Genomic DNA, 57,671 nt, shown 5'->3' with positions numbered 1-57,671 from the left:
TCGTTTCCGCTTCGGAATAGCATTTTTCAAGAAATAAGATCACGATCTCATTCGTACCCGTTTCTTTTTACTGTAAGGAAACCACCAAGGTTGCCTGCCATCGAAACGCCGGCTAACCTTCGCGAATTGTTCTAGCCAACCCCATACCCCAAAAGCCATGGGCAAATACCACACGTGCCGTTTTACTCTTACCCTTGTCGCGCTAACCAGCTTGGGAGCAACCCCGAGCCTCTGGGCGAAACGCATCCCGAACCTTTCGGACGAGAAAATAGCAAGCAGTACCGCCAACAAGCTGCAGCACGACCTCAAGGAATTGGAAGCTTACAATTTGAGCTTCAGAATTGATGTCGCCAGGAAAATTCTAGAAAGCACCCCTACTCCTCGAGCCAAAAAGCAACTGGACCGACTTCTCCAGCAGAGGGCGACCATCTTGTCGGCCATTGAAAACGCAGCGGAATCAAGCAGGCCCATCTCTACTCGCCTAAATTCGCTGGCAGCTTACTCAAACTACTTCTTGGCAGACGAAGCTCTCGCCCAGACTTTGGCGGAGTCCGAATTCAAAAGGGATTTAGCCGACACGCTCTCAGAATTGAACAAAAACGGGGCCCTCGAGGAACTGTCGAACATAGCGACCACGATCAAGGCATCTGGATTAACCACCCCTTTTGAAGACCTGCTTCATACAGAATTAGACCGTGCGATACAGGGTAAAGTTGGAAAGCAAACCACCTCCGAAGCCTTCGAGATCTTGACAGCTCGCATGCTCGGCGGGGCGACTCCCGGACTTGGCCTGCGGATCGACCTCCAAGGAGGCAGCCAGCCGCTTTGGCCCGTATTGAAAAGCTCCTTACGCCGCACTTGGGGAAGCAGTTTCCAACTCAAGTTCGATGAAGACGCGACGCCCGCAGACATTCCCATTGAAATATTCAGCACGATCGAGCTCGCGCCACTAGAAGAGCAAGTGGCTGAAACGCAAAAGACCATAGAGTCGAAAATACCCGGCCAGGCCACAGCCACTGAAAATCCAAAATTCGCCAAACTATTGGAGCTCTACGAAAACGCCGACCGGGACTACAAGGACGATATCGAACGATTCTACGATACTGAGCATCGCTACTACCTCGAGGAAATCGACGAGATTCGAGACGATTCAAAACGTCTAGTCATCGAAAGAGCCCGAGAGGAAAATCCAGACCTGACAGAAGGGCAGATTCTCAATACAAGCGAAGGTGCTAGGCAGGTCGAGTACGAGCTCAAAAAACAGGTCAACCTACGAAACCTTAGTCAGCCCCAATTGCCTGAACCTCCCCATGAGCGCATTCTAGAGGAGCTGTCAAAAACGCCCCCTACCCTACACAAAATGGGAGAGGAGACTCCCTACGAATACAGCCAACGCTCCATCGAAGTTAACTTCAAAACCACCGCAAAGCTTTCCGTATCATCTCCACTACTACAAAGTTCAGAAGTGAGCCGGCAACCCACCACCGAACACAACAACAGCTGGTTCGAAACCATAGGAGCCCACCCCCGCGACCTCACTGCCGCAAAAGGAAACTATAGCGACGAAGCCAGGGAATCCGCGCGAAAGCTATTCCTACTCGATTTTGGAGCGGACTGTTCCCGTCAGCTCAAAGCAGCCCTCTCCGAATTAGCCCAAAAAACTTACGCCACCGGACAGCAAAACGGTCAAGAAACACTGATCGCTAAGGCCCTTGCGATTCAACTATCCCAACAATCCACCCAAAGCACAAAGCTCGATACCGCTACTAAAATCAGACTCCTCTCCGAAATTGCCTCCAGCCCGGGAGGGAGTGTTCCCAGCATTATTCTATCCTACGCTGACACACTTGCCAAGTGGCCCCAAGAATCAGCTTCCGTTGCTTCGAATTAACCTCGTTCGCTTATGATAAAAACGCCTCGATCCGCCACTGCCTTTTTTGCAAAGTGGCTGGCAGCGGCACTCCTGATCTCCGCCCCCTGCGCCCTGCCCCAAACCTCGCTCGAAAGAGCCAAAAGCCTACCGCTCGAAACGATCGAGCTTCACACCAGAGCAGCCTCCGAAAAAAGCGGTTGGCAAACAGATAAGGAAATCCTCCAGCACAGCCTCTACACCCTTAGGCAAACGATTGCGGAACTGGACCGAAAAATAGCAGAGAGCAAAGCTCAGGCCCAAACCCATCTCGCCACCAGCCAGAGGGCATCTACCAATCTGGCTCAATTCCAGGACGGACAAGCGATCCTGAAAAATCGCATCGAATCCCTGCAAACAGCAACCCTTCGCTTAGCCCGCTATGCGCCCCCGCCCCTGACAGAAAAGATAGCGCCGAGCCTGAGGACTCTCGAGGGAGCAACCCTGCAAGAAGACCTTTCGCTCCGGATACAGGCTGTAACAAGCATCCTTATAAACTTAATACAGTTCAACCAGACCTTTTCGGACGTTCGCAGTCTGCACACATTTCCAGACGGAAGCAGCCAAGAGGTGAGAATCCTTTACCTTGGCCTCGCTCAGGGGGTAGCGGTCAACGGCGATTCCAGCTCAGCTTGGATTCTAACCCCCGCTCCCGGAGAATGGGTTTGGACAGAAGTAAAATCCAGCACCCAACAAATAAGCACCGCCTTTTCCGTGCTTGACCGGGACACCACGCCAAAATTCGCCGAACTTCCCGTGCGGTTAACAACCATAGACCTAGATAGGGAATGAAATTTAATCGATCCCATCTCCCTACATTTTGGCTGTCCGCCTTGCTGCTTTTTACCTGGCAAAGCATCACGGCTAACGAGCTCGATGCTGTTTTGCCAAAGCTCGAATCGGATAGAGACGCAGCCCTTGCAACATACAAGGAAACGGTAGAAGCAATCAACCAGGAGAAGCTCTTGCTTGTTCGCGAGGCAACCGAACTTGATCGCACCGTAATTGAGAGGAAGGAACAACTAAGACTGCTCGACCTCGAGAAACTTGAGCGAGAGCAAACACAACTCCTTGCAGAGGAAACCCTATCGGAACTCGAAAACGTATCGGCTTACGTAGACGGCGTCCTACGAGAGTTCTCGAATAAATTCCTGAGTCGTATCGACTTTTCAGAACAGCAGAGATTCCTAAAAGAAGTCACCGAGATAAACGAGTCCCTTCGACTTGAAAGCGGTAGCTATGATCAGAATATAGCTGCTCAGCTAGATGTCGTCGAACTTTCAATCGGACTTCTTGAGCAGAGCATCGGCGGATATCGTTTCGAAGGCTCATCGTTAAGTCCGCAAGGTATCCTAAAGTCGGGTACAATCATCCGTTTCGGACCAGCGAGCTATTTCGCATCGGACGAAAAGACAGCCTCAGGACTACTCGTACCTAACGCAGGAACCATCGAACCGAAAACGGTTCCATTGACTGCTGAAAACAATCTGAATATTTCAAGCTTAGCTTTGGCTAAGGAAGGTTATCTGGCCATCGACACTAGCCTAAACGCCCTGAAACTAGACCGAGAACGTGGATCCACATGGCAGCATCTACAAAAAGGTGGCTGGGTAGGCTACGTCATCATGAGCCTCGGAGCGATCTCCCTCGTCCTCGTACTCGCTAAGATCGCAAGTATCAAAAGCGAAGCTCCAGCCACACCCGATAACATATCTGCAATCGTCTCCCACGCTCAGTCTGAAGACTACGACAACGCAGCAAAATCAATCAGCGAGTCATGCTCCAGCGTCAGAACCCTTTTAACCGCGGGCATCAAAAACACGAACCAAACTGTCGACCTTTTGGAAGAGTCACTCTTGTCTGAAGTTCTCGAATACAAACTTAGGCTCGAACGATTCATTCCGGTCCTAGCCCTCACAGCCGCCACTGCCCCCTTACTTGGGCTACTGGGCACCGTAGTCGGCATGATCAAGACCTTCACACTAATAACCGTTTTCGGTACCGGCGATGCAAAATCCCTGAGCAGCGGCATATCCGAAGCGCTAGTGACCACGGAACTGGGACTAATCATAGCGGTTCCTGCCCTAATACTCCATGGATTAGTCATGCATATGATCCAAACCCGCACCGCCGCCATGGAGAGAATCGCGTTCGAGTACGTTAAGGAAGTTAAAAGGATTCCAGACAAAGGATGAACGAGCTATACGATTCCATAGAATACCTATTCAGGAGCGGAGGCTACTCCATGGCTGGATTAGCAGTCCTATCGATTGCCCTGTACTCCTCGCTTTGGAGAACTAGGGCGTTCGTTTTCAGTATCCAAAATTTAGATTCACCGATTCGGCGACTCGAAAAAACCCAACGAAGTCCTTCTGAGGTTCGACAACTATTCCGCGCTTACATTCGTAAACGACTCCGCTTCTCAAAGGTACTAATCGTTTCCGCACCTCTTCTCGGCCTGCTGGGAACCGTCATGGGGATGCTCGACACCTTCGACGCGCTCTCTCATGAGCGGGCGGCCGACACCACGACCTCTGTGGCAGGAGGCATATCCATGGCCCTTATAACAACACAAGCCGGCCTCATGATCTCCCTCCCCGCCCTCTTCCTAACCGAATGGATCCGGCAAAGCTCTAAACGCTGCGAGAAGCAACTGTACCTTAGATCCGAAGAGAACGCATGATAAAAGAGAAGCTACGCGAAGAAAGAAACGAGCAGGTGGAGATCAATCTTTCACCGATGATCGACTGCATTTTCATTCTGCTCATCTTTTTTATACTGACGACCGTTTTCGTGGAAGAGACCGGGATCAAGGTGAATAAACCAAACGCAGCGAACGCCGTTTCCCTGGAAAAAAACAGCGTACTCATAGCCATCACTGACCAAGGCAAGATCGTTTACGGCGGTCACGAAATCGGAGTCTCTGGCGTGCGGGCCGTGGTCGAGCGCGCGCTGAGAGACACGGAATCATCCGTCATCATTCAGGCCGATCGCAACTCGCTCCATGGTCTATTTAGCGAGGTTTACGGCGAAGCGAAAGCAGCCGGGGCACGTAATATTCAGTTCTCCACCAAAACAGAATGAGCAAGGTTTCAGACATTGAGTCGCTTTTGACGGAAAAAGCCTTTCCAGCTAGCTCCTACCTCGCAGGAGTGCTCACGAGCGCCGCAATTTTCGCCCTGATCGCAATCAGCCAATTCCGAGAAATGCCGACCCCTTCGGAACCAGAAACCCAACTCACTGATTTCTACCTTCCGCCACCACCGCCTCCCAAACCGGCCACCCCACCTACCGAACAAAGACAGGTGGAAATCGACTTCTCCGTGCCCATCGACCCTAGTCCTTTCGAATTGTCGCTCGATTACTTGAACGTCCGCATTGGCCCTCAAACGGAACAGTTCAAAAAGGTCGCTTTCGATATAGACGAATCAATCGAGAGCTTTCGTCAAATGGGGCTCTCCCGCATGCAAGTTTTCGATAACGCCGACCTGGATGAACCCCCGATTCCGCTCCGTCGATCCACTCCCAGCTTTCCGCTTGGATACGACGGAGTCACCTTGAAAGCCCTAGTTCAATATCGCGTGACCGATCAAGGAATAACAGAGAATATAATGATTCTCAGCTGCAATATCCCGGAAATGAACGACCGTATCGTGGAATGCATCAGGCAGTGGACATTTAAACCCGCCATCAAAGAGGAACAGCCGGTACACTCGTGGGCCCGTCATACCATATCCATACAAAACAAGGTCAAACCCGACTCACCCTTTGCACTATGATCCTCTACAAGCATCATACATCCAAACTTCTGCTACAAATCGCCTTCACCATAGCCCTCCTCAGTTCCCATTCACGAGGGCAAGAGCTTTTCGACCTTGGCTACCGCCTACAGAGCGACAGCCAGTTTCGGGAGAGTTTCCTATCCAGCTACGGGATCAACGCGGAAAACGAGCCCCCTATCACCGAGCTCGAATCAGTAATACTCCAAAAAGTGGCTGAAATGTTCAAGGTAAACACAGCGTATGCCCAGACCATGCTTGAATCCTTAGTGAGCGAAAATACCAAAACCTCAGCCACCTTCAACTACCTGCTCGCAAATCTGTACTTCGAAAACGAAGAATACCTCCTCGCTGAAACGGAGTACCAGAAAGCGATAGAAAAATTTCCATCTTTCCAGCGGGCTTGGAAAAACCTTGGGGTGCTCTTGATGCGGGGAGACGACATCGAAAAGTCGATGCAGGCCTTCTCTAAAAGCGTCTCATTAGGAGATACATCGGCTGGGACATTAGGCAGACTCGCTTATTGCCACTTTTTACTCGGAAATTTTCTTTCCTCAGAAGCAGCATACACACAAGCGATCCTGCACGACCCAGAGAATCCCCAATGGCTGGAGGGCAAGGTTCAAGTATTCATGGAATCAGGACGTTTCGAGGAAGCAGCCCTCATGCTCGACGAGCTCATCCGCAGATATCCAACATCGAAAATTTATTGGCTCGCTCAATCCAACGCGTTCCTCGCCCTCTCGCAAAACGAGCAGGCCGCTCGAAACATCGAGCTCATTCGCGGCATGGGAGCAGCAGGAACGGACGAACTGAACCAGCTAGGTCGACTGTATGCCAGCCTAGGGCTGGGTTCTTTAACCTACCGTACCTTTTCGGAACTGGTGGAGAAAGAGCCGAATAGCGCAACTCTAAGCATCGTAGAGGCAGCAATTGCTCTTCAGGAAAAAGGAGACAACACGACCGCAAAGGAGCTGGTCTCGTTGCTTGAACCCGACGAGGAAAACATCCCGGAACAAATCGCCCAATCCTACTTTCGCCTAAAAGCTAGTTTGGCCAAAGATAGCGGTGACTTGGATTCAGCCATCGAATTTTGGACCGAAGCCCTGAACCGCGACCCCTTAAACGGTGAATACCTGCTGAGACTTGCCTCACTCCAAATCGAAAAAGGGAACAAAGCCCAAGCTTACCTTTTCGCGGAGCGAGCCCAACTCGACGAAGGTAGCCGTTTCACCGCACTGCTTTTGCAAAGCAAGCTTCTGGTAGAAGACCGCCGCTTCGACGATGCCCAAGTCACGCTCGGCAAAGCCTTGCAAATCCGATCAAGCGAAAGTCTCCAGAATCTGTACACACGGGTCGTGGAAGCGAGTGCCCAACTTCGCTAAAGCTGGACAAAAAAAGCGGACGCCTGACCTGAGACGTCCACTTGACACAACTAAACTAAATTTTTGGATACAACTAGCGAGCTAAACGATTTTCGCTTTCTTCCGTGCTTTTTTCTCCTTCTCGCAGTCGTCGAGGAACTGCAGCAAACGTCTGCGGTATTCGTAGAATTCCGCTGTCTCCATGATTTCAGCACGATCGCGCGGATGCTCAAAATCGATCTCCATCACTTCGCCCACTTTAGCGCCTGGACCATTTGTCATCATGCAAATCCGGTCCGACATAAATACGGCTTCGTCCGGATCGTGCGTGATCATCATTGTCGTGATCTTTTCCACGTTTAAGATGTTCAGGATAACATCCTGCAGGTCCATACGTGTGAGCGAGTCGAGACGGCCAAAAGGCTCGTCCAGCAAAAGCATCTTGGGTCGAAGAGCGATAGCGCGAGCGATACCGACACGCTGCTGCATACCACCGGACATCTCACGCGGGTAGCGATGCATGGAATCCTTTAAGCCTACCGCGCCAAGAGCGTACTCCACCATTTGAGCCCGCTCCGCTTTGGTAGCCTCCGGATAAACCTGCTTAACACCAAGCATCACATTCCCGTAGCAAGTCATCCAAGGCAGTAGACAAGGAGCCTGAAAAACGACAGCCCGGTCCGGACCAGGTCCTGAGACTTCGTTCCCGGCGACAACCACGCCGCCAGAGGTGATCGGTATAAGCCCAGCGATCATATTCAAAACCGTGGACTTTCCGCAACCGGAGTGACCGATCACGCTAACAAGCTCGCCTCGCTTAACCAGCAAGTTAAAGCCATCCACGACCTTGATCGCTTCTCCGAAAGGGTTCGGATACGCCTTTACGACATCAAACAGTTCTACGTATCTATCTTCGATCATCGTTTTGCTATCTCCTTATCGGATGTTGATTGGACGGCGAGCTACCGCGGTAAAGTCGCGCGGTTTTATGTCCGGCATCTGGACGGAATTGTCGGCCTGCAGCTCCTTGGACTCTTGATTCATTCCCACTAGAAACCGAGTCACGTTGTTCTTCAGTTTCATAAATTCTGGGTTTGTATTCAAATTCGCGCGATCGCGGGGGCGTTCTAGCGTAACTGGGAAGGCTTCGGCGAGTGTGGCGCGTGGGCCGATCGTCAAAGGCACGATCCTGTCAGCCATCAGCGTAGCCTCGTCCACGTCGTTGGTGATCATCACCACCGTGCGCTTGTCTTCTTCCCAAATGCGTATGATCTCGTCCTGCAGAACCGCACGTGTCAGCGCATCCAAAGCGCTGAGCGGCTCATCTAGCAAAAGGACTTCCGGCTGCATGGCTAGCGTACGGGCTAGAGAAACACGCTGTCTCATACCCCCAGATAGCTCGTGTGGATTCTTTTCGAGAGCCGGCGTGAGGCTCACCATTTCCACGTAACGTTCCACATGCTCTTTAACCTGAGCGTTCGAAAACTGAGGAAAGACCTGCCGCACCGCCAACTCGATATTTCCGAAAACGGTCAGCCAAGGCAACAACGAGTAATTCTGGAACATGATTCCTAGCCGGGGTCCCGGCTGACCTATCACCGTTCCATGCAGCCTGACCTCGCCCTTATCGGGCTGTTGCAAGCCAGCCAACAGCGACATCAAAGTACTCTTTCCGCTTCCCGAAAAACCGATGATCGCGACAAATTCGTTTTCTTCGACCGAAAGGTTAACATCGGTAAGAACTTCAGTGCGATTCGAAGGCGGACCAAATCCGATCGAAACATTGTCCAATTCCAAATATGCCATAGCGGTGCTTCAGTTAAAGTTGTATCCGTAACGCTTATACCGAGGTACCACCACCATCGAAGGATACGAAACGCTGCAGAATGATCATCATGCGATCGAGGAAGAAACCGATTATCCCCACCACGAAACAGACCATGATGATGTTAGCGAACGTCAGCGAAGACCCGTTCTGATATTCGTCCCAGACGAACTTGCCCAAACCGTCAGAGGAGGAAAGAGCTTCTGCAGCGATGAGTACCATCCAGCCCACACCGAGGGAGATTCTTAATCCTGCGAAAACCAATGGAAGGGATGATGGAATGACGATCTTGAAGAGGCGGCTCCAAAACCCGAGACGCAATACGCGAGCCACATTTACGTGGTCCTGATCGATCGAAGCCACGCCGAGCGCCGTATTGACCAAAGCGGGCCACACCGCGCACATCGCTACCGTGCACGCCGAGAAGACGAGAGCTGGGTTGATCCCAAGTGAGGAAATTAAAGGAATGCTGTTAACGAAATTCAGCAATGCATTGTTTTCCGGATCCGGGAAAAACGCACCTACCACGATCTGAAAGATCAAGAGCCAAACAACCGGAGAAACCGGCTTAAAGACCGAGATGATCGGCGTCATACACGCCATGAAAATCTTGTTCAAGCCGCACATGATCCCTACTGGAATCGCTACCGCTGCAGCCATGAAAAAGCCAACGAATACGGTGAATACGGAACGTTTCGCTTGGTGATAGATAGTGACCGCGGAAGCATAGCTTTGCCCCTGCAAGCGCTCGATGCCCTCTTCCGCTTTCACTGCTCTCTTAGCGATCTTCAATGCTTCTTTTGCTGAGGTGGCACTTCCAAGCTCGGCCATGTAATCGGCAAGTTCAGCCTCCGATTCCGCAAGCTTTACGCTAAGATTGCGGTCATCGAGGAACTCAAGCCGGGTCTTAAGAAAGAAAAGTTTATCCGCCACGCTATCGTACTCCTTGCGAGCAAGCTCGAGTGGCTTGTATTTGTGGGAGCGGATCTCGTCGATCTGCGACTTGAGCTCATTTTGCTTAGCCCTTTCGTCATCGGTAGCGATTCCGTCCTGACGTATCGCCTCGATCAATACAGTCGCTTCGACCTCGCCCGCAGCGACGCGTTCTGAAATCGCCGCGATCTCGGCATCGCGCGCCTTACCCGCCGCTCGAGTCTCTGTCTTTAACTTGTCAAGTTCAGCATCCAAAGGAGCAACAAGGGTCGCTTCGCGCTCTGCCTTCTCCTTTTCCTTTTCAGCCACGGCGGCCTTCAAAGCATTCGCCCTTGCGTCGAGAGCCTCATACTCAACCCTGACTTCCTCGAGAGCTTCTTTCCTTTCGTCGCCTTCAAGGAGAAAATCGCTCTTTTTGACCGCTTCGCGTTCCGCTATCGTATCATTGATTTGTACCGACTCCCAAACTACATCTGGAGTTGGGACCTCACCTGACTTTGTCTTGTGACGCGGCCCTATCCATGACCAGAACCAAAAGCAGAGCAACACAAAGGCTGCTGGTATGAGCAGATATTTGACGATCGCGGTGACTTGCTTCTGCGGCTCTTCGCCAAACGCCAGGCGTATCACAGGATCGAACGCCGTGAAGCCACTCACATCGAGGGCCTTAAGTATCTTATACTTTATTTTGTCCTTGGTTGATTCAGCCATCTTGATTCAGGGAAGTTTGCGATTCTAGTCGGTATGATGAAGAGGAGGCGGCCCACTCAGCACAGGGCCGATAGACCGCCTCCAGCGAATTGACCTAACGATGAAAAATCAGTCTTTGTTTCCGATCTCGTGAGAGTTTAGGTAGCCGATCGGGTCCATAGGATCGTAGAGGATCCCATCGATGAATTCATCTGTAGCAGGTTTATAACCATCGGTATCCCAAGGGATATCTTCTTCGGCTATATAGCCTTCCTCGAGCAGATGTTCCGCAGCGGCGAGATAAACATCAGGAAGGTAAACTTCCTTGGCGACATCGTGATACCACTCGGCTGGCTTTGCCTCGGTGATTTGACCCCAGCGACGCATTTGCGTAAGGAACCAGATACCGTCGCTGTACCAAGGGTAGGAACTGTGGTACTTGAAGAAGACATTGAAGTCAGGCATCTCGCGCTTGTCAGTCTTCTGGAAGTAGAAATAACCTGTCATGGAGTTCTTGATCACGTCAAAGTCGGCACCCACGTAGTTTGGCTGAGAGAGGATACGCACCGCCTCTTCACGGTTCAAAAACGCTCCATCTTCGTCCACAGCATCGAGCCACTTGCCAGCCCGGATAAGAGCCTTCACTACAGCAATGTGTGTGTTTGGGTTTTCTTCCGCCCACTTAGCGCTAACTCCGAAAACCTTCTCTGGGTTGTTCTTCCAGATATCGTAGTTGGTAGTGACTGGAACTCCAATTCCCTTGGCCACAGCCTGCTGGTTCCAAGGCTCTCCTACACAGTAGCCACTGATATTACCGCTTTCCAAGGTGGCTGGCATTTGAGGTGGAGGCGTTACGGACAACTCAACTTGAGCATTGGTGAAACCCTTCTTGTCTTCTGCAGTATAGAAACCTGGGTTTATACCTGCTGCCGCCAACCAGTAGCGGATTTCGTAGTTGTGAGTGGATACAGGGAAAACCATCCCCATCTGCAACTTCTCACCCTCTTCCATCTTTTCTTCCACGATTGGCAACAGAGAGTCCGCGGTGATTGGGTGCTCCGGAGTGTCCGTGTCGAGATCAGGATCATTTTCCTGCATCTGCTCCCAGATGGCATTAGATACAGTGATGCCGTTACCGTTTAGATCCAAGGTGTAGGCAGTCACGATGTGAGCCTCCGTGCCAAATCCGATAGTCGCAGCGATCGGCTGTCCAGAGAGCATATGAGCTCCGTCTAGCTCGCCATTGATCACATTGTCCAATAGCTGCTTCCAGTTCGGCTGGGCGATGACCTCAACCTGCAAGCCTTCGTCTTCGAAAAAGCCTTTTTCCTTAGCGATAACGATAGGAGCGCAGTCAGTCAGCTTGATGAAACCAAACTTTAGCTCGTCTTTTTCCAGGTCCAGTTGCTCGCCTTGAAGCGAGGACAGCGCTACAACAGCGCCGGCAGTAGTTAGCCACTTATTTAAGTTCATTGTTCAAGTTAGTTTTAGGTAATCGTTGTTGAGGCGAATTTATGCCATCCGTAGTGATTTCTCACCTACAGAATCAGAAGCTCACCCGGCCACCTGATAAAAAACAGCCAGATACCCCATCATAAGCCACAGGCATGCCAACAATTAGATGCCATCTAAAAATATGACTGAATCAGTCCTCAGAAATTAACCAAAAATAATCCACTACTTCCTCCAAATCATATACTTACAAAACAAACACCACCACTATTGCGATTATTATTATTTTTTAGTAAGTTTTCTTAAATGAATTTCATTCATATTAGAAATTAACCCCTTCCATAAAAAGCAGGTAAGTTTGAGCGGTCGCTTAAATTGGATCTTACCAAAATTGCGTAAAAGCCCGCAAACGGAGCACGCGCACCGAACAGACACAAAAAATGGGCCATCCGCAGATTGGCCCAATGGATCAAAACAAACGCCGCTACGCCTAGCTAGACAGCGAACCAACCCCGCCAACAGCCGCGTCGTAAAGGTCAGGCCGAAATACTTGGCGAGCCACCTCCAACTTCGCCGCATCGGCTTTCAAGCCGCAAGAGGCCTCCATTCTCTGCAGGACCCAATCCGTGTCGGACGGCTTCGGACGATTGGATTCGCCGCTAAAGAACTGCAAAAACGTGGGTTGATGCGAAACCCTGCCAAAACCGTAGTCGAATTTCGGGGACAAACAGTGCTCCAGCAATTCCGGTGAGCAATTGATCTTCTTCTTGTCGCTTAGTATCTCGGCAATCTTTTCTCTCTGGCTTACATCCTCGCAAACGGCACAAGCCTCCACCAGGGCCGCAATCATCGCCGAGCTTTCCTCTTGGTTATTTTCAGCGAAGTCCTGACGGACCATTAAAACCTTTTCCGGATGCCCGGGGCTTAAGTCCTGCGAGTTGACCGGCGACCATCCGATGTTGTCACTGATCGCGCGGCTGGCCCAAGGCTCGCCAGCGCAAAACCCATCAATCGTTCCCGCCGCTAGATTGCGGCACATTTGAGCGGGTGGGAGAGTCACGAGCTCCACATCGGCGTCCGGATTGATATCGGCCGACTCCAGCCACTCGCGCAGGTGAAAATTATGCGGCGAACAGTTATAGACCGTTGCCAGCTTATACTTCCGGAAGGCTTTCCGATTATCCACGTCAAGCTTGAGGGTCTCCTTACTCTTTACGCCTCTTTGGCGAAGCTCTCCCGAAAGCACGATAGCGTTTCCACCACGACTCAGGACCATGCCGGAAACGCAAGGAACGGTCGGCGTCTCTAAACCGAGCGAAGCGACAAACGGCAAGGTAGACAAAGCATGAGCCGCCTCAAGTTCGCCAAAAAGCACCTTTTCGCGAATGGTAGCCCAGCCGACCTCTCTACTCAGAATGACGTTTAGCCCTTTGCTCTCAAAAATCCCGTATTCCTGAGCCACCAGAAACGGGGCAGCATCCACAAGACCTACGTAGCCAATACGAGTCGCGGTGCGTCGTTGCGATACCGAGCGCAATGACACGCGTGTACGAGATTCCATAAGATTAGAGCCAGCCATTTTAAAAACTGCAGCCGCCTTCATGCCAAAAAGCTCTTAACCCTTGAAATCCAAATTGTTTTTATACAAAAGGTCATTCTAATAATAATTTTCATGCGCGAAGACATCATAGACAGCCGTCAATTGCTCGCTTTCAAGACTTTGGCGGAAACCGGAAGCTTCACACTGGCCGCCAAGCAGCTCAATCTTACGCAATCCGCTGTGAGCCATTCCATCAAAGCGCTCGAAGAAGACCTGGACTGCGCCCTGATCAATCGACTTGGACGCAAGATACACCTCACCGAGGCGGGTGACATCTTCCTCGCTGCCGCAGACCGAATCCATCAACGGATGCAACGGGTCCGCTCCGAGCTAGACGCCTTGAATCGCTGGGGAGCCGGTCGACTTCGTATTGGCGCCGGCACGACAGCCTGCCAATACATCTTGCCCACTGTAATTCGCGAATTTCGCCAAACCTTTCCCGATTGCCAGCTATCCATTTCCCCGAACGACGCCAAGGAGCTCATGGAGGAACTTCGCGGCAACGAAATCGACCTCGCCTTGACTCTATCTCCCGCGGGCAATGAGGAGATCGACTGCCAATCCGTTTTCGAGGACAACCTCCAGTTTGCGGTGGCTCCCTCACACCCATGGGCCAGCCGAAAGGTCGCTCCTATCTCCGAGATCGACGCCCAACAGTTCGTCACCTACAGCAAGGGAAGCCTGACCTTCGAATCGATTCGCCGACACTTCCGCGCAGAAGGTCACTCATTTTCCAAAGTAATCGAACTGGGCTCCATGGAGGCGATCAAGGAACTGGTCAAAATCGGCATCGGGGTCGGCATCATCGCGCCTTGGGTTGCACAAAAGGAAGTCGAGGACGGAAGCATTCACCTCCTCTCGCCTAGCCGTAAAACGCTGAAGAGAACCTGGGGTGTCTGTTACCTAAAAGGCCGTAAACTGTCCCTCATGGAAGAGACTTTCATCGGACTCTGCGAAAGCGTTTGCGACTGTCTCGAACAATAGCAGGCAAACAGCCCCCACCTCACTCCTTCAAAGCGAAGGCGACGTAAGCGTTTCCGCTCGGCGTTCCCATTTTGCCTCCTCCGCAAGCGATGACGACAAACTGTTTGCCGTCTACTTCGTAACAGGCCGGCGTGGCATAGCCTCCCGCCGGAAGCTCCCACTTCCAAAGCTCTTCTCCAGTAGCCGCATCGAAGGCCCTGAAATTCTGATCCTTGCTTGCTCCGATAAATAGCAGCCCTCCGGCCGTCGCAACCGGTCCACCATAATTTTCCGTACCCGTGGGCGGAATCCCTTTTTCGCTCAACTCGGGAAACTCGCCCAAAGTGGTTCGCCAAAGGAACTCGCCTGAATTGAGGTCTATCGCATTGAGCGTGCCCCAAGGTGGCTTAACCGCGGGGTAGCCGTTAGAGTCAACCCAACGGCGATAGCCTGTGTGCGTCCACGGCCGCTTGGGCGGGGAAACCTCTGCAGTGCCGGCCGTCGCATGACGGTCCCCGCTGTCCACACTGACTAAATAATCGGTCAAGGCTCGCCGGTCTTGCTCATCGAAAAAACCGAAAGCGGGCATGACCCCCTTCCCCTTTTCGATCCGAGAATCGATTTCCTCCCACGTCATACGATCTTGAATACCAGCCAGAGCTGGCACGCTTTGGGCAACGCTGCCTTCGCGTTGAGCTCCGTGGCATCCGGCGCAGTTCTGCAGATAAAGCCGCTGCCCTTCGCTTTCAGCCAAAGTGGCGTCGATCATGGTCAATATCCACGGCATCTCGTTTCCATTGACATAAAGAATCCCATTCGGATCGACGGCTGCCCCTCCCCACTCACCGCCACCATCGAATCCTGGAAAGATAATCGTGCCCTCTTTGCTGGGAGGCATAAACGGCGTGTGAGGCCGCACCGTCACAAACCTGTCCAGGATTTCCCGATACGACTCGGTAGAAATGTTGTTGATTTGGTCCGCCGAAAACAGTTGCCGAGCAAAGGGTTCCGGCTTCGTTGGCAAGGGCTGGGTCGGCCAAGCTTGCTCGCCCCGCAAGTCGGACCATGGCACTGGCACTTCCTCGATTGGGAAAAGCGGATCCCCAGTAACCCGATTGAAGAGAAACACATGTCCGGACTTCGTAATTTGAGCCACCGCAGGGATGGACTCCCCTTCCCGACGCACCGTTAGTAGATTCGGCGGAGCGGGCAAATCACGATCCCACATATCATGATGTACGAACTGGAAGTGCCAAAGACGTTCGCCCGTCCGGGCATCGAGAGCGAGCAGACAGTTGGCGAACAGGTTGCTTCCCAAACGCTCTCCTCCCCAGAAGTCAAAGGCTGCAGAACCCGTGGGGCAAAAAACAATTCCCCGCTCAACGTCCACACTCATGCCTGCCCAAACATTGGCGCCTCCTACAGTCTGATAGGCGTCTTCGGGCCAGGTGTCGTAACCGAGCTCACCCGGGCGGGGAATCGTGTTAAAGCGCCAAACCAATTCACCCGTCCTAACATCAAAAGCCCTTATAGGCCCGGGAGCAGCGGGGGCCGGGCCTTCGCCAACTCGCATTCCCATAATGATAAGATCCTCAAAAACCACTCCCGGCGTGTTGGCACTGACCTGCAAGCCCGATGCGGATGCTCCGAGATCCGCCTTCAGATTTATCCTCCCTCGATCGCCAAATGACTCGATCCGTTTTCCGCTACCGGGATCGACCGCAAGCAGATACGGGCCCACGCCAAAAAGAATTCGAGCGTCGTCCCCATCCTTCCAATACGCGAGCCCCCGATTGACGCCACGACCTTCCGAATCCTGCAGGCCTTCGTAAGGATCCAATCGCCAAAGCAACTCACCGGTAGCGGCGTCTAAAGCGATCAAATCAATCTTCGCATCAGTGCCGTACAAGACTCCGTCGATGACCAAGGGATTGCATTGGATTTGCGAGTATCCTCCGGGGTCTACTTGGTCTCCTTGCCAGGTCCAAGCGACCTCCAATTGATCGACATTGGCAGGAGTGATTTGCATGAGCTCCGAGAACTGGCTAGACGAACGATCGCCCAGATAGGAGCTCCAGTTGCCAGTGGACGCGGCCTCCACGAAGGCAGTAAAACAGAGGGCGTAAAACAAAAGGAAACGCAGGTGGGGCATTCCAAATGCTAAGCTTAAAAAAGGGCCTAATGCAATCGCCAAGCTATCGAACCAGGAATTGGATCTCAGTTACGTAACGCTTGGGATTCCCCTTTAGAATCATCCCCGGACCCTTGTGATAAATCTCCCGAGTGGGCGAAACGATTTTCAAGCCCTTGGACTTTACCGCCGCGAACAGTTTGGCGTAGCTCTCCGCAAGCCTTTCGTAGGGTCCCTTGTGCAAAAGAGCCAAAGCGTTTCCGCCGTCGAGCACCCTGAAGCGCACTCCCTCGATTTCCAACTCGGACCTAACCTCAAAGCACGGTTCGAAATGGGCGTCATCCTCTTTATACTCTTCATCGTAATAGAGGCACATCGGCTTACCGCTCAGAACCTTGCCCGCCTTCCTTCCCAAAATACGAAAACCAGACCCGATTTCCGAATAGCGGCCGGTCATCTTATAGCCTGCCACCAACAAATCGGGCACGGTCTTCTCAACCACCACTTCACCCGTCTCATCGTTAGCGGAATCGGCGAATTTTCCGCTCACCACGAGTTCGATTTCACGGATCGATCGCTGATAACTAGCAACTCGCTTTTCCAGCTCCCGTCGCTTCTTTTGCAGTTGATCTAGGAGGTCTCCATCTTCCTCGCATTCGTCCAAAACCTCTGCGATTTCTCCCAAAGAAAAGCCTAGTGTTTTCAGCCCCGAAACGACCCTTGCTTCACCAATCTGCTCTTGGGAGTAGTACCTGTATCCAGATTCAGGATCAATAAAGTCAGGGACTAAAATCCCCTTTTCATGGTAAAGCCGCAAAGCTTTGACCGTAATCTGGCTCACCCTAGAGAACTCGCCGATCGAATAGTTCATCCAAATTCCCCTTACCGCATAGGTTGACGCAGCACTGTCTTTAGCTTTTCAGGAGCCGCTCGCCTCGGGTCACTTAAATAGATCTCGTGATGGAATAGAGCCCGCTCTTTACCAAGCTCTTCTATCTTATCGTGAAGCCGTACGATGCTAGGCCCCTCCTAGTCATAGGGCCCCAGATGCATAATTTGCACAGACGGTCCTTCGTCATAGCTTTCGAAGCGAACCTTATCTAAAGACGCGGGTGCCTTCTTTTCGCGAACCTTCAACAAGGCTTCCTCGAACATTTCATCCGTCACAAATTCGGGCTGCATAATCATGAGTGTCCATTTCCACTCTTCCCTGCGCTTTTCCTGAAACGCGCTCATGTCGTCTGCCCACCAAAGTCCTTCCAACGGAGGGACCACATAGTCTTGTTGAACCGGGCTGGTCTTGGCCATAAACTTAAGTGTGTACGCCAAGGGATACAGCGCTTCTAGCCCCGCTTCAAAATCCGGAGATTCATTAGGATCACCAAGTCCGTCGATCTTCAGAAACTTCATGCGAGGCACATCCACTACCGAAACCTCTTTCGCCGATGGCCGGTAGAGATGCTTCCATTCTTTTTTGAAATCTATCTTCGTCATGGGGTACCTTTTTAAACCCTTCCCCAACGGGAGAGTCAGTAATTAAATCTTCACTGCGTCATCTCCGCGTGGAGAGTCCAAATTTTGGTTTGAGTTCGACATGTCACATAACTGCGCCACCCTTCGAAGAAGTAGAACGCAGCACCGCATAAAACAGAGCCGTAGATATCCCAACGCCTAACCTTAGCGATTAAAGTGCCTGATACCCTTAAGGGCACGGGGGCTCTGCAAACGGTTCTAGACCTTGCTGGCTAAACGAACCCCAACCCAAAAGACACGAGCCCATGACCCTAAAGCCAAGCACTCTCGAATGGCAACTAGACGAGAATCCTAGCCTGCTCTTTGAACAATTCGGCGAAAAGCTCCAAAAATCGAATACGCCACCCATAGAAACGTCACTCGAGCTATATGATACTTTCGACCAAGCGTTAAGAGAGATTGGCCGCTGCCTTATAAAAGAAAAATCAGAATTCCGAATCGCGGATAGAGTTGGAATTGGCTCCACATCCCCAGAACTTCGTTCACGCACTCGTGGGCAGAATATATTTTGGAACGATTTTCCCGCAGGCGAGCTACGCGACTACCTCAAACCCCTGCTAGAGCTGAGAGCGGCCGTAAAGGTTGCCACCATAAAAATCCTGACCGAAGAGTACAGCATCCTCAATGAGGATGAAAAAACGGTCGCCCGCCTTAGGCTGACACGATTAACGGAGGAAAGCTCCGGTCAAAGCACACAGAGTCTCGCAACAATTCCACTAGTTGGATACACCGAAGAGGCTCAAGAGATAGCGAGCATACTGGATACGCTAACTGGCTTCCACAGGAAGAAGAAGTGCTCTATCGAATGGGTCTTCAACGCGGTCGGAGCAGGCGCCCCACCCCTATCTCCTTCCGCAACGGTCCAGCTAGATTCTGATCAGAGTACCCAGAGCGCCGTTGTCGAAATAGCGAAACAAATGGTACATACAGCGAGCCAGATGGAAGATGGCGTAATCAAAGACATCGACACAGAATTCCTGCACGATTATCGCGTATCTATTCGAAAACTACGATCCGTCTTGAGCCTGACAAAGGGAGCCTTTGCCAAAGATGACCTGAACCGACTAAAGACGGCATTCGGAGGCTTCGCTCGGAAAACATCGAGACTCCGGGACTTGGACGTCTACCTGATGGAGAAGGAGCTTTTCAGGTCTATGTTGCCCCGAAGCCTTCATCCGGGCCTCGACCCTCTTTTTGAATTCTTCGCCAAGGAACGAAGTCGCGAGCTAACAAAAATCCGACGCCACCTGAAATCTGCTGCATACACCAAATCCATCGAATCGCAATTAAACTGGCTGTCGCAAGAAGAGCTCCCCCAAGGGCCAGCAAGCGAGACCCCCATAAAGCCATTTGCATCTCACATCATCGCGATCCACTACAAGCGAGTCCGAAAAATGGGAAAGAAGCTGGACGATACCACACCAGACGAGGAGGTACACGAGCTCCGCATCGAGTGCAAAAAACTGCGTTACCTATTGGAGCTCTTTTCTTCTCTCTACCCCACAAAAGACATCAAACGCATCATCAAACAGCTGAAAGGACTGCAAACAGTTCTGGGAAATTTCAATGACTACACCGTGCAGCAGCAGTCCTTGCTGCAGTATTTGAGTGAAACAGAGTCTGTAGACAGAGCCGCGGCAGCCAGTGTAGGAGGGCTGATCACCCACCTTCACAGATCGCAGCTTGAAGCGCGAAGCCATGTATCTGAAAAATTCTTACAGTTTCACGGAAAAGAGACTAGGCTGCTCTTTGAGAAGTTGTTCAACGCTAACGGAAAGGCGAGCACATGAGCATCATCGCCTGCTACAGTAGCAAAGGAGGAGTCGGCAAGACCGCCGCAGCTGTAAACATCGCCTATGCAGCGGCCGCAGATGGGAATAAAACGCTCCTCGTCGACCTGGATCAACAGGGAGCTGCCAGTTTCTACTTTCGCATACGACCTCCGAAACAACTGAAGGCCAAAAGAGTAATTTCCAGCGAAGCCGGAGCGCAGAAATCCATTCGGGAAACGGACTTCGCCAACCTACACCTATTGCCCGCCCACCAATCCTACCGCAACTTCGACGCCTTACTGGATGGAATGAAACGCTCTAGCAAACGTTTGGCCGAGGTATTGGACGAGTTCACTAGCGATTATGATCACATCATTTTGGATTGTCCGCCTAGCCTTAGCCGCGTCGCAGAAAACGTGTTCCACGCAGCGGATACAGTACTCGTCCCCCTTATTCCAACCACGCTCTCCCTACGCACCTACGAACAGCTTAAGGAGTTCTTCGAAAAAACTGGATACAAACGGAAAAAGCTACGCCCATTCTTTTCCATGGCGGATAAGCGAAAGCGTATCCACCGCGACGTCATCGGAGAACTGCAACTCTCCGAAAAGAGGTTGCTAGATGTCCTCATTCCGTTGAGCGCCGAAGTAGAAGCGATGGGTTCGAGGCGAGAACCAGTTCTGAACTTCTCTCCCAGACACCCGGCAAGCCTCGCATTCCAAGACCTGTGGAAAGCGGTCGAGAATACCTGATCTTAAACATGAGCCATAACAAAGAGATCGAGCGCAAGTACATCCTGCATAGGCTGCCTGCCGAGATAGAAAATGCCGTTTGTTACGAACTCCGGCAGGGCTACCTCGCCAGCGGCGAAAGCGAAGTCAGGCTGAGGGATAAGGCAGGGACATTCACCCTAACCTGCAAGCAAGGATCAGGCTTGGAGCGAGTCGAAGAGGAGATCAAATTGAGCGAAGAGCAATTCTCTAGGCTCTGGCCATTGACCGAGGGTAAGCGAATCGAGAAGCGACGCTATCAAGTGCCGTATGGAGCCTACACCATAGAGCTCGATCGATTTAGCGGAGCCCTGCATCCCCTGCTCGTCGCGGAAGTGGAATTCGCCTCTGTTGAAGAAAGTAAGAGTTTTCGAGCACCTCCCTATTTCGGGCAAGAAGTCACCGAGGACAAAAGATTTAAAAATCGATCACTTGCAGAATACGGATTGCCCCAGTAACTTGCCGCCCAACTTTTTCAAATCACACGCAGGCCCCTTATGGCAGATTACCAAATCGGCGTTTTCGCAGTCACCAGCAAAGACAAACCTAAGATTGTTCTCGTTACCTCCCGCACGGGAGATCGATGGATCTTCCCCAAAGGCCAGCCTGAAAAAGATCGCAGCAAACAGAAGGTAGCCAAAGACGAGGCCTGGGAAGAAGCCGGCCTGAGCGGTACCATAAAATCCTCCCCAAACGAGTTTAAGGTCAGCTACGGCACTACCAAAAATTTGATCATCTACTACATGAAGGTGGACAAAATCCACGACAGCTATCCAGAGAGTAAAGAGCGGAAACGAACAATAGTCAGCATAGAGGAAGCAGAGGAACTATTGGAGAAAGACCTTCGCAAAGTCCTCAAAGCGATGGCCAAAAAATACCTGTAGTAGCAGTGAAGGACTAATCAGACGCTGGAGCTAAGTTTCGGCAGGAACATCGGACCCGCGGTTCGACGGAGGTGGGCGGGGCAACGAAGTGGAGCCGCTCATCGGTACCGAGGAGCAAAGCGACGACACTCGACGAGCAGCGCGAGGAGACATCGAACCCGCGGTTCGACGGAGATGGGCGGGGCAACGAAGTGGAGCCGCTCATCGGAGTCGAACCGACGACCTACTCATTACGAATGAGTTGCTCTACCAACTGAGCTAGAGCGGCGTCCAAGTCCTGAAAATGAAGGCGAGCCCTCCCCCTTGGCAAGTCGGAATTCTAGCCTCCTATGCTGGACAATCGCTGGCATTGCGATTTGCCTTTGCCACGTGTCCGAAGCGAAAAAAACTATTCGAATTTCCTCCAGCAACATCCACCTCGATGACAGAACGCTCGCCTCAGGCGTCTTGACTTGCACCCCGGGCGAGCCGCTTTCTATCGACCTACGCGGATCTATGACAGCCGATATCGAATTGCCCGATTCGGCTCATGTCGCCCTTGGCCGATTCGACCCGCACGTTCACTTTCGCGAAACCGCCATACCGACTCGCGAAGAGGTGGAAGAACATGGGCCTGAAGGCGTCGACTACGATGAACTCGTCGCCAACATCGAGAAAGCCAATTCGCTCTATTCCGTTCGCTCCGGCTGCCTCTCGGCTCTCAAAGGCGGCGTAAGCGTGGTCGGAGCCATGGGCAACACTCCGTGGGGCCCCGTCGGTGCATACCGACACGAACGTATTCAAGACCACTATACGCAAGGAGCCCCCATCCCCATCGTCATGTGGCCTCGCATGGAGCCAGGAGCGGCTGCCATAGCCGGGCACGAGGGAAAAGACTTTGGCTCTACTTTTGGTGGCTCCGGACTAACCGGGCAAACAAGGCGGGACATGTTCGAACTCTGGCGTGGCCAGGCCGTTTCCTACCACAACGACCAAGCTCGTAGCGACGAAACGATCGCCCAATTCAAGGACCGCGTGCAGCCAGACGACATTCTCCTGCACCATGAGTACTTCAACGGAGATACAGTCCTCGCCTGCCAAAAGGAAACCATGGAGCTGGCGAAAGAAGCGGGACTCAGCAGCCTACTCGCACGCCACATACCCACCGGCCCCGCCCTTCAGCAGATCCTAGACGCTCGTGACGAAATGCCCTACGCCCTGCCGGCGGAGGTCGGACTCGACTACGTCTATTGGTGCCGGGAGCGCCTCCTCACCCAAAAGCGAGAAACCGCCCTCCTAAACTATCGTCGTCCCGCCCACCCAAGCCGGGCCGATCAGCTCAGCCTGATCGAAATCACTCGCGACACTGTTCGCTCGGGCGATCAAAGCATCTTTTTCGGCACCGACCACGCTCCCCATCCTTTGGCTTCCAAAAGCTTCAAGAACGGATTCCCCGGGGCGCCAGGGACGCGAAACATCGAGCATAGTCTCCAGTTCTACGGGGAGCTGCTGCAACACTACGGCTACACTCATCACGACATCGATCTTCTCGCCTCCATCAATCCGGCCAAGCACATGGCCAAGTTCTACCAGTTTCCTTTCCCAGTCGGAACCATGACAGAGGGAGCGATGGCCAACCTCGCCATATTCGACCCAAAAGCGAGCTACACAGTAGACGAGAGCGCCCTCACCTCCCAGCTCGAGGACCCTCACTACTTCAGTGCCCTCAAAGGAGAAGAAGGCCTCCTAGGCAAGTCCCTCTTCACCGTCGCGAACGGACGCGTGTGGGACGTGTCCGGCAAGCCAAGCCCTCTCAACTGATCGCCTCAAAACGGGCTCTGCTAAGGGAGATGAAAATCCATAAATTTCTCGAGAAAAACAAGTTAGGAAGAAAAACCGCATTTAATCAAAATTCCCATTGACGGGCGGGGCGCCGCTTCTATTGTCCGTGATCTTTCAAGCAGCGGCGGGATAGCTCAGTTGGTAGAGCAGAGGACTGAAAATCCTTGTGTCCCCGGTTCGATTCCGGGTCCCGCCACCACTTGAGATCTGCGGATCACTCCCGAAAAAACGCCACCTGAAAAGGTGGCGTTTTTTTGTAAGTCTAATGTCTTAGCCCAACAAGGAATCGGTACAATTCGCGATCTAGCCGCTACGAGCGTTTCTTGCTTCCAAGGCGCCTTTCAAGGACTCCACCAAGCGGGAAGGCTCTATCGGCTTGGTCACAACTCCCCACATGCCTACCTCTAAGCATCGTTCCTTGTCTGCTTCCATCGCATTGGCAGTGAGAGCGACAACAGGGATGTCAACCGAATCGGGGCCTGACTCTCCTCGCCGGATTTTTCGAGTCGCCTCAATGCCATCCATGATAGGCATTTGCATGTCCATTAGAACTAGGTCGTATCGCCGAGCACGAAGGGCTTCGATGGCCTCGACTCCATTGACCACAATTTCAGCGTTGGCTCCCAATTTGGCCAGCATCCCTTTGACGACCAGCTGATTGGTATGATTATCCTCAGCCACAAGCACCCTGAGTCCATCCAACGGGTTTCCTCGGAAAGATCCCTGATCTCCCAAAGGTTTCCCCGCTCTCTCAGACCCATTAGCGAAAATCGACTCGAAGGTCGCCCGGAGGTCTCGATATAAAACCGGCTTAGTCAACTCGCCGGAGATTCCGAAGGAGTCAAGGTCCTCGGCCGTTATCCGGTCATCCGCTGAACTCATGATTAGAACCTTCAAGCCACTGACCGTATCCATCTCTCGGATAGCGGCCGAAAGTCGAAGCCCATCCATCAAGGGCATATCCTTGTTGATAAGAGCTATTTCAAATTGCCTAACGCTTAGTTGCTCTAGGGCTTTAAATCCACTTTCCACGGACGTCACCTGAAGCCCCCAACTTGTCAAAGTGCTCGCTATGCTCCGACGGCTATTCGGGTTATTGTCGACAAGCAGCAGCGACTTTCCCTCTACCGGAGCAAAATCATACAGAAGTGGAGTTTGTGATTCGGAAATTTCAAAGCGAGCGGTGAACCAAAACTCCGATCCCGGGCCGCCTTCGCCTTGCTCGACATAGTCCTCTGTAACGGGGCTCACAACCCCCATCTCGCCCGCCATCAACAAGACAAGCTGGCGAGATATCGCGAGGCCTAACCCCGTTCCGCCATACTTGCGAGAATGCGAGGCGTCTAGCTGGGAGAACTTGTCGAAGAGCTTATCTGCTTTTTCTCGAGGGATGCCAATTCCGGTATCTCGAATGGTAAACCGAAGCAACACTTCACCCTCACAAAGCTCCTTTGTCTCTACCATGACGGCGACTTCTCCCTTTTCCGTAAACTTAATGGCGTTGCCCACTAGGTTCATGAGGATCTGCCGAAGTCGACCACCGTCCCCATTTAATTTGGTAGGGACCCGACCACTCCAGCCGGACACGATTCCCAAGCCTTGGCTCACCGCTCCAGGTCCCAGCAAGCCCACCACATCGTCTATTAAATTCAAAAGGTCGAACTCGTAACTCTCCAAACTAAGCTTGCCCGCTTCGACTTTCGAAAAATCCAGTATGTCATTTACGACAAGCAATAAGGCTTCGCTGCTACGCTTAATGTTGCTGGCTTGGCTGAACTGTTCTTCATTTAGCTCTGTATCCAAGAGGAGATTACTCATTCCAATCACCCCATTCATCGGTGTCCTGATCTCATGACTCATGTTGGCCAGAAATTCCGACTTGGCGTTGCTCGCCTCCCTCGCTTCCTCCACCGCTTCCTGCAAGGAGGCTTTAGACTCCCTCAAGGCTTTAGTCATTTCATTGAAAAACACAGCCAACTTCGAGAGCTCATTCTTGCCTTCGACCTTAACCTTCGCGTCCAAATTTCCCGATCTAACCCTTTCGATTCCTTCGATCAGCTTCGTCGTTTGCGAACTTACGTCTTTCAAAAGCTGCAAGATAAGTAGCAGGGTTACCCCGCCCCCAAAAAAGCCCGCATAAGAGACTAATTTCCTTACGCGATCCAAAGATTCGTGAACTCGCTTTTGGGCCGAGAGACCACGACTCTCCAAAAGTAGTAGAGCCTCTGCAAAGCCATGCTCGAGCGAGCGATGAGCATCAATCATCCGCGGCTCTAGATCATCCGCACTCACCTCCAAACCTTCAGTATCGATCGTTCCGATACGAAAGCCTTCCAAAAGATTCATCGCTTCTAGAGCTGACGAGTAGAAAAGATTTCCCTCCGAAACGATATTGGCGAGGTGATACTTCTCTTGAGAGTGCAGGACAGACGATTCTAGGCTAACTTTAAGAGCTGAAAGCAGGTAGGGAATTTCGACCTCGGCGAGCTGCTTGAGGCGCGGCAGCTCCTCGTAGCTCACAACATGACGCTCCGAGATATTATCCCGGAGTATCAGATCCATTTCATTGGTCGATTCACGAGCCTGCTTGACCAGCTCTATATTCGGCTGGATTTCGTTTAAGTATTGCTCCAACTCACCCTGAGCATCTCGCGCTACTTGCCGATTGAGAAAAACGACCGATAGGATCACGCCCACCATGAGTGTGAATACACCCGCTAACTTAGCTTTGATCGTCATACCTAGCGCCTCACTTTCGCGACCTCTTCCAATCCTTTGATTTCGTAGAGCGAAAAGTAGATTCCTCGCGAAGTACCATCTTTCTTCATGGCAAGGTTCCCGCAAACCCCCTGATAAAATTCGAGCTCTAGCAACTCCGTTCTCAAGTAATCTGCAAGCGGAATAGATTGCGTGGAAGCCGCCCATTTCTTGATTAGTGACAGCGCTATATTAACCGCGTCGTAAGCTTGCATTGCGGGCCATACCGCAGAGGGCAAATCGTCAAATTTCTTTTGATAGCGATCGAGAAACCGCCTCGCGATTACGTAGTTACCATCGGCTTCGGTAAAATAAGAGAACTCAGTCCCGACTTGGGCTCCCTCCGAATTTTCGAAAAAGCCTTTTCCAAGCATAGTCGTCGACCCAAAGAATCCGCATTCGAATCCGAGTTCTCTAGCCTGCTTCATCGCGTACCCAAGATTCTTATACCCAAAAAACACGAGGGCATCGCACCCCTCCTCTTTGAACGCCATCAGGTCCTCCCTGTAGTCCTCTTTCTCTATCCCTACCGACACCAGCCGCGAATCGACGCCAAAATGGCTTACCTCCTCCGTAAAGCTCTCTCCGAAAATGGTCATAAAGTTATTGTCCACGTGAAAGCCCCGAATCGTGCGTTTCCCTAGCTCTATCACCCTGCCAGCGACTAATTGGGCAGCCTCCTCAGTCTTCTTGCCCACCGTAAAGGTGTACTCGTTCAGGCCTGCCAGCAAATCGTCATTGTTCAAGGAATTGATCAGTACAACACCGTCTCGAGCAATATCCTCTTGCAAAGCAATGGTCCCATCTGTGTGGCTCATCAGCAGTACCTTTATGTCATGCTCTTGTCGCAGCTCGTCATACAAGGGTTTGGCATTGTTGCCGTCCCAAAAGTCATTCTTAACATGAAGCTGCACCTCTGGCTCGTGCGGGGCGCGGCGGCTATTGTATTCGCTTACAGCCAAGGTAATCGCTCTAGCAGCCCCAGATCCCATGTCCTCGGCATTACCAGTCAAGGGGCCAATAAAGCCGATGTGTATGCGTTCCGGCTCCTTTGGGGAACATCCCGAAAGGAGAACCAGCAAGCTCGCAACTACCAAACAAACGTAAGATCTTCTCATGCTGAACAACATTTATAGGCGGACCCTAGACTCTACCAACGGACTAAGTATTGAATTCCTCCCGACAAATTCCATTCCCGTCCGATCCGGTATTCATTCACTCTGTATTCTGTCACTAAATACAGGCTTTCCTGAAGTTTCCAGCCAAGCTGAGCCTCCGCTACGATGTAGGAAGGCTCCTGTAAGGCGGGGAGCTCTTGATCAAAGGTGTGATCAATAAAACCAGCTAGATATAAACGCTCCAGCCTCCCCGAGAAAGACTTACGGAACACATGCTCGACCTGCCAGACATCTCCCGGCTCCTCGTCTATTTGCAAGGCATGTAGGTTGATCGAGTAACTTAGTTTCCACTTATCGAAAAGCGCCTGAAACGGAGCGGTATCATCTAGCCTGCATCTCACACCGAAACGATACCTGTCATTTTGGCTACCGCTTCGAAAATTCAGTTGAGTGGTAAGGTCGAAAGCCGAGTCTTCGGAAACCTTCCAGCGGAAATTCTGCTCGGTGTAATACTTGTACCCCGTAGAGAAACTATCCGTTTCTTCTTCACGGATAATATTGGTTAGGCTCGCGTAGTGCCATCTGTCGGAAAGCGAAGAAAATACATTTACAGTCGCTACCGAATCAGCCTTCACGTCAGTAAAAACTGGATATAGGTTAATGTCGAAAAAACCGGGGCGGGCATCGACGGTGTGAGCGTGCAGCATAGCTGCTCCACAAAGGACAGGCAGTATTGCGCGTAACATAAGAAGCGAGAGAACTAGGCGGCCTTCACTATCCCTCAAAAAAACCTCCGCGCAAATCTCCCAGAAATTTGACTGGGTTTTGACAACACTCGGACCAGCAGCTCTTCGCCAGTCAGCATCCAATCGGCATGAACAAGGAAACCGCTCGGAGGAAATCGCCGAGAAACAAAAAAAGAACGCCTCCCGAGACGGAGACGTTCCCTTCAAAAACTGATTATTCGGATAGCTCCGCGAGAGCCCCCCTCGGCTCAACCTGAGCCTAAGCGACCGCGCCGAGCTGCTGCAGCAAAGTTAGCTGGTCGGTCAATTCCCACTCTTCGATGATTTGCCCGTTCCGTAGGGTACTCAGGACGCAGCCTTCGATATCGACACGTTTTCCAGTGGCAGGCATTCCGAGAAACTCGCCTCGATGGGTGCCAGTAATCTGGATCCGAGTGAATACCGCGTCTCCCTCCGATAGCTGGTTGAGAACCGCCATCTTCAAGTCGGGAAAGGCGGACCTGAAAGCGACGACGAATGCCGCTAGCTCTTCCTGACCATCCATCTTGTCACTTGGGGAACTGTAACGGTAGTTCGGGTGGGCAATTTCCTGGATAGCGTTCAAGTTACCTCGGTTGAAGACTTCTTCGATGAATATTTGGATAATCTCTGTGTTGTTCATGACTTAGAGTTGTTGTGCTTAGGGTTGAAAAGTGTATTGGACAAAACCGACACCATAGAGAAAAACGGAGATAGTCGCGGCGACGGTTCGAAGATGATTTAGGCGAGTCCAGTCCTTCAGGTAGATCTTCCAAAATTCGCTTCCACGCTCCGCTTGCAGAGCGTCGAGCTTATGGTTTAGCGGCACGTTTCCCCTGGCAGTCACCAAGAAAACACCGAACAAATAGAAGGCCGAGGCGAAGATGAAGATATCGGGAAAGTCTCCGGCCCATCCCATCAGAACGAAGGCTCCGTTTACGAGTGAGAGAACGGCCGTCCCGATAAACGAGAGGAAGAATGTCGGGTTCAATATCACTCGGTTGATCGTCTGCATGGCTTTGATCCCCTCAGCGTCCGTCAAGCCTGCAAGGGCTTTCATGATACAAACGGAAAAGGCATAAAGCAGACCTCCCACCAGAGCGGTTCCCACGAGCCCGGCAAGGAGCAGGTTTAGCAATAGAATGTTCATGCTTGAACCTCCTCCAAATCCCAAATGCCTTCCGCGGCCGCGTCCCTGGCGAAATCGGCAAAGTCCTTCGCTTCGCGACCGAGGGCGCGTTGGACTCCATCCGCTAGGTACGCGTTTCTTCCATCCAAGACGTCGGCGATCAATTGGGCGACTGGCAGCGACTCTTCCTTCGGGAAGCCGTGCTGCTCCAGTTCTTCCGCGTATGCTTCTACGGATACTGATTGGAACTGGACTTCCCGACCAAGAGCGTCGCTTAAGTCGTGCACAACATCTTGCATAGAAAGCAGGCGCGGCCCCGAAAGCTCGTAGACTTGCCCCACATGCCGATCATCAAGAAAAGCGGCGCTAGCGACCTCGGCGATGTCATCGGCATCTATAAAAGGCTCTAGAATATCGCCAACTGGCATAGAAAGAAACCCATGGCGGATCGCGTCCTGGAACGACTCGCTAAAGTTCTGGCTGAAAACGGAGCAGCGAACGATGGTCCAATCAGCGCCCGAGGCCCTGAGTCGGTTCTCCGAATCGAGAGCGCCCTCCTCCCCTCGCCCGGACAACAAGACCAAACGCTTGCAGCCGTTTGCGACCGCGAGTTCGGCGAAAGCCTGCACCCGATCGGCGACTCCCGGGAAGGAAAGGTCCGGATAGACCGTTATGTAGGCCCCTGTCGCTCCGCTTATGGCAGGTTCCCAAGTCGCTTGATCGTCCCAGTCAAAGCGGGTCTCGCTTGATCGGGAAGCCGCTTTGACGGCGATGTTCGCATTACGAAGCCGTTCAGTCACGCGGCGGCCCGTTTTTCCACTCGCGCCGATGACGAGGATAGTATGCGCTTTGGCATCGGATGTAATTTGTGTTGCTGTGTTCATCTGCCCCAAAGCTTAGCAAAGAGCGGGAAGTCCGAACATAGCCGGAAAACTCAAGAACATAAGCGATCGTCTAAAGTGAACAAATTCGACGAATTCAGCAGTCTTCTCGAAGGGCCTAGGGCACGAGGAGCCTTCACCTTAAGAGGCTTGCTCAATGCTCCCTGGAGCCTGCGAATCGAGGCGGAGTCGCCTCTAACCGTCATCGCTATGATCCGCGGAGAAGCCCACATCCGGCACGACAACGGCAAATCCTGTTCACTCGCCCCGGGCGACGTCGCCATTACCCGAGCTCCGGGCCACTACACGGTCGCAGACCATCCCGACACCGCGCCCACTATCTTCGTCAACCCTGGACAGGACTGTCGAGCGCCGGACGGTCGTTCCTTGTTCGAGGAAATGATGATTGGCACTCGAACTTGGGGGCACGACAGCAACGCTAGCCACCTGATGCTAGTGGCGAGCTACGAATCGATGTCGGACGTTAGCGACCGGCTGAGGGAAGCCCTTCCACCCATTCTCTGGGTGAAAAACGAAGACTGGGACTCCCCGCTTATTCCCTTGCTCAATGCCGAGATCGCTCGAGACGCCCCGGGACAAGCGGCAGTGTTGGATCGACTCCTCGATATGATCCTTATCGCCATCGTGCGGAAATGGTTCGACCGGCAGGACTCCCGCGAAATGCCATGGTACGAGGCCAAAGGCGATCGCCTGGTAGGACGAGTCTTGAAGATGATCCACCAAGATCCCGCCCAAGCCTGGACCTTGAATTCCTTGGCGACAAAAGTAGGCGTTTCGCGGGCCGCCTTGGCTCGTCGCTTTCAAGAGGTGGTGGGCCAGTCTCCCATGAATTTCCTCACCCAGTGGCGCTTAGCGCTGGCAGCCGACCTTCTCTCCGAGCCGGAGCAAACCTTGGAGACAATCGCAGAGCGCGTCGGATACAGCAGCGCCTTTTCCCTTAGCTCCGCTTTCAAACGCGTGCGAGGAATCAGCCCCAAAGAGCACAGAGAGCGAAGTAAAGCCTAGGTGCTTTGCGCTTCGAAGGAACGTCCAACAGAGGTTAAGTTTAGTTCCGCCCCATCGGCTAAAAGAACACTGTATCCATCAAAAATTACAGCAGCGAATCTAACTCTGGCCTTCTCCTAAACGGCCTTGAGTTCCTGCATAGTCTGATCGACTAGCTGTTGAAAGAGGTCCAACCTCAACACGGCTCTGCCAACCTGATCCCTCTCCAAGAGATTCTGTATTTGAACACATTCCTCGAAAAGTGAAACGCATCTGAGATTGCCCGCCGCGCCCTTGAGTTTGTGTAGACACTTGTTCGCCTCCTCAAATTGCCCCAACTTCAAAAGGCTCCCGAAGCGAACCGACTCTCCCTCGATGCTAACGATCGAATCCTTCAAGAGCCCCCTCACAAACTCCAAATCTCCGTCAAGGCTCTGCAAAAGGTAGTCTCCGTCAAAGAGCTTACCATCTTCTTGTGAATTCGATCCACCCTCTTCTACTTCCTCCTGCTCGAGCGGCGGTAGAAGCCTTTCCAAAACCCGATAGACTTCAGAGACTTCCACCGGTTTTGAAATGAAGTCGTCCATTCCCGCCTCGAAGCAGGCAGCCCGGTCCTTAAATCGCGTATTCGCTGTTAAAGCGACAATGCTGACATGAGGGTCCCATTTGGACGGATCACCGCTTCGAATGACTTTGGTGGCCTCGACGCCATTTAGCTCTGGCATCTGAATATCCATGAAAATGAGGTCGAATGCTTGCAGGTTTAAGGCAGTTATCGCTTCGATACCGTTTCTCACACACACCGGTGAGATACCGAGCTTCTCGAGCACCGCTTCGATAACAATTTGGTTCGAGCTATTATCTTCTACCACCAATACCCGTTTGGACCGGTTTTCGAAACAATTTTCGTCGTATGCCATGTCTTCCATATCGATGTAGCTCGCAGAGCCGACACCGGATACAAGAGCGTCGAATATGGAAGACTGCCGGAGCGGAGAAAACAGTACTTCAATGTCCAAACCGGTCTCGATCCCAAAAAGGTCGCTGTCTATGAATATCAGCTTCACGCCTGCGGCTCCCATGATATCCTCAAGGCGGGCGGCAAACTCAGACGCTGGCATACCTTCGTTGTTGGAATCGAAAATCACATAGTCGAGCGACATGCCTTTATCGATTCGAGACTTTATGAGTTCTAGAGCCAGAGCAGCCTTGGAGCACGCTCCCGTATTGACCGACCAAACAGAAAGGACCGACTCCAACTGTTCCCTCAAGGCCATGTTTTTGGATACAAGCAAACAACTCCTATCAGATAGCTCCTTCGGAGCATTAAGTACCCGAGAGGATTTCACCGCGTCGAACACAATGCTGAAACTCACCGTCGTCCCCTCTCCCTCCACAGAATCCAGTCGGATCGTTCCGTCCATGAGGTCTAAAATTCGCTTCACTCTAGCCAATCCCAGGCCAGTGCCACCATAGGACCTCGAGGTCTTGTCATCCACTTGGGCAAAACCATCGAATACTTTTTGCAACTGAGCTTCGGGAACTCCGATACCCGTATCGCGGACCGTGAAGTTGACCACCGTCTCACCGCCTATGCTCCCTATTTTCTGGACGTAAAGGGAGATTTCGCCGCTCTCAGTGAATTTGACGGCGTTGTCCAGGACTTCCATCAATATCTGTTTCAATCGAGCCGTGTCTCCTCGAAAAAACCGCGGCAAGCTGGGAGCCAATTTCCATGTATAGCCAAGCCCTTTACTCTTGGCCTTTACGGAATAAATATCGGAGACCTCTTGCAAGGTCTTGGCTAATTCAAAATCGAGATTAGCCAATTTGATGTCTCCTGACTCGATCTGAGTGAAGTCTAGAATGGATTCCACCATCTTCAGTAGAGACTTGCCCGAACTTTCGATCGATCCGATCATTTGCCCCTGTTCCTCCGTAACCTCACTCGTCACCTGCAGAAGCGAAGCCATTCCGATAATGCCATTAAGTGGCGTGAGAAGCTCGTGTCCCATATTGGCGAGGAAACGACTCTTCGCTAAGTTGGAGCGTTTCGCGTCTTCAGTGGCTGCTGCGAGCTCGGATCGTTGCAAGTACTCAATAGTCTTGTCTACGACGACTCCCACTAGGGAAAGTCTCGTTCCATCCGTGTCGTAGACAACGTTTCCAACCAGTCCGAAGCGCCGCAGAAACCCATCTTCCGACTTCAAACGATAGTCTAGGGCGATTTTTCGGGTACCCTTTTCGATACCCAGCAGATTGCTACGAAACGACTCCCGATCGTCCGGATAGACAAGCTCAAGCCAGGCGCCAAACAGGTCACCTACCTCCTGCTTCACTCCATGCATCTCATACATCTTGTCATCCCAATCCACGCGGCGATTCGAAAAGGCCATCTCCCAAGTGCCCACTTTCCCCACCGATTCCGCTAGATCGAAACGCAATTTCCTGTTTTTGCTGCGGGTATGATCCGTACGTATCGAAATATAAGATACAATATCGCCGGCATCGTTTAAGACGGGACTGATCGTTGTGAGAAGCCAAAAGAGCGACCCATCCTTAGCCCGGTTACAAATCTCGCCTTCCCAGATTTCACCGCGTCTTATGACGCTCCAAAAATTCGCCCAAAAGGATTTGGGGTGAAATCCAGAGTTTAGTATTTTGTGAGTTCGGCCGAGAAGTTCGTCCTTGCTGTATTGGCTAACGCGACAGAAGTTTTCGTTGGCGTACGTTATTACGCCACGATGATCGGTGATCGCCACGATGGCATGGCGATCGAGCGCCTGGAATAAACCGGGCGGATCAGACGGAGAAGATTCCGATGGGATAGACATCTTTAGGATCAAGAATTGGTAGATACTACCTAAAAACTAGTGCATTTACCTATTCCAGTAAGGATAAACCGTCAACCTATGAGCGAAAAAATCGATGATCCTATTGAAACCTCTGCCGAAGCCGGCTATCTACCCTAACGATTGCTCTGTGAGCGCCTTAGATCCAACATGCCTACCAATATCCTAGGAAACCACTTCAGCGAGCCTCGAAGCGTACAAGATGCCCTCCTGCAACACGTAACAGAGAACAAGTTGATTTTTGTAGCCACCATGGACGGCAAAATCACGGAGGTGAACGAGGCAGCCGCAGGGGTAAGCGGCTTTTTGGCCGAGGAAATGATAGGCTCTCGTTGCGACAAGATTTTCGGACAAGGGGAATCTCCTGGCGATTGGGCCAAAATATTCGAGGACCTGAAAGCCGGTAAACACTTTATTCGCGAACTGAAAAACCTCACCAAAGACGGAAGCGCACATTGGACCGAGGCCAATTTTGTACCCTTGAACGAATCAAGAGAAGGCGGACCCCGCTTTGTCTGCATTCAGCGCGATATCAAAGAAACCAAACGGGCTCAAAACAGAGCGGCTCGCATCCGTAACTTACTAGAGGAGACTGGCGTGGGCAGCTGGGAGGTCGACCTGATCGGTAACAGGATTTTCTGGTCCGACGTCACTTGCGCCATTCACGAAGTTCCCAGCGGATACTTGCCGACCCTCGAGGAAGGGATCGAATACTATGAGCCGGGCGAGGATAGGGATCGCATAACGAAGGTCGTCGAAAGAGCCATTCAAGAAAACAAATCATATTCGGAAGACCTTCGAATAAAGACCGCTCGAGGACGCAAAATTTGGGTGCGAGCCAAAGGCAAGCCCGTTTTCGAAAACGGCAAATGCATTCGCTTGATTGGAACCTTTCAGGACATTACCGGCGAGCGCGATACCTTCGCCCAAATGCAAAAGGAGCTGAACTTTCTAGATCAGACTCTGGGATCAGCCATCAATACCATCATTATCGCTTTCGACGAGGCTGGCAAAATCGAGTTATTCAATCAGGGCGCGGAACGCCTGCTTGGCTACACCTCGCAGCAAACTAGCAGCATGGCCTTAATGGAATTTCTCAACTCCAACTGTTTTCAGGAGAAACCGGGAGAAGTAGCTACCGACGAAGAAGACTTGCTGCAAACGGTCATCCTCCAAGCCCGTGAGCGCCCTAGCCAGAAACGAGAGTGTTTGCTGCGAACCCAAACCGGCAACCTCCTACCCGTGATGATCTCCCTCTCCCCATTGGAGACAGGACCAGAGCAGGAGGCTAAGTATCTCTGTGTGGCGGAGGACATTAGCGCCCTGAAAGAGCAACAGATCGAACTGCAGCAAGCGAGTTCAGCCAAAAGCGACTTCCTCGCTAACATGAGTCACGAAATTCGCACCCCAATGAATGGCATCATTGGCATGACGAACTTGCTTTTGGAAACGAACGGCCTCGACCAATCTCAGCGTGAATATGGCACCATCATCAAGGGAAGCGCCGAATCTTTGCTTAAAATAATAAACGACATCCTTGATTTCTCTAAGGTGGAGGCGGGCCTGCTGGAGCTGGAGGAAGTCGAATTTAACCTTCGCGACAACCTCTCCGACTTCGTCGCTATCATGGCGTACAAAGCGAAATCCAAAAACTTGAGTTTCGACTGCCAAGTACAACCGTCGGTCCCGAATAGCCTGATTGGGGACTATTCGCGTATGAGGCAGATTCTAATGAACCTCGCAGGCAACGCCATCAAGTTTACGGACAAGGGACGTGTCACCATTAACGTAACCCGTATGGAATCGACTCCGCAAGAGACGAAACTGAAGTTTACGATTTCGGATACAGGGGTAGGAATAGAAACCAGCCGGACCGACGAATTATTTGACAAGTTTAGCCAAGCAAACGCATCCGTGTCCCGCCGTTTTGGAGGCTCTGGACTCGGACTCTCCATTTCCAAGCAGTTGGCGGAATTGATGGGCGGCGAGATAGGCGCCTTCGGGGCGATCGACGAAGGCTCCACCTTTTGGTTCACCCTTCCCTTCAAACGTCCAGATCCCAAAATACGAGAGCAGAAATACTCCCAACTGCTCAAAGGCAAAAAGGTCCTGGTCATCGACGACGACGAACAAATCCTCAGGCTGATGAAAGAGTATCTCTCCATGTGGAAAATGGAGCCAATACTCTGCCAGGACGCTTCCACCGCCCTTCAAAAGGTGTACGAGCTAGTAGATGCTGGCGATCCAGTGAAGTGCATGTTCGTAGACTATAGCATGCCGGGCATGAATGGTTCCACCCTGGCCCGCATCTTAAAAAAGGATCCCGTCACAAAACGAATCAATCTCATCTTGCTAACGGGAATGGGCACGATCGAGGACTTAGAGCCGGTTAGAGCCAAAGGCTTTGATTACTATTGTTCGAAGCCCATGCGACCCTCTGATCTTTTCGATACCCTCGTAAGCGTATACGAAAGTCCGATACAAATAGAAGCCTCCGAGCTGGACGACTATCGGGAACGCTTCGCAAAGACGAAGGCCAGGATATTGCTGGCCGAAGACAACAGCGTAAACCAACTGGTGGCCAAAGGCATCATGGAGAAGCATGGGTTTACCATAGAAACGGTATCAAGCGGGCAAGAAGCTCTCAGGCAGGTAATGGAAATTGAATACGATCTAATTTTCATGGACGTACAGATGCCGATTATGGATGGTTTGGAAGCGACGAGAGAAATTCGTAATTTAGAGACGAATACAGGCCGCGAAAAAAGAGTACCTATCATCGCCATGACCGCTCACGCCCGCGAGGAGGATAAGCAGACTTGCCTCGCCGCCGGCATGGACGACTTTACCCCGAAACCAATCAGCGCGCTTAGCGTCGCCCAATTATTGGATAAATATCTGCCTCCACCATCACCAGAGGCCGTACTTCGAATGCCCAAGCCGGGCGCCGGCCAACACATCCCTCCACCTTCCGAAATCGAAAAAGAAAGACAGACCTCGACTGAGGCCCTTTTCGAAAAAGAGGAGACTCTCAAGCGCTTCGATCAAGATCAGGAGCTCATGAAACTGGTTTGCCAAACTGCCTTGGGTGACATCTCAGCCGACTTGCAAAAATTAAAGGTCGCCATTGGAGAATCCGACTCCGAGCAAAGCAGGTTTTTCGCCCATTCCATCAAGGGAGCAGCCAAAAACGCCGGCTTCGCGCGACTGGGAGACCTCGCCCACCAGTGCGAGACCGCATGCAAAGACAGCAAGCTCGACTCTGCCAATCGCCTGCTTATCGAAATTTCAAAAACCTACGAAGAGACCCAACGCGCGATAACGAGCCAAAACTGAATTCGTGTCAGTTGAAGCCGATTCCACTCGGTAGCTTTCCTGGCTCGGAAGAAGACGCAACGTAGCCCGCTCGGGAGGGCGCTTCAAACTCTGAGCTTTTTCCCGATTGAGCCGAGCCCTTGGAACGGACTAGGACAACCAACTCGCGTACCACTTCTTGAACCCCTTCGGACTGGATATCTAGTTCCGAGGCCGCGGAGGCAGATTCTTCAGCGCTAGCCGTGTTTTGCTGGGTCACGCTCTCAATTTGGGAGATTGCCTCACCGACTTGGGCAATGCCCGTCGCTTGCTCAGAAGAAGCCGAGGCGATCTCCGAAACCATGGCGGTAGCTTGCGTAGAGCTGTCCACGAGCTCGTAAATGGAACTCTTGGCTCCCTGCACGAGATTGCTACCCAAGGTCACGTTGCTCAAAGTCTTTTCAATCAGTTCCGACGTGCTTCTCGCGGAGGCTGCCGCTCGCGTAGCCAAGGCGCGCACCTCGTCCGCCACCACTGCGAAACCACTGCCCGCCTCGCCAGCCCGAGCCGCTTCGACCGCCGCGTTAAGGGCCAGCAAATTCGTTTGAAAGGCAATCTCGTCAATCGTTTTGACAATCTTGGACGTCTCTTCGCTGGAGCCGAGTATCGCGTTCATCGCGTCATTGAGTTCGCCCATCGACTGTTCAGCCTGCTCCACTTTCGCCTGAGAGTTTTTCATGAGCGTATCGGCCCGCTGAGCGCTGTTCGCATTTCGACGAGTCATTGAATTAATCTCTTCTAGCGATGCGGCCGTTTCCTCGATTGAGGCAGCTTGGCTTGAAGCTCCGTCCGCGAGACTCTTTCCTGCGGAAGCGATCTGAGCAGAGGCGTGGGCAATCTGATCGGAACGAGCCTGCAGGCGCTCGATAACACGATGCAACGGAACGGAAATACGATTTGCAATGAACCAAAGCACCGCAAGCCCTCCAAGAATACCTACGATCCCAACACCGATCATCATGGCGAGCCCTCGTCGAGACTCCGCAGCAATGATTCTGGTCTCCGCGTAAAACGCCTCTTTCGGGACAGAGAGCAGCACCCTCCAAGATGAATCTATACCCGCCAGATCCATGAAAGCCGAAGCAACAACAGTTTCCTGATCAGACAAAGATGATTCGGCAGCGAAATCGTCAACAGGCTTGCCTGCCCTTTCGGGATGCCCGGTCACTCCGACCAGCACTCCTTGCTTGCTGATCAACGAGATTTCCGCGTTCCCGTCATAGTGTCCAGATACGTCATCGACCAATGTCTGGATAAAATCCAAGGCGAAATCGACCGTCACCACACCGGCAAACCGCCCGCCAACCTTCACCGGAACCGCAACGGTGGTCATGAATACGTCTTCGCCTCCCACTGGGTAGATGTAGGGCTCAGTCAAAATGGGTTTACCCGTCTCGCGGGGTATCAGATACCAATCTCCATCTCCCAGGGTCTCATAGCCGACCAGGGGTTCCATAGCGGCTCCTCCGTCTCCGGTGTGATACCAGTACGGTACAAATCGACCGGTTTCATCATGGCCCTCTGCATCGGCAAAAGAGGCATCTCGGTTATCAAAGGCATTTGGCTCCCAACAAGTGCTCATCCCCACAAACTGTGGATTCTCAAGCAAAACCGACCGAACCAGCGAATTCGCCTGATCACGATCGAATACCAAACCAGAATCCTCGTCTTTCCCCGCTTCCAAAAGCCGAGCAACGATCGTGGCTTGTTCCAGCGCTTTTGAGAAGACCTCCTTGATAGCCACCGTCTCCAGTTTGGTTGCCGCAAGCATGTACGCTTCGCCAGACTCACCCAGTTTGGCCTGCACGGCAGCGTTTTGGTTCCTCAACGCGAGGACTGCGAAGCCGATCAGAAAGGTAGCCAAGGCAACCAGACAAACGCCGGACCAGACGGTTATTCGTGAATTAATTGTTTTCAGATGCATAGGATAGGTCCCCTAATAGCGATAAAACCCAAAAACAGGGTTACTAACTATCGTCCATCAAGAGGTAACCCTGAACCAAAAAACGTAACCTTTAGGGTATATCCATTAAACCGCTCTGTAACTGAGGCATGCCATAGCAAGTTTCACCCCTTGCAATTTGGACTCACACATGGGGGGCCAATTCGACCGCTCCTACATTCTCAAAAAACGAAACCCAGCTTCTCTACTCTAGAGCACCCTGATCAAAATTTAGTTCGATCACAGAAAACAAAAAACCTGAAAACACTCGTCAATTCCGGACATGCCTCGAGGAGTCCAACGGCTCCCCTCCGTAGCCTCGGAAGGCTCAGAGTAATCTCTACTTGCCAGTGCTGCCAAAGCCTCCGCTGCCGCGGGTCGTTTCACTCAACTCGTCCACGAGCTGGTAGGCGATCGGCGAACAATCGGGAAAAATGAGCTGGAAGAGTCGGGTGCCCGCCTCAACCACAAAGGCCTCCTTTTTGATATTATCGACCGCGGCCATGATCTGCCCACGATATCCTCCGTCGATCAAGCCAATGGAGTTGGCCATACGCAGCGGAGTCTTGGAAATAGAAGATCTCGGAATGAGAAAGTAAGCTTTACCATCCTTGGGCTCACAGGCGATTCCGAACTCGATCATGCGCGTTTCGCCAGGTTCCACGCGAATTTCTTCTAGAGTGTAGAGGTCCAGACCAGCGTCACCGGCGTGAAAATGTCCATGGTCCGCATACTGAGCACGGGCCGCTTCGTTGAGTGGCTTGATGAGAAGATTGACGGAGGTTTCTGACATGCTCGCACTAGGGGACAAAACAGGGACATCTGCAACCCCCATTATAACCAGCATTGGAATGCGACCAAATAGGTCGCAATATACCCAGAACAGGGATACAGATAAGACTCGATACCATCGCTATAGGGCTTATTATCCAGACCGAACAACCCCGTAGAGGACGCCATGAAAGAGAAAAAGCTAAACATCCAAAATCATCTTAGCGGAGCTATGTCATCGATCGGAAGGCTCGTCGCTTTCCCGCTCACCCTCACGCGTAACATCAAACCTAAAGTAACGCGAAAATTGGCTTCGTCTCCGGGCATCGAATACGCAAAGGGCGTCGATACGCCTCCTGAAGACAATACCATTGGCCTTACTGCCATCGACCTCGGAACAAGCGACTACAACTCCACTACATTCGCCACAGTTTCGGATTTGCTGGCTTCTCCGAAACCAGAATGGGCCAACTACCGCTGGATCAATGTGGACGGCCTGCATCCCTATGTGATTAACGAACTGCGGAAGGCATTCGGCTTTCACACACTCGTAGCGGAGGACGTCTTACACGTACCCCAACGCCCCAAGCTCGAACAGTATCCCGATCACAGTCTGATCGTCTTGAACATGGCCAGACTGGAAGAGGAAAGCTTGGTCAATGAGCAGGTCAGCATAATAGTCGCAGGAGACACAATTATCACGTTTCAGGAACGCGTGGGCGATGTCTGGGATCCGATTAGAAAACGTATTCAAAAACCGGACTCGCGAGCTCGCTCCAACAGTATCTGGTACTTGGCGTATGCGATGATCGACGCTATCGTCGACAACGTCTACCCGATCTTGGAAAATTACGGCGAAGTCCTGAACCAGCTAGAGGAACAAGCCATGGTGGATCCAAATCCGAGCATCCAGCAACATATCTACCTGATCAAGCGTGAGCTCTACAGTCTGCGACGAGCCTTCTGGCCAGTACGCGAACTCTCCAGCAAGCTGTGTTTCGACGAAGCGTCTCCTGTTGACGAAAAGGTCCGGGTCTATTTGCGAGATGTACACGACCACTCCTTGCAGATCATCGAACTAATCGAGAGTTCGCGGGAAATGTGTAACAGCCTGCAAGACTTCTACATATCCGTTGTATCCAATCGCATGAACGAGGTCATGAAAGCCCTCACCATTATGGCTAGCCTTTTCATGCCGATCACCTTTTTTGCCGGTATCTACGGGATGAATTTCGAACACATCCCTGAACTTGGCTGGCAGTACTCGTATCCAGTGTTTTGGGGCCTTTGCATAGCGACGACAGTCATCCTACTCTGGTACTTTAAGAAAAAGGGCTGGATCGGAAAATAGCCGATAACTCTCAAATCGGCTGGAGCGAATTGAATCCAGCCGACAACTACGAAAAATCGGTCGATTAATCGCCCACCAAGCGGTGGATCATCTCAAGGTCCGGAGCTCCGATATTCATGCTCTCGCTGTGCCACTCGAAGATTCCGAAGTCGCCCTTATATTCCCAATTGGCCCAAGCCATCCCGAGCTCTTCCATTGCAGCAGTGATATCTTCGTAATACTGCAAACGCCCCTCGCGAGGCACTGTCGGCAAACAACCAAACTCCCCGCAGTAGAGTTGCAGACCAAGTTCCTCCGCTCGATCGACCGCAGCCTGAAATTTGGCCTTCATCTGCTCCTTGCCCCATTCCAGATTCGAGTCCTTCACCAGATCCGAAAGGCTACCGCCATTTAGTTTCATTAGCCGCTCGTACTCTTCGTCAGCCAGAACCTTGCCCGGATAGTTCACCTCTCCCCGGTAGTCCTTAAGCGGAGTCCATTCCGCAGTGTAGTGGGTGAATACAAAAGGTGAATACACGTGCGTACTGAGAATGATATTCTTATCGCCCGCTGGAACCTTGAGAGCTCCCAGTGTTTCCGGGATTTGCCAGAGATTGGATCCAATCACCACGACGCGATCGGGCTCTTGAGCCCGGATACGTTCGAGAGATTTCGCAACCAAACGGTTCCAATCCTCATGGTCGTCCGCCACCGGCTCGTTCATAATCTCGTAGGCGACCTCACTTACTGGATACGAGGAAAGTCGTTCCGAAAGCTGGCTCCACAGATCGAAAAATTGCTCCTGAGCGGCCGGATCGGTCCAGAGCGAATTCTTCAGGCCCTCATTCACTGCATTGAAGTGATGGGCCCGCACAGTGTGCAGATCTACGATTACCCGCAAGCCCTCCTCGCTGCACCAGCCCAACGCGTCGGTTAGCAAAGCAAACGCCTCTTCATTCGGAGAACCGTCTTCATGCCACATTTCCTTCTCATCAATAGGCAAGCGAACATGGTCGAAACCGATGCTGGCGATGTAGCGGATATCGTTCCGAGTGATCCACTCTTCCCTCGGCACCCAACCAAAATCTTGCGAAAGCCAATGGCTGAGATTGACCCCGCGCTTGATCGCGAAGCCGGATGGATTGGGTTCAGAACCAGCCGAGAAGGCGAGCTGCGAATGCAGTAAGAGAAAAGCCGATACGGCTACGGTTAAAAGTCTTTTTAGGGTCATAACTTAAACAGTTTGGGTACGACCAGAAAGGGGCATCGACCCTCGGCTTTCGAGCCTCGAAACGACTGCTAATAAGCAAGAGTTCACTAAAATCCCTCTGCAGTTCGGATTTCGGACCAACTAATCTGAGGCCTAGAGTCGATTGATCGCTAAAGCTTGTTTGATCAAAAACGCTTCGATCCCACGCTTCGGAGTCTTGCACAAACGACAGATCAAATCGAACTCCGGCGACCACAGTCCATGCCGATCCCCGATGTCTTCCAGCATCTTCATCCAGATCTTAGCGGTTACCTCCGAATCGAAAAGAGCTCGGTGGAAATCCCCCTCTTCCGTTACATTCAAATAGCGAGCCAAAGTGCCGAGCTTGTGGTTGGGAGCGTCTTGCAAAAGACGGCGGGCAAGCAGCATCGAACAGGCGAAACTGCCGCGTCGCGGACGGGAAATCCTCATCAGCTCCGCGTCCAGAAAACGTTGGTCGAACGAAGCATTGTGAGCGACCAGATCCCGCTCCCCGATAAAATCGTGAAAACGCCGCATAACCTCATCGCAAGGCGGAGCGTCCGCCAGCATTTCATTGGTGATCCCCGTGTACTCCTCGATGAAAGGGCTGATGTAGAAGCCGGGATTCATCAGCTCCTGAAACCGGTCCACCACTACGCCGTCCTCCAGCATGACCGCTCCGATCTCGATCGCTCGGTCCCCCATGTTCGGGGACACTCCCGTCGTCTCGAAGTCCAAAACGACCACTGAATCGGACTTGCCCATGTCGTTGTGAAATTATCCCCGCTTCTTCAGCCAGTTCAGCTGCACGCCCGTGCCGCTGCCTCGCTTCTGACGCTTGGGCAAAATGCTTTGGATGTACTGCAGCAGGACTCCGCGCCCTGCCCGCTCAACGGAAGAGCAAGGGATAAACTCCGGAACACGCAGCCCTAGGGCTTCCAGCGTTTCCTGATAAATCGCCAAATTCCGCTTCCAGACGTCTTCCTTCACCTCATCGGTTTTGGTCAAAACGATCACGTGCGGCACCGGACAATCCTCCAGCCAGTTGAGGAAACCAAGATCCAGCTCCAGCGGCTCGGCCCGAGCATCAACCAAAGCGCAGATCAGCTTGAGTTGCGGACGGCCCATCAGGTATTCGCTCACCGCCTCGTTAAAGTCCGATTGCTTCCCCTTGGAAACTTGAGCGTAGCCGTACCCGGGCAAGTCCACCAAGTTCCACCAGTTGTTCATGGTGAAGAAGTTAATCATCTTCGTGGCTCCCGGCTTTTTGGAGACCTTGGCCAAACCTTTTTGCTTGGTCAGCATATTGACCAGGGAGGATTTGCCCACGTTTGAGCGTCCGATAAACGCCACTTCGGGCAGGTTCGAGCGTGGGCAGGCAGCCAAGTCCGTGGCGCTGGTCAAAAACTCCGCTGATTCGATCTTCATGGCACGGACAAAAGCCCGTGAATCGCCGCAGGTCAAAGACGAACCGTCCCCTCTCCTGCAGGCCCGAGGATTTCGAAATGGACACGTCCTGCCTTTCTCCCCAAAACCGTTCGCCTTATGACTATTTTGGAAGATCTACAGTGGAGAGGACTCGTGAACGACTGCACGGCGGCGGAAGAGCTGACCAAGCGTCTCGAAGAAGGACCCATCTCCTTGTATGCCGGCTTCGATCCGACCGCAGACAGTCTGCACGTAGGCAATCTCGTGCCTCTCATCGGCCTGCGCCGCTTCCAAAACTACGGTCACAAGCCAATCGCCTTGGCCGGCGGAGCGACCGGATCCATCGGCGACCCCTCAGGCAAGAAATCCGAACGCCAGCTGCTGACCAAGGAAGTCCTCGACCACAACATTTCAAAAGTGCGCGTGCAGCTAACCCGCCTGCTGGACTTCTCCGAAGAGATCGAGAACACAGCCATGCTGGTGGACAACGCCTCTTGGATGAGCAAGATCAGCTTCCTCGATTTCCTACGAGACGTCGGGAAGTACATCACAGTCAACTCCATGGTCAGCAAGGAGTCGGTCAAAGCTCGCATGGGCGACGAAAAGTCGGGCATCAGCTTCACCGAATTCTCCTACATGCTGCTGCAGGGCTACGACTTCTACCACCTAAACCAGGCGGAAAACTGCGAGCTGCAAATCGGCGGCTCAGACCAATGGGGCAACATCACGGTAGGTACCGAACTGACTCGCAAGATGGCGAGCAAGACAGTTTACGGCCTGACCTTGCCCCTGATCACCAATTCCGATGGTTCGAAGTTCGGCAAATCCGAAAAAGGCGCTATCTGGCTCGATCCGAGCAAGACCAGCGTCTACCGCTTCTACCAGTACTTCGTAAACGTGGACGACCGCGACGTCATCCGATACCTAAAGTTCTTCACCTTCCTCTCCCAAGAGAAGATCGCCGAGCTTGAAAGCCAACATCAGGAGAACCCAGGGCAACGCCAAGCGCACCACGCTTTGGCAACCGAGATGACCAACCTCATCCACGGAGAACAAGCCACGCAAGACGCCATCACCGCATCGAAGATCCTCTTTGGTGGCGGGCTCGAAGGCATCACCGAAAACGCCTTGGCCAACGTGGCGGGAGAAATTCCAACCGCTACCTTGCCAGCGGATAGGCTCAACAGCGAGGAAGGCCTGCTTCTGCTCGACGCTCTCGTAGACACCGGCCTGACAAACTCCCGTGGCGAAGCCAAAAAGGCGGTCAAGGAAGGCGGGGCCTACGTCAACAACAACCGCGTGCAAGAAATGGGCTACAAGCTCAGCGAAGCGGACGTCCACTACGGAAAATACATTCTCCTCCGTCGCGGCAAAAAGAACTACGCCGCCTTGATCGTGGAGTAAAAACACGTCATTGTTCCCCCCATGGCGACTTACGTTTACGAAACCATCCCGCAAACTCCGGACGAAAAGCCGGAGCGTTTCGAAATCCAGCAAAGCATGAAGGACGACGCCCTGACCGCACATCCCGAATCGGGCAAGCCAGTGCGTCGCGTCATCACCGGCGGATACGGATTCACCATGGGCGGCAACTCGCCCTCCCCTTCTTCCTCCGGTGGCGGACATTCCTGCTGCGGAGGCAGTGGCTGCGGCTGCGACCACTGACCTTGCACGGCTAGACGGTCCGATCGCTCACCTTGTCAGTTCCGACTCTCAAAATCGCCCTAGTCGAACCCTTCTTTTCTGGTTCTCATCAACGCTGGGCGGAAGAATTAAAGCGTTACTCCCGCCACCAGATCGACCTCCTGCCCCTGCCGGGCAGAAGCTGGAAATGGCGGATGCACGGAGCGGCCGTAACTTTGGCGAACGAGCTCATGTCGCGGGATACTCAATACGATTTGATCCTGGCGACCGACATGCTAGATTTCGCCGTATTTCTAGCCCTCGTTCGCTCGCGTTACGCAAAGACTCCCACCGCCGTCTATCTCCACGAGAACCAGCTTTGCTACCCTTGGTCGCCCCGCGATGCCGACGTCAAAAAATCCCGCGACCTGCACTATGCCTTTATAAACTACACCACCGCCCTCGCTGCGGACAAAGTGTATTATAACTCTCAATACCATCGGGATGCATTCACCGCCGCTCTGCCTGAGTTTCTAGATCGCTACCCCGATCATCGCAACAAGCGGACCATCGCCGAGATCGAAAACAAGAGCGTCGTCCTCCCGCTCGGGATGGACCTGAAGGCTTTCGACGCCTTCAAACCAACTTCGCCCCAGCCAAACAAGACGCCGCTCTTGCTTTGGAACCACCGCTGGGAGTACGACAAGAATCCGAAAGGCTTCTGCAAATTGCTCTTCGAGCTAGCGAAGAGAAACGTCGACTTCGAAGTAGCCTTGCTGGGCGATCGTTTCGACGAGGAACCGGAATATTTCGCCCACGCCCGCAAGAAGTTGGGACGCCGCATTATATCCTACGGTCGAGCGGACTCCTTCGAGGACTACGCCAAGTGGCTTTGGCGAGCTGATATTCTGCCGGTGACTTCGAGACAGGATTTCTTTGGCGGAAGCGTAGTGGAGGCAATCTACTGCGGCTGCCATCCGATCCTCCCCCGACGCCTCGCGTACCCCGACCACATTTCACCGATAGAGAATCCGCAAAATTACTTCGAGAATTTAACGCAAGCAGCAGACCGAATCGAAGAGCTTATAAAATCCAGACAGTGGATACAGCCGTCTGAGCATTCTACCGTCATGGCACGCTACGATTGGAGTCAGTGTATCGAAGCGTACGACGAAACCCTTTACTGCAGCTCGACGACGTAGGAGCTGTAGAGATTATTCAAGAGGTACTCGTAGGTCAAAAAGCCATAGCCTCCCGTTCCCCAACTATCTCCCCATGAGTTGCGGAAGATGAACTTCGTGTGTTCAAGAACCCCATCTTCACAGCGGTAGCCTACGATCGTTACCGCGTGTCCATTTCCCGAGCGAGGTGGTTGCTTTGACAAAACGCTGGTATGGGAAATCAATTCATATTCGGGCCAAGCCATACCGGAGACAACCGGCATGCCGGAATTGAGAACATGTATCAGGTTTTGTATACATTTCTTGGAACGACCTCCAGGAACTAAAAATGGACTGAACCCGACATCGAGAAAAACAACAGGCTTTTTGCCCGCCGCCTTTTCCTCACTACTCTGCTCCAAAGAAAGACCATGCCCACGGATGGCCTGAAAGACCTGCTCCAGAGCAAAGCCTGCATCCCATCCTTTCGGGACCCCTGTTTCCGGGTCGTATCCAATATTGTAGGCAAAACCTAAAGACCGGGCCGTGGCCGATACTAGATAGTCTTCCGAAAGGTTAAGGTTCTTACTGTGTTTAGCCGCGAACTGAAATTCCAAAGCCGCAACGATGGCGTGAACCGAACAGCTGGGTCCAGACTGACTTCTGACGCGTATCCCGTAGGAACGAAACTGAGGACGAAGATCAACCTCCGGATGCAGCAGAGGGACAGAGCCAAACTTCGAAAACGCAGCTTGAGCTCCTTCTTCCACCTTTGAAGAGTTCTTTTGCTCCAGTAACGCAGCCTCTAAGCGCTGGACCTGCTCGATGGTTTGCGTACGGCGAATCCTCGCCAGATCCTTTTCCCTCCTGAGCGCCTTGCTCGAATCATAACCATATTTCTGCTGCAAATCCTGGCTTAGGTCTGCCAGTGATACCTGAGACAGGCCTTTGCTATGCCGGATGGAAATAGAGGAATCGTTGACCGATAGCACCACGACTTGGCGATAGTCCGTCCCAGCTGCGCTCAAGCTTTCGTAACGATCCTGGGACCAAGCCAGAGTCGAAACAAAATAGGCGAGAATGAGGAGCGAGCGTTTCATGGAAGGGCTTTAAGTGCCATATCCGTTTTATTCGGACTTTTGCCTTTAGACTTCAGCCTAAACCAAAAAGAACGCGCCCCCAAAAGGAGGCGCGTTCGAAAAAGCTTACCCGATTTATTCTTAGTTATCCCAGAGATCGACAAAAGCATCGTCTCGGGATGCCTGAGCTGCAGGAGCGCTGCGTGGCGCAGGCATGTCGAAGGACTGAACTTCCTTCTTCGGAGCCGGTTTCTTGCTAGCGCGAGGAGCAGAGCTGCGATTACCGCCATTAACGACCGATACGAGGTCTTGGATGGTACGCTGCATATCGTTGGATTGTTCAAGCAGCACTCGGCTGGAAGAAGCGGTTTCTTCAGCGGCGGCCGCATTTCGTTGCGTCACGCTATCCATATTGTGGATGGAAGTCTGAATCAGACCGACGCCGCGATTCTGCTCGGCAGATGCATCGGAGATTTCTCCCACGATATCGTCCATCTTCTGAGTATGGCTAACGATAGTCTGCAAGTTTTCCGCAACGCGCTGGTTGATTTCAACGCCGCGTTCGGACTTCTGAACCGAATTCTCAATCTTCTCCGCAGTGATAGACGCTGCCTCAGCTGAACGATGAGCGAGGCTTCTTACCTCGTCAGCAACCACTGCGAAACCAGCGCCGGACTCACCTGCTCGAGCGGCCTCAACCGCAGCATTCAAAGCAAGAATGTTGGTTTGGAAAGCGATCTCGTCGATGGTCTTGATAATGTTGGCGATGTTGTCGGACGATTCTTTGATGTCCTGCATTGCAGTGATCATATCCTTCATCGACTCCGCTCCAGATTCGGCTGCCAAACGAGCTTCGGAAGCGAGCTTCTTGGCGTTTTCCGCATTCTGAGCGTTCTTTTCGGTCATGGCATTGACCTCTTCTAGGGAAGAGCTGGTCTCTTCGATAGAGGCCGCCTGCTCCGAAGAGTCTCGAGCGAGCGCATCGCTGCTAGAGGACACCTGCTCGGAAGCGTTCAAAGTCTCGCCAGCCGCGGACTGAAGACGTCCCACGATTCCATCGATGTTGCGAGTGATGCCGCGCACCACGATCCAGCCTCCTACAGAGCCAATCGCAAGACCTAAACCACTGATCGCAAGTACCAACAACCCAACGGTTGCCTGCAGGCTTTCAGCGTCAGCCTTGAGCTCAGCTTGATGCTTGGCAATAGAGCGGCGATAGACGTCTATCTTTTCAACGAACTTTGGCCCTACCGGAAGTAGGTCGCGGTTATAAATTTCATGAATGCTCTTGAGAGCGGAAGCCAACTCTGAAACTCCGCCGGCGAATTCGCTATTAGCCTCCAAACAACGAGGCAATACGCGATCTTTCAGCTCGTCCCGTAGCGATTCATCAAAGTCTACATTGATTTGGTAGTCATCCTTCAGCGTCTTGAGCTTGGCACCGAGGTCAGCAACTAGCGATTTGGCCTTGGCTATATCTTTGTCGGAGTACTTTACAATCACCCGATTGATCGCCGACTCCGCTTCAAAGACTGTTTGCAAGGCAGAGGAAGTCACGAACGCTCCAGCGATATCACCTTTGCTTTGGTCAGCTACCAGCATCTCTTGGAGCAGATCCTTAATTTCCTGCGAGCCCGGCTGCACCGTATTGTTCAACAATGCAGTCTGCTTACCCTTCAAATCCACGATCGACTGGAAAGCCTTGTTGTAGCCTTCCATCAGGTCTCCTGCAGATGCCAGTGCTTTGCTGGCTTCCTCGCTCGTCGCCTTCCGCTTCCCTTCCGCGAGAGACGAGACCATTGCACCGTACATCTCTTTATGATGAGCAACATGTTCAGAAGAAGCAGAAGAGAGAAATTCTGAAATGTTGGATCGCATGGAAAGCGCGGTTACGACTTTGTCGGCCGCCTCTTCGCCATCTTCGACGCTTTTGGAGAACTCTCCGAACGAGTCATTCAAGTTGGATACCGCTACGTAGGATACCACAGCGAGAACAACGAAGAACGTGAGAGCCATCGCGAGAGTTAAACCAATTTTCTTGGCTAGTGACATTGAGCTCATTTTTCGGGTGGGATTTATATTTGTTGCTTTAGAGAATTTGACTGAGGTGGAAGCAGGGCTCCCGAATACAGAGGGGATTTGAGTTCCACTTTGTCCGTACGGGAAGAAACCCCGCAGGGGCGGACTCCGTGAATGCTGAGTTGTCGCCGAAAATTTTCATTTCGACCCCAGAGAGATCGGACTCCCTCGGGGAACCTTAAGCTACTCTGGTAGAACCTGAGCAAAATAAGTAATATTTCAGATTAGGGGATATTCACCCTAGCCGATAGATCCAAAGGCCTCATCGCCTCAGATTTAGGGACAAAAAAAACGCATACCCCTCATGGTATGCGTTAGAGAATTATCCTAAAATCTAGGAGATAAACCTTGCTTGCTAGCAAAAGCTCTTCTTGAGAAACTCGAGATCAATCTCTGGATAGAGCACAAATTCATCCAGCAAGGCTTTCACACGACCACGCGCTTCGGTGATCACCGCCTCTGGCAGCACGTACTTAACTTTGCTCAATTTGCCGGCGTTTTTGCCCTTTTCGATGGTGGCAGGCTTAGTGTTCGACAGGATTAGCTTAAAGATAGAAGCGATCTCCTTCATCTGCTCCACGTCCATGCCAAGCGAAGTAACACCGGGAGCCCCCACGCGAAGTCCGCTGGTATAGTGAGGACCATTCGGATCGAAAGGAAGGGAGTTCCGGTTGAGCGTGACGCCCGCTTCACGGACGGCGGCTTCCGCTTGGCGACCATTGAGACCGAAGCTCGTTACGTTGATCAATAGTAAGTGGTTGTCGGAACCGCCCGTAGCGATGGTAAGCCCTTCCGCGATCATGGCTTCCGCCATGGCGCTTGTGTTTTCGACGACCTTGGCCGCATAGGCCTTGAATTCTGGCTTGAGAGCTTCCTCAAAGGCGATCGCCTTGGCCGCCATGACATGCGGAAGCGGTCCACCAATGACGAGCGGGCACCCCTTGTCCACAAATTCGGCGAACTCCTTCTTGCAGAGAACGATACCGCCGCGAGGTCCACGCAAAGTTTTGTGGGTCGTGGAGGTCACCACGTCGGCGAATGGCATCGGGTTGAAGTCGCCCTCAAAAACGTCGCCCGCAACGAGACCAGCGAAGTGGGCCATATCCACCATCAAAACCGCTCCGACCTTGTCGGCGATCTCCTTCATGCGGCGGAAGTTCACCTTACGAGGATAAGCCGAATAACCAGCCAGAAGGATCAAAGGCTTCACCTCCTCGGCCTGCTTCTCGAGGGCGTCGTAATCGAGCAATCCTGTCTCTTCGTTAACCGAATAGCTGTAAGCGTCGAAAAATTGAGCGGAAACATTGAAGCGATAGCCGTGGGTCAAATGACCTCCGGAGTAGTAATCCAAGCCAAGCATGCGCTGGTTGCCCATGGCCGCTCTGACCTTGTTCCAATCCTCGCGAGAGAGCTTGGCAGGATTTGGCTCGCCCAATTCTTCTAGAGTAGGAACGCCTACCTTAGCCTGCAAGATCGCCCAGAAAGCGATCATGTTAGCATCGGCTCCCGAGTGCGGCTGCACGTAGGCGTGCTCTGCTTTGAAGAGCTCGCAAGCCAAGCGGCAAGCTTCCGACTCGATGTCGTCGATATTGTCGCAACCGGCGTAGTAGCGAGCTCCAGCAAATCCTTCGGCATACTTGTCAGTAAGCAAGTTGCCCATGGCAGCCTGGGTGTTGGTCGAGGTATAGTTTTCCGAAGCGATCAGCTTCAAGTTACTGCGCTGGTCCTCTAGCTCCTTGATGATGGAGCGGGCAATGGATGGATTGACTTCCGCGACCTGCTGAAGGTTCGCGAGGTAGCCAATCATGGCCGGCGAGACAGACTCAGGGGAACGGGAGGACAAGTAGTCCTGCAATGGCGTGGCGGTGGAATCACTCATGATTGTTATGGAAGCGGTTTTTCTCTGAAAAAGTTCTACCCAGGCGCGCGATAGAACCGAACCGCTTCCCGGCGGTCAATCCCGCCTTTGCTTCGCCAGTCGCTTGCATCCGAAAAAAGGGCCCCGCCCCACGAAGTCAATGCGAACTATGGGAAAACGAGCCCCGAAGCAGCTCGTTTGCTCCACTAGATCCGCAACTTGAAGGTGGCTCCCTTTCCCGGCCCCTCGCTAGTCGCCCTTAAGCTCCAATTGTTGGATTGAGATACAATCCTGGCCCGAGGCAGGCTAAAACCATAACCTCCCGGGGTCCGTTTGTGCTCCGGAATCTGGCACGGTTTGAAGATCGATTCCAATAGCTCCGGCTCGATGCCGACCCCTTCGTCCTCAATGACAAACTCGATCCCCTGCTCTTTCGGGAAAGCCGAAACCGTCACACATCCTTGGAAATCTGAGAACCCAATCGCATTCGAACATAAGGTAGTCAGCACACCTTTAAGCCCCTTTTCATCAACGAAAATAGAGCCCTCCCAGGTTCCGCTAAAGTCCAGCCTCACTCCCTTCGACTCGGCAAGCGGCCGATAAAGATCGGCCAAAGCCCGCTTCAGATCCTCAAGGTAAATCTCCCGTCGTTCGCCCGGCCAATTTACCCGGGCTTTCTCGAAGTAGTCCGAAGCCAACTTAGTCAGTTTGGAAATGCGCCTGAATCCTTTGCTCGCAAATTCGACGCAACGACGGTTGTCCTCCGACAACACGTCCAACTCCACCATATGGAGGCTTCCGATCCAATTCAGAGGCGTATTGAGCTCGTGCGAAATATACTGGATGAATGCGAGCTTATCGGTGTCCCACTCCTTCAAGCGACGATTCGCCTTTTCCAGACTTTTCTCGCTGCGTTCCAGCTCGTCTTTCTGCAGGCAAGCCCGCAAAGCATTGGAGAGCTTCGCGTTTAAGGGAGCCAAGGAACGGACTGTTTGCTCGGTGAACGGAGTACCGTTTTTCACCAAGGCCAAGAGCCCGAGATCCGGCAATGAGAAGATATAGGCGAACTCGTTTTCTCCGGCGTTGATGCAAAGCGGCAAAGACTTTTCTAGGGCAATGAAATCACGCTTGGAGTAGCGCGGGGCGAGGTGCTGGTCGCAAATCTGCTTGGCTCGGTTGACCCCCTCTAGCTTTGGCAACAGATAAAGCGGCTCTAGTATGGCAGCTCCTTCCGAACCGCTGGATTTCTGCAGCAGACAGCCGGCTGATAGATTGAGCTTACGCAAGTACTTGCCTAAGCAGGTCTTGAGCATGGAACGGGTATCGAGATCGCTTCCGATAGACATCGAAATCTCGTAAAAGATCTGCAGAGCTTCCGTTCCGAGAGGCATCAGGATTCGAAAATTCCCGCTACCGCGGTCTTGTTGTAGAACTCCAGATAATCTTTCCGGTTGTTCGCTATCTCTCCCAAAGTCAAAGCTCCCACGACCTGACTCATCCCACTCCGCTCCGCGAGCTGGAAAAATTCCTCACCGAATCGTTCCCCCAAAAACAGGTAGCGGGAAATGCAGTCCAGCAACAGGCAGCCACGCGATTCGCCGGCGGAGCTCGCAGCTTGGCAACCAAGGCTCAACGCCTGGCCAGAAGCTTCGATCAAGGTATCCGGTTCGCCCGTAAGAATATAGACTAGAGAATGCTCAGGCACTTCTCCCACACAAATTATAGCTCCGTCCTCGTTCACCCCGATCGGATCACGAACGACCTTCTCGGTCCCAAGTTTGCTTATGCCAAAGGGATAATTCTTAGCCACGTTGAAAAAGTCCACCCCTTCGAAACTGTCGCCCGCGATGGATTCGATGGCCTCCCGGTAAACCTCGCAGGCGGGTCTCCAATCGAGCGATGCGATCGCATTCCCCTTCGATTCGGTCACCTCGAAAGGCCCAGCTAAATCTCGCCAGCCATGGGCGACTCCCACCCCGATTTCCAAATCGGCAAATGCAAGGACCGCAGCTTCGCGAACCAAACCTTGCGGCGTGATAAGGCACGGTTTCGACTCGAAACTGAGAGACCCAGCACCGCCTCCGATGTAGTTCTGCTCAAGACCAAAAACCGCAAAAACCTCTTCTACGAAGCGGTTAATCTGGCTAGAAAGACCGTCGACGAAAACGAACATCGTTTTCGATCCGGGGAGAGAAACGGGCAAGGATTCGAGGGCTGACTCGAAATCGACATCAGGATCGCTCAAGCGAGGGATTGTAAAAACCTGAGACTGAGTTGGAAAGCCGAGGATGACGTAGCCTTCTTCCAAAAGCCGACCGCCGGCCATGACTTGCGGAAAGATGCCACCCAGAATGGGGATTGGGCAACTTTGCAGGATTGGATTGATAGCAGCGGGGCTGTAAGCATTCGCATCGCACGCTAACACCAGCATCAATCCAACGCCTTCAGCCATCGAGATGCGGGCCAGAGCTTCGGACAAATCCTCAATTCGAGGACTGGAACTGGATTCGACTATCATTTCTTGTCAGAGCTCAACCCCAACTTTCGAGCACTCCCCTTCGAGAGTTCGACCGGATACTTAAAAGCGTTCTTTCGCATCTTACGCTCGATCGCTGAGCTGAGGTCGATGTTTCCACGGTTGGCAAACTGCAAAGCGTAGATCACCACGTCGGCGAGCTCGTCCTCCACGGCTTCCCGGCTTTTAGCATCTTCCAAAAGCTCATCGCTTTGGGTACCTTCCAGCCACTGAAACGGCTCCATAAGCTCCGCCGCCTCTCCAGCAAGAGCGATGCTCAGATTCTTAAGGGAATGAAACTGGCCCCAATCCCTCTCTTCCGCTGAGGCTAGAGCTCTCTGCTTAAGCGTCTCGATCGGGGTAGAGGTATCGGACAAACACATGCCCGAAATTCAAACCGGCTACTCACACAATGCGAGTACCAAGCTATGTTTTTTACGTAGAAAAAATTCGGACAGTACTTAAACAGCCCGAGCAATCACACCGAGAGAGCGTCGCTGTAGCAACGGAGATAACCCGGAACGATACGTTTAGCGGTAAAGCTCGACTCCGCCCGTTTTCGGGCGTTTCGACCGAGACGAGCCGCCTCTTCCGGTCGTTCCACCATGTCGTCAATGGCGTCTGCCATCGCTTGGCAGTCCCCAAAATCGCACAAAAGACCGGACTCCCCTTCCTCCATAACTTCAGGAATACCTCCCACCCGGAAGGCTATCGAAGCCTTGCCCAGAAACATTGCCTCCAAAATGCTGAGACAAAAACTCTCCGTCCGCGAAGTGTACAGGCACAGGTCGCTCGCCTCGATGTAGTTCTCAATCGGATACCCATTCTCCCGAACCATTACAGTATTCTCCAGTCCCAACTCAGCAACCTTCGGCTTGTATTCGTCAAACGGAGCACCCGCCAATATCACCAGCTTCAGACGATCCTTGTGGCGAGTGAGGGAGACAGCCTCGAGCAATAGGTCGATTCGTTTTACAGACCGAAGATTTGAAGCGTGGAACAGAGTGAACTTATCGCCTAGCCCCAGCTCTTCTCGCATGTCTCCTCGCGAGCGTGTGGGAATACCTGGGCTGTAGAAATTATGGATCACGTCGATCTCCTTCCCCACGTCGAAGACTTCCTCCGTGTCCCGCCTAAGACTGTGCGAGACGGTCGTTACTCGATCTGAATGCTGCAGCGAATACTCGATCGCTCGGCGGTAGTTCGGATCCCTTCCGAGCAAAGTCGTATCTGTGCCGTGCAAGGTGGTAACGATACGCAACTTGTCTTGTTTGGCCATTCGCTTGGCGATGTATGCCGCTGTCGCATGGGGAACCGCGTAATGGGCATGGATAATATCAAGATGCTCCCGATCCGCCACGTCAGCCATTTTCACCGCAAGCGGCAGGGTATAATCCGCATATTCAAACAACTTATATTTGGAAACTGCGACCGCGTGAAAATGAATACCTTCCATCTCCGTATCGAGTCGCACGGGCTTGGCATAGCTGAAGAAATGCACCTCGTGACCCATTTGAGCCAACTCCATTCCCAAAGCCGAAGCCAAAATCCCGCTCCCCCCTACTAATGGGTAGCACGCTATGCCTATCTTTAACTTCGAACCAAAGCTCACTTAGAATAGACGCGCGCCGGGAGGGGCCGAATTCAAGGAATCGATCACGACCGGATCATTTGGCCAGAGGGCCTGCCCATGAGTAACTCCCATCTGAAGTCCGAGAGTGCGTGAATTCGAAACCTGCAGCTCTAGATAATTACGGGTCTTCATTTGGCTAGCATGGCAATTCATGAGCGCCTCCCAAGCAGAGACAAAAGGGCTTACATCAACAAGGAAGGGGGTTCCTCCTTCGCGAGCTGCACCGGGAGTGATCGCATAATAAAAGAGCGATTCCACTGCATGGGGAGAAAACGCTTTGAGCTCTTCCAAGCCTCCATAACGGGCCAAACGGGCGGCATCGCGGGTGACATTCGAAATAGCCACGTGATCGGGATGTTGATTCACCGTATCCGTCGGAGCCAATACAACGTCCGGACGTAGCCGTCGGATTTCTTTAGCGATCAGCAAGGCGTTGGCCCTACTCGCTTCAATTTTCGAGTCGCCGCCGCAATCCAAAAAGGTCAGCGACGCTTCCAACAAGCTGGACGCCTCTCGGCATTCCTGTTCGCGAACTTCCGGAGTCCCGTTGCTCCCCGCCTCTCCCAGCGAGCAAACCAGCAAACCAATATGCGAGCCAAGCGAAGCTTCTTTCAGCAAGATTGCTCCACATCCAAACTCGATGTCATCCGGATGCGCCCCCACCGCTAAAATTCGCTTTCTTTCAGTCTCCGACATAAGCCTCGTCGCTTCTTTCGATAAAGTCTCGTTCCACGAAAACGATCTCAGGTGCTTCGCTCGTATTCAAATATTTAATTTCCCCTGCCCCTGCAACATAGTGAGTACAGTTTATGACAGATTGCATCCAAAGCAAACGGGTATCTCGAGTCGGTGTAATCATCGACTTCTCGTTACCTTCCGCTTCGACTGGCAAGAACGAACTCCCTCCCTGGTGCAGAGCGAAACCGGAATCCATCTTGCGAGCCCTCACCCACTCTCCTTCATACCGGGTATCCACAAAGTAATCATCCACCGAAATGGCCGATCTCCGGAAATCTTTGCTGCCTGATCTCTCTACGCGGATACCGTCCAGCAAACCCATTCCACGATACATCTCCAAACAAAAGTCCGCTACATTGTCCGCCGCTACCGACGCAAAGAGTTCGACGAGTTCCTGGCTGACGAACTGCGGAAGCTGCCGCACGGTCTTCGCTTGCCACTCGCGATCCACCCGTTTGGCAAAAAGCGGTGAATACTTCTTCTGTATTTTGTTGGCGAAAGCGAAATTGAGAGATTGCAGCTTTCCCGAATCCCGATGAGTCAACTTGGTTTGCGTTTCCCGTGGATCGTGATCGCAATCGTGATAGAAAAAGACGATTTCGCCCCCAATTTCTTTCTGCAGGCGGCGAGCTGTCCAAATTTTGGATACCAGAAACCGCTTAGGAAAAAAGCCACAAGGTTGTTGGCCGAAACAGATTACAGGCTGCGAGCTCATCTAGACCTAGCCTCCATTTTTCCATTTCCTATCACTAACTGAAAGAGCACCGATAGCCCCATGACCATGCCGCAGCCAATCAAGTTATACCAGAGGTAACCGATCTCTAAACTCTGGTACATGACAACCACCACGATTTGCGAAACAATCGCTGCGTAGAAAACGGCACTCCCCTTCACTAGCTTTATGAAAAAGGCTACAAGGAAGATTCCCAGAATCCCACCGTAAAACACGGACCCCAGGCGATTCACCGCTTCTATAAGATTCTCCACTAGATTTGCGT

The 57,671-nt window shown here is 52.4% G+C and carries 49 protein-coding genes, 2 tRNA genes and 1 riboswitch (1 of these 52 only partly in view); of the genes, 20 read left to right on the top strand and 31 right to left on the bottom strand.

Going from position 1 to position 57,671, the window contains the following annotated elements; translation table 11 throughout:
- The first annotated feature begins 157 nt into the window (after positions 1-157).
- Genes H5P27_RS00745 through H5P27_RS00715 form a run of 7 tightly spaced genes read left to right on the top strand, consistent with a single transcriptional unit; the run spans position 158 to position 7,073 of the window.
- The gene (locus tag H5P27_RS00745) at positions 158-1,891 is read left to right on the top strand and encodes a hypothetical protein (RefSeq protein ID WP_185658468.1); all 1,734 of its coding nucleotides are present in this window, start codon (positions 158-160) and stop codon (positions 1,889-1,891) included.
- 12 nt (positions 1,892-1,903) lie between these two features.
- A complete protein-coding gene (locus H5P27_RS00740; protein ID WP_185658467.1) occupies positions 1,904-2,701 on the top strand; it encodes a DUF3450 family protein in 798 nt (265 codons plus the stop codon).
- Positions 2,698-4,104, top strand: coding sequence for a MotA/TolQ/ExbB proton channel family protein (locus H5P27_RS00735; RefSeq protein WP_185658466.1), 1,407 nt, complete (start codon positions 2,698-2,700; stop codon positions 4,102-4,104). The genes H5P27_RS00740 and H5P27_RS00735 overlap by 4 nt, the downstream gene beginning before the upstream one ends.
- The gene (locus H5P27_RS00730; protein ID WP_185658465.1) at positions 4,101-4,592 is read left to right on the top strand and encodes a MotA/TolQ/ExbB proton channel family protein; all 492 of its coding nucleotides are present in this window, start codon (positions 4,101-4,103) and stop codon (positions 4,590-4,592) included. The genes H5P27_RS00735 and H5P27_RS00730 overlap by 4 nt, the downstream gene beginning before the upstream one ends.
- Positions 4,589-4,993, top strand: coding sequence for an ExbD/TolR family protein (locus H5P27_RS00725; protein ID WP_185658464.1), 405 nt, complete (start codon positions 4,589-4,591; stop codon positions 4,991-4,993). The genes H5P27_RS00730 and H5P27_RS00725 overlap by 4 nt, the downstream gene beginning before the upstream one ends.
- Entirely contained in the window at positions 4,990-5,688 is a 699-nt protein-coding gene (locus H5P27_RS00720) for an energy transducer TonB (RefSeq protein WP_185658463.1), read from the top strand. The genes H5P27_RS00725 and H5P27_RS00720 overlap by 4 nt, the downstream gene beginning before the upstream one ends.
- Entirely contained in the window at positions 5,685-7,073 is a 1,389-nt protein-coding gene (locus tag H5P27_RS00715; RefSeq protein ID WP_185658462.1) for a tetratricopeptide repeat protein, read from the top strand. Before H5P27_RS00720 ends, H5P27_RS00715 begins: the two co-directional genes overlap by 4 nt.
- An 81-nt stretch (positions 7,074-7,154) precedes the next feature.
- On the opposite strand, the gene H5P27_RS00710 is transcribed toward H5P27_RS00715, so the two are convergent.
- From H5P27_RS00710 to H5P27_RS00690, 5 genes are all read right to left on the bottom strand, one after another.
- A complete protein-coding gene (locus tag H5P27_RS00710) occupies positions 7,155-7,973 on the bottom strand; it encodes an ABC transporter ATP-binding protein (RefSeq protein WP_185658461.1) in 819 nt (272 codons plus the stop codon).
- Between the two features lie 15 nt (positions 7,974-7,988).
- Entirely contained in the window at positions 7,989-8,858 is an 870-nt protein-coding gene (locus tag H5P27_RS00705; protein WP_185658460.1) for an ABC transporter ATP-binding protein, read from the bottom strand.
- Between the two features lie 34 nt (positions 8,859-8,892).
- Positions 8,893-10,521: an ABC transporter permease gene (locus H5P27_RS00700; protein WP_185658459.1), complete on the bottom strand. Its 1,629-nt coding sequence runs from the start codon at positions 10,519-10,521 to the stop codon at positions 8,893-8,895.
- 108 nt (positions 10,522-10,629) lie between these two features.
- On the bottom strand, positions 10,630-11,973 hold the full coding sequence (locus tag H5P27_RS00695; protein ID WP_185658458.1) for a CmpA/NrtA family ABC transporter substrate-binding protein: 1,344 nt from the start codon (positions 11,971-11,973) through the stop codon (positions 10,630-10,632).
- A gap of 469 nt (positions 11,974-12,442) precedes the next feature.
- The gene (locus H5P27_RS00690) at positions 12,443-13,513 is read right to left on the bottom strand and encodes an ABC transporter substrate-binding protein (RefSeq protein WP_185658457.1); all 1,071 of its coding nucleotides are present in this window, start codon (positions 13,511-13,513) and stop codon (positions 12,443-12,445) included.
- 111 nt (positions 13,514-13,624) lie between these two features.
- Here H5P27_RS00690 and H5P27_RS00685 point away from each other — a divergent pair, with 111 nt between their 5' ends.
- Complete coding sequence (locus H5P27_RS00685) at positions 13,625-14,536, top strand: LysR family transcriptional regulator (RefSeq protein WP_185658456.1); 912 nt, start codon at positions 13,625-13,627, stop codon at positions 14,534-14,536.
- A gap of 19 nt (positions 14,537-14,555) precedes the next feature.
- Here the strand turns inward: H5P27_RS00685 and H5P27_RS00680 are convergent, their stop codons facing one another.
- From H5P27_RS00680 to H5P27_RS00670, 3 genes are all read right to left on the bottom strand, one after another.
- The gene (locus H5P27_RS00680) at positions 14,556-16,667 is read right to left on the bottom strand and encodes an outer membrane protein assembly factor BamB family protein (protein WP_185658455.1); all 2,112 of its coding nucleotides are present in this window, start codon (positions 16,665-16,667) and stop codon (positions 14,556-14,558) included.
- Positions 16,668-16,710: 43 nt separating this feature from the next.
- Positions 16,711-17,517 carry a MerR family transcriptional regulator gene (locus tag H5P27_RS00675; protein WP_185658454.1) on the bottom strand — a complete coding sequence of 269 codons (807 nt, stop codon included), beginning with the start codon at positions 17,515-17,517 and terminating at the stop codon, positions 16,711-16,713.
- A gap of 158 nt (positions 17,518-17,675) precedes the next feature.
- Positions 17,676-18,140, bottom strand: a complete 465-nt coding sequence (locus tag H5P27_RS00670; RefSeq protein ID WP_221774557.1) for a GyrI-like domain-containing protein — start codon at positions 18,138-18,140, stop codon at positions 17,676-17,678.
- A gap of 284 nt (positions 18,141-18,424) precedes the next feature.
- Between H5P27_RS00670 and H5P27_RS00665 the strand changes: the two genes are divergently transcribed.
- The 4 genes from H5P27_RS00665 to H5P27_RS00650 are packed head-to-tail and all read left to right on the top strand — an operon-like array spanning position 18,425 to position 21,605.
- Positions 18,425-19,969 carry a CHAD domain-containing protein gene (locus H5P27_RS00665; protein WP_185658453.1) on the top strand — a complete coding sequence of 515 codons (1,545 nt, stop codon included), beginning with the start codon at positions 18,425-18,427 and terminating at the stop codon, positions 19,967-19,969.
- A complete protein-coding gene (locus H5P27_RS00660; RefSeq protein ID WP_185658452.1) occupies positions 19,966-20,703 on the top strand; it encodes a ParA family protein in 738 nt (245 codons plus the stop codon). Before H5P27_RS00665 ends, H5P27_RS00660 begins: the two co-directional genes overlap by 4 nt.
- Before the next feature lie 8 nt (positions 20,704-20,711).
- Positions 20,712-21,179, top strand: a complete 468-nt coding sequence (locus H5P27_RS00655; RefSeq protein ID WP_185658451.1) for a CYTH domain-containing protein — start codon at positions 20,712-20,714, stop codon at positions 21,177-21,179.
- Between the two features lie 39 nt (positions 21,180-21,218).
- Complete coding sequence (locus tag H5P27_RS00650; RefSeq protein WP_185658450.1) at positions 21,219-21,605, top strand: NUDIX hydrolase; 387 nt, start codon at positions 21,219-21,221, stop codon at positions 21,603-21,605.
- A 192-nt stretch (positions 21,606-21,797) separates the two neighbouring features.
- Here the strand turns inward: H5P27_RS00650 and H5P27_RS00645 are convergent.
- Positions 21,798-21,873 (bottom strand) — tRNA-Thr (locus H5P27_RS00645).
- Between the two features lie 101 nt (positions 21,874-21,974).
- Between H5P27_RS00645 and H5P27_RS00640 the strand changes: the two genes are divergently transcribed.
- Positions 21,975-23,405: an amidohydrolase family protein gene (locus tag H5P27_RS00640; protein WP_185658449.1), complete on the top strand. Its 1,431-nt coding sequence runs from the start codon at positions 21,975-21,977 to the stop codon at positions 23,403-23,405.
- A 144-nt stretch (positions 23,406-23,549) separates the two neighbouring features.
- A tRNA-Phe gene (locus H5P27_RS00635) sits at positions 23,550-23,625 on the top strand.
- A 104-nt stretch (positions 23,626-23,729) separates the two neighbouring features.
- On the opposite strand, the gene H5P27_RS00630 is transcribed toward H5P27_RS00635, so the two are convergent.
- The 6 genes from H5P27_RS00630 to H5P27_RS00605 form a co-directional block, all read right to left on the bottom strand.
- Positions 23,730-26,165 (bottom strand): response regulator, encoded by a 2,436-nt coding sequence (locus H5P27_RS00630; RefSeq protein WP_185658448.1) that lies wholly within the window; start codon positions 26,163-26,165, stop codon positions 23,730-23,732.
- Positions 26,166-26,167: 2 nt separating this feature from the next.
- Positions 26,168-27,301 (bottom strand): ABC transporter substrate-binding protein, encoded by a 1,134-nt coding sequence (locus H5P27_RS00625; protein ID WP_185658447.1) that lies wholly within the window; start codon positions 27,299-27,301, stop codon positions 26,168-26,170.
- Between the two features lie 32 nt (positions 27,302-27,333).
- Positions 27,334-28,047 (bottom strand): hypothetical protein, encoded by a 714-nt coding sequence (locus H5P27_RS00620; protein ID WP_185658446.1) that lies wholly within the window; start codon positions 28,045-28,047, stop codon positions 27,334-27,336.
- Between the two features lie 259 nt (positions 28,048-28,306).
- Positions 28,307-28,708: an ester cyclase gene (locus tag H5P27_RS00615; protein WP_185658445.1), complete on the bottom strand. Its 402-nt coding sequence runs from the start codon at positions 28,706-28,708 to the stop codon at positions 28,307-28,309.
- 18 nt (positions 28,709-28,726) lie between these two features.
- The gene (locus tag H5P27_RS00610; protein WP_185658444.1) at positions 28,727-29,215 is read right to left on the bottom strand and encodes an anthrone oxygenase family protein; all 489 of its coding nucleotides are present in this window, start codon (positions 29,213-29,215) and stop codon (positions 28,727-28,729) included.
- Positions 29,212-30,078, bottom strand: coding sequence for an SDR family oxidoreductase (locus H5P27_RS00605; protein ID WP_185658443.1), 867 nt, complete (start codon positions 30,076-30,078; stop codon positions 29,212-29,214). The genes H5P27_RS00610 and H5P27_RS00605 overlap by 4 nt, the downstream gene beginning before the upstream one ends.
- 75 nt (positions 30,079-30,153) lie before the next feature.
- Here H5P27_RS00605 and H5P27_RS00600 point away from each other — a divergent pair, with 75 nt between their 5' ends.
- Complete coding sequence (locus H5P27_RS00600; protein ID WP_221774556.1) at positions 30,154-31,101, top strand: AraC family transcriptional regulator; 948 nt, start codon at positions 30,154-30,156, stop codon at positions 31,099-31,101.
- A gap of 116 nt (positions 31,102-31,217) precedes the next feature.
- Here H5P27_RS00600 and H5P27_RS00595 read toward each other — a convergent pair whose 3' ends face one another.
- The gene (locus H5P27_RS00595) at positions 31,218-33,914 is read right to left on the bottom strand and encodes an ATP-binding protein (protein WP_185658441.1); all 2,697 of its coding nucleotides are present in this window, start codon (positions 33,912-33,914) and stop codon (positions 31,218-31,220) included.
- Between the two features lie 168 nt (positions 33,915-34,082).
- Between H5P27_RS00595 and H5P27_RS00590 the strand changes: the two genes are divergently transcribed.
- Complete coding sequence (locus H5P27_RS00590; protein WP_185658440.1) at positions 34,083-37,268, top strand: response regulator; 3,186 nt, start codon at positions 34,083-34,085, stop codon at positions 37,266-37,268.
- 7 nt (positions 37,269-37,275) lie between these two features.
- Here H5P27_RS00590 and H5P27_RS00585 read toward each other — a convergent pair whose 3' ends face one another.
- Positions 37,276-39,210, bottom strand: coding sequence for a methyl-accepting chemotaxis protein (locus H5P27_RS00585; RefSeq protein WP_185658439.1), 1,935 nt, complete (start codon positions 39,208-39,210; stop codon positions 37,276-37,278).
- Between the two features lie 358 nt (positions 39,211-39,568).
- Positions 39,569-40,021: a dUTP diphosphatase gene (gene dut / locus H5P27_RS00580; protein WP_185658438.1), complete on the bottom strand. Its 453-nt coding sequence runs from the start codon at positions 40,019-40,021 to the stop codon at positions 39,569-39,571.
- Positions 40,022-40,186: 165 nt separating this feature from the next.
- On the opposite strand from dut, the gene corA reads away from it, so the two are divergent.
- On the top strand, positions 40,187-41,350 hold the full coding sequence (gene corA, locus H5P27_RS00575) for a magnesium/cobalt transporter CorA (protein ID WP_185658437.1): 1,164 nt from the start codon (positions 40,187-40,189) through the stop codon (positions 41,348-41,350).
- 64 nt (positions 41,351-41,414) lie between these two features.
- On the opposite strand, the gene H5P27_RS00570 is transcribed toward corA, so the two are convergent.
- From H5P27_RS00570 to yihA, 3 genes are all read right to left on the bottom strand, one after another.
- Positions 41,415-42,560, bottom strand: a complete 1,146-nt coding sequence (locus H5P27_RS00570) for a glycoside hydrolase family 5 protein (protein ID WP_185658436.1) — start codon at positions 42,558-42,560, stop codon at positions 41,415-41,417.
- 132 nt (positions 42,561-42,692) lie between these two features.
- Positions 42,693-43,325 (bottom strand): 3'-5' exonuclease, encoded by a 633-nt coding sequence (locus tag H5P27_RS00565; protein ID WP_185658435.1) that lies wholly within the window; start codon positions 43,323-43,325, stop codon positions 42,693-42,695.
- Positions 43,326-43,337: 12 nt separating this feature from the next.
- On the bottom strand, positions 43,338-43,988 hold the full coding sequence (gene yihA / locus H5P27_RS00560) for a ribosome biogenesis GTP-binding protein YihA/YsxC (RefSeq protein WP_185658434.1): 651 nt from the start codon (positions 43,986-43,988) through the stop codon (positions 43,338-43,340).
- A 117-nt stretch (positions 43,989-44,105) separates the two neighbouring features.
- On the opposite strand from yihA, the gene tyrS reads away from it, so the two are divergent.
- From tyrS to H5P27_RS00545, 3 genes are read left to right on the top strand one after another with little or no spacing between them, the layout of a single operon-like run.
- Positions 44,106-45,392, top strand: a complete 1,287-nt coding sequence (gene tyrS, locus H5P27_RS00555; protein ID WP_185658433.1) for a tyrosine--tRNA ligase — start codon at positions 44,106-44,108, stop codon at positions 45,390-45,392.
- 21 nt (positions 45,393-45,413) lie between these two features.
- Positions 45,414-45,653 carry an FmdB family zinc ribbon protein gene (locus H5P27_RS00550; protein ID WP_185658432.1) on the top strand — a complete coding sequence of 80 codons (240 nt, stop codon included), beginning with the start codon at positions 45,414-45,416 and terminating at the stop codon, positions 45,651-45,653.
- A 32-nt stretch (positions 45,654-45,685) separates the two neighbouring features.
- On the top strand, positions 45,686-46,813 hold the full coding sequence (locus H5P27_RS00545) for a tRNA-queuosine alpha-mannosyltransferase domain-containing protein (protein ID WP_185658431.1): 1,128 nt from the start codon (positions 45,686-45,688) through the stop codon (positions 46,811-46,813).
- On the opposite strand, the gene H5P27_RS00540 is transcribed toward H5P27_RS00545, so the two are convergent.
- From H5P27_RS00540 to H5P27_RS00495, 10 genes are all read right to left on the bottom strand, one after another.
- On the bottom strand, positions 46,792-47,871 hold the full coding sequence (locus H5P27_RS00540; RefSeq protein ID WP_185658430.1) for a C1 family peptidase: 1,080 nt from the start codon (positions 47,869-47,871) through the stop codon (positions 46,792-46,794). The genes H5P27_RS00545 and H5P27_RS00540 overlap by 22 nt on opposite strands.
- A 120-nt stretch (positions 47,872-47,991) precedes the next feature.
- Positions 47,992-49,911 carry a methyl-accepting chemotaxis protein gene (locus tag H5P27_RS00535; RefSeq protein ID WP_185658429.1) on the bottom strand — a complete coding sequence of 640 codons (1,920 nt, stop codon included), beginning with the start codon at positions 49,909-49,911 and terminating at the stop codon, positions 47,992-47,994.
- Positions 49,912-50,284: 373 nt separating this feature from the next.
- Complete coding sequence (locus tag H5P27_RS00530; RefSeq protein ID WP_185658428.1) at positions 50,285-51,808, bottom strand: glycine hydroxymethyltransferase; 1,524 nt, start codon at positions 51,806-51,808, stop codon at positions 50,285-50,287.
- Between the two features lie 30 nt (positions 51,809-51,838).
- Positions 51,839-51,921: riboswitch (ZMP/ZTP riboswitch) on the bottom strand.
- A 72-nt stretch (positions 51,922-51,993) separates the two neighbouring features.
- A complete protein-coding gene (locus H5P27_RS00525) occupies positions 51,994-53,178 on the bottom strand; it encodes a sensor histidine kinase (protein ID WP_185658427.1) in 1,185 nt (394 codons plus the stop codon).
- Positions 53,178-54,305 carry an FIST signal transduction protein gene (locus tag H5P27_RS00520; RefSeq protein WP_185658426.1) on the bottom strand — a complete coding sequence of 376 codons (1,128 nt, stop codon included), beginning with the start codon at positions 54,303-54,305 and terminating at the stop codon, positions 53,178-53,180. Before H5P27_RS00520 ends, H5P27_RS00525 begins: the two co-directional genes overlap by 1 nt.
- Entirely contained in the window at positions 54,302-54,685 is a 384-nt protein-coding gene (locus H5P27_RS00515; protein ID WP_185658425.1) for a nucleotide pyrophosphohydrolase, read from the bottom strand. Before H5P27_RS00515 ends, H5P27_RS00520 begins: the two co-directional genes overlap by 4 nt.
- Positions 54,686-54,780: 95 nt before the next feature.
- Positions 54,781-55,914 carry an N-acetyl-alpha-D-glucosaminyl L-malate synthase BshA gene (bshA, locus tag H5P27_RS00510; protein ID WP_185658424.1) on the bottom strand — a complete coding sequence of 378 codons (1,134 nt, stop codon included), beginning with the start codon at positions 55,912-55,914 and terminating at the stop codon, positions 54,781-54,783.
- The gene (locus H5P27_RS00505; protein WP_185658423.1) at positions 55,915-56,631 is read right to left on the bottom strand and encodes a PIG-L family deacetylase; all 717 of its coding nucleotides are present in this window, start codon (positions 56,629-56,631) and stop codon (positions 55,915-55,917) included.
- Positions 56,618-57,388: a hypothetical protein gene (locus H5P27_RS00500; protein WP_221774555.1), complete on the bottom strand. Its 771-nt coding sequence runs from the start codon at positions 57,386-57,388 to the stop codon at positions 56,618-56,620. The genes H5P27_RS00505 and H5P27_RS00500 overlap by 14 nt, the downstream gene beginning before the upstream one ends.
- Positions 57,385-57,671 carry the 3' portion of a sodium:solute symporter family protein gene (locus tag H5P27_RS00495; RefSeq protein ID WP_185658422.1) on the bottom strand. 1,420 nt of this gene lie beyond the right edge of the window, so only the last 287 of its 1,707 coding nucleotides appear in the window; its start codon lies off the right edge, out of view; the stop codon is at positions 57,385-57,387. Before H5P27_RS00495 ends, H5P27_RS00500 begins: the two co-directional genes overlap by 4 nt.

Source organism: Pelagicoccus albus, assembly GCF_014230145.1.
In the GTDB taxonomy this organism is placed as follows: Bacteria; Verrucomicrobiota; Verrucomicrobiia; order Opitutales; family Opitutaceae; genus Pelagicoccus; species Pelagicoccus albus.
The sequence above is the reverse complement of the archived record's forward strand: the minus strand, read 5'-3'. Positions and strand labels throughout refer to the sequence as shown.

Coding starts and splice junctions, on each gene's coding strand:
- H5P27_RS00745 (WP_185658468.1), top strand. CDS start 158: ATGGGCAAATACCACACGTGCCGTTTTACTCTTACCCTTGTCGCGCTA.
- H5P27_RS00740 (WP_185658467.1), top strand. CDS start 1,904: ATGATAAAAACGCCTCGATCCGCCACTGCCTTTTTTGCAAAGTGGCTG.
- H5P27_RS00735 (WP_185658466.1), top strand. CDS start 2,698: ATGAAATTTAATCGATCCCATCTCCCTACATTTTGGCTGTCCGCCTTG.
- H5P27_RS00730 (WP_185658465.1), top strand. CDS start 4,101: ATGAACGAGCTATACGATTCCATAGAATACCTATTCAGGAGCGGAGGC.
- H5P27_RS00725 (WP_185658464.1), top strand. CDS start 4,589: ATGATAAAAGAGAAGCTACGCGAAGAAAGAAACGAGCAGGTGGAGATC.
- H5P27_RS00720 (WP_185658463.1), top strand. CDS start 4,990: ATGAGCAAGGTTTCAGACATTGAGTCGCTTTTGACGGAAAAAGCCTTT.
- H5P27_RS00715 (WP_185658462.1), top strand. CDS start 5,685: ATGATCCTCTACAAGCATCATACATCCAAACTTCTGCTACAAATCGCC.
- H5P27_RS00710 (WP_185658461.1), bottom strand. CDS start 7,973: ATGATCGAAGATAGATACGTAGAACTGTTTGATGTCGTAAAGGCGTAT.
- H5P27_RS00705 (WP_185658460.1), bottom strand. CDS start 8,858: ATGGCATATTTGGAATTGGACAATGTTTCGATCGGATTTGGTCCGCCT.
- H5P27_RS00700 (WP_185658459.1), bottom strand. CDS start 10,521: ATGGCTGAATCAACCAAGGACAAAATAAAGTATAAGATACTTAAGGCC.
- H5P27_RS00695 (WP_185658458.1), bottom strand. CDS start 11,973: ATGAACTTAAATAAGTGGCTAACTACTGCCGGCGCTGTTGTAGCGCTG.
- H5P27_RS00690 (WP_185658457.1), bottom strand. CDS start 13,513: ATGGAATCTCGTACACGCGTGTCATTGCGCTCGGTATCGCAACGACGC.
- H5P27_RS00685 (WP_185658456.1), top strand. CDS start 13,625: ATGCGCGAAGACATCATAGACAGCCGTCAATTGCTCGCTTTCAAGACT.
- H5P27_RS00680 (WP_185658455.1), bottom strand. CDS start 16,667: ATGCCCCACCTGCGTTTCCTTTTGTTTTACGCCCTCTGTTTTACTGCC.
- H5P27_RS00675 (WP_185658454.1), bottom strand. CDS start 17,517: ATGAACTATTCGATCGGCGAGTTCTCTAGGGTGAGCCAGATTACGGTC.
- H5P27_RS00670 (WP_221774557.1), bottom strand. CDS start 18,140: ATGACGAAGATAGATTTCAAAAAAGAATGGAAGCATCTCTACCGGCCA.
- H5P27_RS00665 (WP_185658453.1), top strand. CDS start 18,425: ATGACCCTAAAGCCAAGCACTCTCGAATGGCAACTAGACGAGAATCCT.
- H5P27_RS00660 (WP_185658452.1), top strand. CDS start 19,966: ATGAGCATCATCGCCTGCTACAGTAGCAAAGGAGGAGTCGGCAAGACC.
- H5P27_RS00655 (WP_185658451.1), top strand. CDS start 20,712: ATGAGCCATAACAAAGAGATCGAGCGCAAGTACATCCTGCATAGGCTG.
- H5P27_RS00650 (WP_185658450.1), top strand. CDS start 21,219: ATGGCAGATTACCAAATCGGCGTTTTCGCAGTCACCAGCAAAGACAAA.
- H5P27_RS00630 (WP_185658448.1), bottom strand. CDS start 26,165: ATGACGATCAAAGCTAAGTTAGCGGGTGTATTCACACTCATGGTGGGC.
- H5P27_RS00625 (WP_185658447.1), bottom strand. CDS start 27,301: ATGAGAAGATCTTACGTTTGTTTGGTAGTTGCGAGCTTGCTGGTTCTC.
- H5P27_RS00620 (WP_185658446.1), bottom strand. CDS start 28,047: ATGTTACGCGCAATACTGCCTGTCCTTTGTGGAGCAGCTATGCTGCAC.
- H5P27_RS00615 (WP_185658445.1), bottom strand. CDS start 28,708: ATGAACAACACAGAGATTATCCAAATATTCATCGAAGAAGTCTTCAAC.
- H5P27_RS00610 (WP_185658444.1), bottom strand. CDS start 29,215: ATGAACATTCTATTGCTAAACCTGCTCCTTGCCGGGCTCGTGGGAACC.
- H5P27_RS00605 (WP_185658443.1), bottom strand. CDS start 30,078: ATGAACACAGCAACACAAATTACATCCGATGCCAAAGCGCATACTATC.
- H5P27_RS00595 (WP_185658441.1), bottom strand. CDS start 33,914: ATGTCTATCCCATCGGAATCTTCTCCGTCTGATCCGCCCGGTTTATTC.
- H5P27_RS00590 (WP_185658440.1), top strand. CDS start 34,083: ATGCCTACCAATATCCTAGGAAACCACTTCAGCGAGCCTCGAAGCGTA.
- H5P27_RS00585 (WP_185658439.1), bottom strand. CDS start 39,210: ATGCATCTGAAAACAATTAATTCACGAATAACCGTCTGGTCCGGCGTT.
- dut (WP_185658438.1), bottom strand. CDS start 40,021: ATGTCAGAAACCTCCGTCAATCTTCTCATCAAGCCACTCAACGAAGCG.
- corA (WP_185658437.1), top strand. CDS start 40,187: ATGAAAGAGAAAAAGCTAAACATCCAAAATCATCTTAGCGGAGCTATG.
- H5P27_RS00570 (WP_185658436.1), bottom strand. CDS start 42,560: ATGACCCTAAAAAGACTTTTAACCGTAGCCGTATCGGCTTTTCTCTTA.
- H5P27_RS00565 (WP_185658435.1), bottom strand. CDS start 43,325: ATGGGCAAGTCCGATTCAGTGGTCGTTTTGGACTTCGAGACGACGGGA.
- yihA (WP_185658434.1), bottom strand. CDS start 43,988: ATGAAGATCGAATCAGCGGAGTTTTTGACCAGCGCCACGGACTTGGCT.
- tyrS (WP_185658433.1), top strand. CDS start 44,106: ATGACTATTTTGGAAGATCTACAGTGGAGAGGACTCGTGAACGACTGC.
- H5P27_RS00550 (WP_185658432.1), top strand. CDS start 45,414: ATGGCGACTTACGTTTACGAAACCATCCCGCAAACTCCGGACGAAAAG.
- H5P27_RS00540 (WP_185658430.1), bottom strand. CDS start 47,871: ATGAAACGCTCGCTCCTCATTCTCGCCTATTTTGTTTCGACTCTGGCT.
- H5P27_RS00535 (WP_185658429.1), bottom strand. CDS start 49,911: ATGAGCTCAATGTCACTAGCCAAGAAAATTGGTTTAACTCTCGCGATG.
- H5P27_RS00530 (WP_185658428.1), bottom strand. CDS start 51,808: ATGAGTGATTCCACCGCCACGCCATTGCAGGACTACTTGTCCTCCCGT.
- H5P27_RS00525 (WP_185658427.1), bottom strand. CDS start 53,178: ATGCCTCTCGGAACGGAAGCTCTGCAGATCTTTTACGAGATTTCGATG.
- H5P27_RS00520 (WP_185658426.1), bottom strand. CDS start 54,305: ATGATAGTCGAATCCAGTTCCAGTCCTCGAATTGAGGATTTGTCCGAA.
- H5P27_RS00515 (WP_185658425.1), bottom strand. CDS start 54,685: ATGTGTTTGTCCGATACCTCTACCCCGATCGAGACGCTTAAGCAGAGA.
- H5P27_RS00505 (WP_185658423.1), bottom strand. CDS start 56,631: ATGTCGGAGACTGAAAGAAAGCGAATTTTAGCGGTGGGGGCGCATCCG.
- H5P27_RS00500 (WP_221774555.1), bottom strand. CDS start 57,388: ATGAGCTCGCAGCCTGTAATCTGTTTCGGCCAACAACCTTGTGGCTTT.